At 40.6% G+C, this 57,051-nt stretch carries 54 protein-coding genes, 1 tRNA gene and 3 pseudogenes (1 of these 58 running past the window's edge); 29 read left to right on the top strand and 29 right to left on the bottom strand.

The features are described from left to right. Positions 1-722, bottom strand: the 5' portion of a protein-coding gene (gene modA, locus F3G76_RS07515) for a molybdate ABC transporter substrate-binding protein (RefSeq protein ID WP_149706359.1). Its footprint begins 34 nt before the window's first position; the window shows 722 of its 756 coding nt (coding positions 1-722); it begins with the start codon at positions 720-722; its stop codon lies beyond the left edge, outside the window. Then, complete coding sequence (locus tag F3G76_RS07510) at positions 723-1,505, bottom strand: TOBE domain-containing protein (RefSeq protein ID WP_149706358.1); 783 nt, start codon at positions 1,503-1,505, stop codon at positions 723-725. It abuts the gene before it with no gap. Between the two features lie 154 nt (positions 1,506-1,659). On the opposite strand from F3G76_RS07510, the gene F3G76_RS07505 reads away from it, so the two are divergent. Genes F3G76_RS07505 through F3G76_RS07495 form a run of 3 tightly spaced genes read left to right on the top strand, consistent with a single transcriptional unit; the run spans position 1,660 to position 5,425 of the window. Then, on the top strand, positions 1,660-2,370 hold the full coding sequence (locus F3G76_RS07505) for an MlaA family lipoprotein (protein WP_149706357.1): 711 nt from the start codon (positions 1,660-1,662) through the stop codon (positions 2,368-2,370). Between the two features lie 2 nt (positions 2,371-2,372). Continuing rightward, positions 2,373-2,975 carry a Tgt2/MlaC family protein gene (locus F3G76_RS07500; RefSeq protein WP_149706356.1) on the top strand — a complete coding sequence of 201 codons (603 nt, stop codon included), beginning with the start codon at positions 2,373-2,375 and terminating at the stop codon, positions 2,973-2,975. Next, complete coding sequence (locus F3G76_RS07495) at positions 2,975-5,425, top strand: efflux RND transporter permease subunit (protein WP_149706355.1); 2,451 nt, start codon at positions 2,975-2,977, stop codon at positions 5,423-5,425. Before F3G76_RS07500 ends, F3G76_RS07495 begins: the two co-directional genes overlap by 1 nt. A 2-nt stretch (positions 5,426-5,427) precedes the next feature. Here the strand turns inward: F3G76_RS07495 and F3G76_RS07490 are convergent, their stop codons facing one another. Beyond that, the gene (locus F3G76_RS07490) at positions 5,428-6,003 is read right to left on the bottom strand and encodes a BON domain-containing protein (protein ID WP_021085279.1); all 576 of its coding nucleotides are present in this window, start codon (positions 6,001-6,003) and stop codon (positions 5,428-5,430) included. Between the two features lie 75 nt (positions 6,004-6,078). Between F3G76_RS07490 and F3G76_RS07485 the strand changes: the two genes are divergently transcribed. Next, positions 6,079-6,176: transfer RNA gene (locus F3G76_RS07485), tRNA-Sec, on the top strand. A gap of 116 nt (positions 6,177-6,292) precedes the next feature. Here the strand turns inward: F3G76_RS07485 and F3G76_RS07480 are convergent. From F3G76_RS07480 to F3G76_RS11135, 4 genes and pseudogenes are all read right to left on the bottom strand, one after another. Further along, positions 6,293-6,634 (bottom strand): hypothetical protein, encoded by a 342-nt coding sequence (locus tag F3G76_RS07480; RefSeq protein WP_103649768.1) that lies wholly within the window; start codon positions 6,632-6,634, stop codon positions 6,293-6,295. Between the two features lie 2 nt (positions 6,635-6,636). Continuing rightward, positions 6,637-7,959 carry an NFACT RNA binding domain-containing protein gene (locus F3G76_RS07475; RefSeq protein ID WP_103649767.1) on the bottom strand — a complete coding sequence of 441 codons (1,323 nt, stop codon included), beginning with the start codon at positions 7,957-7,959 and terminating at the stop codon, positions 6,637-6,639. 71 nt (positions 7,960-8,030) lie between these two features. Further along, a complete protein-coding gene (locus tag F3G76_RS11140) occupies positions 8,031-8,555 on the bottom strand; it encodes a methyl-accepting chemotaxis protein (protein WP_103575376.1) in 525 nt (174 codons plus the stop codon). Between the two features lie 615 nt (positions 8,556-9,170). Then, positions 9,171-9,950, bottom strand: a pseudogene (locus tag F3G76_RS11135) (cache domain-containing protein); the annotation flags it as partial. A gap of 450 nt (positions 9,951-10,400) precedes the next feature. Here F3G76_RS11135 and leuC point away from each other — a divergent pair. Both leuC and F3G76_RS07460 read left to right on the top strand, forming a co-directional pair. Beyond that, positions 10,401-11,666, top strand: coding sequence for a 3-isopropylmalate dehydratase large subunit (gene leuC, locus F3G76_RS07465; RefSeq protein ID WP_149706353.1), 1,266 nt, complete (start codon positions 10,401-10,403; stop codon positions 11,664-11,666). 21 nt (positions 11,667-11,687) lie between these two features. Continuing rightward, entirely contained in the window at positions 11,688-12,155 is a 468-nt protein-coding gene (locus F3G76_RS07460) for a hypothetical protein (RefSeq protein ID WP_107931205.1), read from the top strand. 68 nt (positions 12,156-12,223) lie between these two features. Here F3G76_RS07460 and F3G76_RS07455 read toward each other — a convergent pair whose 3' ends face one another. Further along, positions 12,224-12,481, bottom strand: a complete 258-nt coding sequence (locus F3G76_RS07455; protein WP_107931206.1) for a SemiSWEET family transporter — start codon at positions 12,479-12,481, stop codon at positions 12,224-12,226. A 221-nt stretch (positions 12,482-12,702) separates the two neighbouring features. Between F3G76_RS07455 and F3G76_RS07450 the strand changes: the two genes are divergently transcribed. From F3G76_RS07450 to F3G76_RS07425, 6 genes are all read left to right on the top strand, one after another. After that, complete coding sequence (locus F3G76_RS07450; RefSeq protein ID WP_107931208.1) at positions 12,703-13,278, top strand: molybdenum cofactor guanylyltransferase; 576 nt, start codon at positions 12,703-12,705, stop codon at positions 13,276-13,278. Further along, a complete protein-coding gene (locus tag F3G76_RS07445; protein ID WP_149706352.1) occupies positions 13,271-14,239 on the top strand; it encodes a phospholipase A in 969 nt (322 codons plus the stop codon). Before F3G76_RS07450 ends, F3G76_RS07445 begins: the two co-directional genes overlap by 8 nt. Positions 14,240-14,404: 165 nt before the next feature. Next, positions 14,405-15,799 (top strand): GntP family permease, encoded by a 1,395-nt coding sequence (locus tag F3G76_RS07440; protein WP_149706351.1) that lies wholly within the window; start codon positions 14,405-14,407, stop codon positions 15,797-15,799. Next, entirely contained in the window at positions 15,796-16,926 is a 1,131-nt protein-coding gene (locus F3G76_RS07435) for a glycerate kinase family protein (protein WP_149706350.1), read from the top strand. The genes F3G76_RS07440 and F3G76_RS07435 overlap by 4 nt, the downstream gene beginning before the upstream one ends. Before the next feature lie 186 nt (positions 16,927-17,112). Then, positions 17,113-17,850 (top strand): 4Fe-4S dicluster domain-containing protein, encoded by a 738-nt coding sequence (locus tag F3G76_RS07430; protein WP_103607761.1) that lies wholly within the window; start codon positions 17,113-17,115, stop codon positions 17,848-17,850. 12 nt (positions 17,851-17,862) lie between these two features. Continuing rightward, on the top strand, positions 17,863-20,853 hold the full coding sequence (locus F3G76_RS07425) for a molybdopterin dinucleotide binding domain-containing protein (protein WP_149706349.1): 2,991 nt from the start codon (positions 17,863-17,865) through the stop codon (positions 20,851-20,853). Between the two features lie 262 nt (positions 20,854-21,115). Here F3G76_RS07425 and F3G76_RS10780 read toward each other — a convergent pair. The 11 genes and pseudogenes from F3G76_RS10780 to F3G76_RS07370 all read right to left on the bottom strand — a co-directional run. Then, positions 21,116-21,214: pseudogene (locus tag F3G76_RS10780) on the bottom strand (tyrosine-type recombinase/integrase); the annotation flags it as partial. A 67-nt stretch (positions 21,215-21,281) separates the two neighbouring features. Continuing rightward, positions 21,282-22,169 (bottom strand): AMIN domain-containing protein, encoded by an 888-nt coding sequence (locus F3G76_RS07415; RefSeq protein ID WP_149706348.1) that lies wholly within the window; start codon positions 22,167-22,169, stop codon positions 21,282-21,284. A 5-nt stretch (positions 22,170-22,174) separates the two neighbouring features. Next, a complete protein-coding gene (locus tag F3G76_RS11000) occupies positions 22,175-22,357 on the bottom strand; it encodes a hypothetical protein (RefSeq protein ID WP_178140078.1) in 183 nt (60 codons plus the stop codon). 104 nt (positions 22,358-22,461) lie between these two features. Then, the gene (gene eno, locus F3G76_RS07405; RefSeq protein ID WP_021088878.1) at positions 22,462-23,712 is read right to left on the bottom strand and encodes a phosphopyruvate hydratase; all 1,251 of its coding nucleotides are present in this window, start codon (positions 23,710-23,712) and stop codon (positions 22,462-22,464) included. After that, positions 23,712-24,809, bottom strand: coding sequence for a recombinase RecA (gene recA, locus F3G76_RS07400; protein ID WP_021085361.1), 1,098 nt, complete (start codon positions 24,807-24,809; stop codon positions 23,712-23,714). The genes eno and recA overlap by 1 nt, the downstream gene beginning before the upstream one ends. Before the next feature lie 62 nt (positions 24,810-24,871). After that, positions 24,872-25,360, bottom strand: a complete 489-nt coding sequence (locus F3G76_RS07395; RefSeq protein ID WP_148784269.1) for an addiction module antitoxin — start codon at positions 25,358-25,360, stop codon at positions 24,872-24,874. 8 nt (positions 25,361-25,368) lie between these two features. Beyond that, a complete protein-coding gene (locus F3G76_RS07390; RefSeq protein WP_149706347.1) occupies positions 25,369-26,166 on the bottom strand; it encodes a UDP-N-acetylmuramate dehydrogenase in 798 nt (265 codons plus the stop codon). Further along, a complete protein-coding gene (gene fliQ / locus F3G76_RS07385; RefSeq protein WP_223154231.1) occupies positions 26,163-26,432 on the bottom strand; it encodes a flagellar biosynthesis protein FliQ in 270 nt (89 codons plus the stop codon). Before fliQ ends, F3G76_RS07390 begins: the two co-directional genes overlap by 4 nt. After that, complete coding sequence (locus F3G76_RS07380; protein WP_239389814.1) at positions 26,429-27,244, bottom strand: menaquinone biosynthesis family protein; 816 nt, start codon at positions 27,242-27,244, stop codon at positions 26,429-26,431. Before F3G76_RS07380 ends, fliQ begins: the two co-directional genes overlap by 4 nt. A 112-nt stretch (positions 27,245-27,356) precedes the next feature. Then, on the bottom strand, positions 27,357-27,857 hold the full coding sequence (locus F3G76_RS07375; protein ID WP_149706346.1) for a chemotaxis protein: 501 nt from the start codon (positions 27,855-27,857) through the stop codon (positions 27,357-27,359). 5 nt (positions 27,858-27,862) lie between these two features. Beyond that, complete coding sequence (locus F3G76_RS07370; protein ID WP_149706345.1) at positions 27,863-28,951, bottom strand: nicotinate phosphoribosyltransferase; 1,089 nt, start codon at positions 28,949-28,951, stop codon at positions 27,863-27,865. Positions 28,952-29,204: 253 nt separating this feature from the next. On the opposite strand from F3G76_RS07370, the pseudogene modA (F3G76_RS07365) reads away from it, so the two are divergent. From modA (F3G76_RS07365) to F3G76_RS07350, 4 genes and pseudogenes are all read left to right on the top strand, one after another. Beyond that, a pseudogene (modA, locus tag F3G76_RS07365) lies at positions 29,205-29,777 on the top strand (molybdate ABC transporter substrate-binding protein); the annotation flags it as partial. A gap of 8 nt (positions 29,778-29,785) precedes the next feature. Further along, positions 29,786-30,445 (top strand): molybdate ABC transporter permease subunit, encoded by a 660-nt coding sequence (locus F3G76_RS07360; RefSeq protein ID WP_149706344.1) that lies wholly within the window; start codon positions 29,786-29,788, stop codon positions 30,443-30,445. Positions 30,446-30,530: 85 nt separating this feature from the next. After that, positions 30,531-30,983, top strand: a complete 453-nt coding sequence (gene accB / locus F3G76_RS07355) for an acetyl-CoA carboxylase biotin carboxyl carrier protein (RefSeq protein ID WP_149706343.1) — start codon at positions 30,531-30,533, stop codon at positions 30,981-30,983. Continuing rightward, positions 30,983-32,314, top strand: a complete 1,332-nt coding sequence (locus tag F3G76_RS07350) for an acetyl-CoA carboxylase biotin carboxylase subunit (protein ID WP_149706342.1) — start codon at positions 30,983-30,985, stop codon at positions 32,312-32,314. Before accB ends, F3G76_RS07350 begins: the two co-directional genes overlap by 1 nt. Before the next feature lie 153 nt (positions 32,315-32,467). Here F3G76_RS07350 and F3G76_RS07345 read toward each other — a convergent pair whose 3' ends face one another. From F3G76_RS07345 to F3G76_RS07305, 9 genes are all read right to left on the bottom strand, one after another. After that, the gene (locus F3G76_RS07345; protein ID WP_021088134.1) at positions 32,468-33,019 is read right to left on the bottom strand and encodes a DUF2393 family protein; all 552 of its coding nucleotides are present in this window, start codon (positions 33,017-33,019) and stop codon (positions 32,468-32,470) included. Further along, entirely contained in the window at positions 33,019-33,549 is a 531-nt protein-coding gene (locus F3G76_RS07340; protein ID WP_149706341.1) for a DUF2393 family protein, read from the bottom strand. The genes F3G76_RS07345 and F3G76_RS07340 overlap by 1 nt, the downstream gene beginning before the upstream one ends. Next, the gene (hisIE, locus tag F3G76_RS07335; RefSeq protein WP_149706340.1) at positions 33,539-34,273 is read right to left on the bottom strand and encodes a bifunctional phosphoribosyl-AMP cyclohydrolase/phosphoribosyl-ATP diphosphatase HisIE; all 735 of its coding nucleotides are present in this window, start codon (positions 34,271-34,273) and stop codon (positions 33,539-33,541) included. Before hisIE ends, F3G76_RS07340 begins: the two co-directional genes overlap by 11 nt. 2 nt (positions 34,274-34,275) lie before the next feature. After that, the gene (locus tag F3G76_RS07330) at positions 34,276-35,388 is read right to left on the bottom strand and encodes a prohibitin family protein (protein ID WP_149706339.1); all 1,113 of its coding nucleotides are present in this window, start codon (positions 35,386-35,388) and stop codon (positions 34,276-34,278) included. A gap of 16 nt (positions 35,389-35,404) precedes the next feature. Then, entirely contained in the window at positions 35,405-36,319 is a 915-nt protein-coding gene (locus F3G76_RS07325; protein WP_149706338.1) for a branched-chain amino acid transaminase, read from the bottom strand. Positions 36,320-36,419: 100 nt separating this feature from the next. Then, the gene (locus F3G76_RS07320) at positions 36,420-37,061 is read right to left on the bottom strand and encodes a thiol:disulfide interchange protein DsbA/DsbL (protein WP_149706337.1); all 642 of its coding nucleotides are present in this window, start codon (positions 37,059-37,061) and stop codon (positions 36,420-36,422) included. 25 nt (positions 37,062-37,086) lie between these two features. Then, on the bottom strand, positions 37,087-38,802 hold the full coding sequence (locus F3G76_RS07315) for a phosphoethanolamine transferase family protein (RefSeq protein WP_149706336.1): 1,716 nt from the start codon (positions 38,800-38,802) through the stop codon (positions 37,087-37,089). A gap of 8 nt (positions 38,803-38,810) precedes the next feature. Continuing rightward, positions 38,811-39,308: a thioredoxin-dependent thiol peroxidase gene (gene bcp / locus F3G76_RS07310; RefSeq protein WP_149706335.1), complete on the bottom strand. Its 498-nt coding sequence runs from the start codon at positions 39,306-39,308 to the stop codon at positions 38,811-38,813. Continuing rightward, positions 39,305-39,508 (bottom strand): tautomerase family protein, encoded by a 204-nt coding sequence (locus tag F3G76_RS07305; protein WP_009295389.1) that lies wholly within the window; start codon positions 39,506-39,508, stop codon positions 39,305-39,307. The genes bcp and F3G76_RS07305 overlap by 4 nt, the downstream gene beginning before the upstream one ends. Positions 39,509-39,622: 114 nt before the next feature. Here F3G76_RS07305 and F3G76_RS07300 point away from each other — a divergent pair, with 114 nt between their 5' ends. Continuing rightward, positions 39,623-40,027: a hypothetical protein gene (locus tag F3G76_RS07300; protein WP_149706334.1), complete on the top strand. Its 405-nt coding sequence runs from the start codon at positions 39,623-39,625 to the stop codon at positions 40,025-40,027. Here F3G76_RS07300 and F3G76_RS07295 read toward each other — a convergent pair. Beyond that, positions 40,024-43,344 carry a DUF748 domain-containing protein gene (locus F3G76_RS07295; RefSeq protein WP_149706607.1) on the bottom strand — a complete coding sequence of 1,107 codons (3,321 nt, stop codon included), beginning with the start codon at positions 43,342-43,344 and terminating at the stop codon, positions 40,024-40,026. The genes F3G76_RS07300 and F3G76_RS07295 overlap by 4 nt on opposite strands. A 175-nt stretch (positions 43,345-43,519) precedes the next feature. Between F3G76_RS07295 and F3G76_RS07290 the strand changes: the two genes are divergently transcribed. From F3G76_RS07290 to carB, 12 genes are all read left to right on the top strand, one after another. Further along, a complete protein-coding gene (locus F3G76_RS07290; RefSeq protein ID WP_149706333.1) occupies positions 43,520-45,052 on the top strand; it encodes an ABC transporter substrate-binding protein in 1,533 nt (510 codons plus the stop codon). Between the two features lie 12 nt (positions 45,053-45,064). Further along, on the top strand, positions 45,065-46,003 hold the full coding sequence (locus F3G76_RS07285) for an ABC transporter permease (RefSeq protein WP_103607351.1): 939 nt from the start codon (positions 45,065-45,067) through the stop codon (positions 46,001-46,003). Continuing rightward, complete coding sequence (locus tag F3G76_RS07280; RefSeq protein WP_103607352.1) at positions 46,000-46,800, top strand: ABC transporter permease; 801 nt, start codon at positions 46,000-46,002, stop codon at positions 46,798-46,800. The genes F3G76_RS07285 and F3G76_RS07280 overlap by 4 nt, the downstream gene beginning before the upstream one ends. Continuing rightward, positions 46,797-47,477: an ATP-binding cassette domain-containing protein gene (locus tag F3G76_RS07275; RefSeq protein WP_149706332.1), complete on the top strand. Its 681-nt coding sequence runs from the start codon at positions 46,797-46,799 to the stop codon at positions 47,475-47,477. Before F3G76_RS07280 ends, F3G76_RS07275 begins: the two co-directional genes overlap by 4 nt. Next, a complete protein-coding gene (locus tag F3G76_RS07270; RefSeq protein ID WP_149706331.1) occupies positions 47,474-48,223 on the top strand; it encodes an ATP-binding cassette domain-containing protein in 750 nt (249 codons plus the stop codon). Before F3G76_RS07275 ends, F3G76_RS07270 begins: the two co-directional genes overlap by 4 nt. A gap of 26 nt (positions 48,224-48,249) precedes the next feature. Next, the gene (locus tag F3G76_RS07265) at positions 48,250-49,326 is read left to right on the top strand and encodes an epoxyqueuosine reductase QueH (protein ID WP_149706330.1); all 1,077 of its coding nucleotides are present in this window, start codon (positions 48,250-48,252) and stop codon (positions 49,324-49,326) included. Positions 49,327-49,436: 110 nt separating this feature from the next. Continuing rightward, positions 49,437-49,883, top strand: coding sequence for a 3-hydroxyacyl-ACP dehydratase FabZ (gene fabZ, locus F3G76_RS07260; RefSeq protein WP_004317884.1), 447 nt, complete (start codon positions 49,437-49,439; stop codon positions 49,881-49,883). Positions 49,884-49,907: 24 nt separating this feature from the next. After that, a complete protein-coding gene (gene lpxA, locus F3G76_RS07255) occupies positions 49,908-50,696 on the top strand; it encodes an acyl-ACP--UDP-N-acetylglucosamine O-acyltransferase (protein WP_103600252.1) in 789 nt (262 codons plus the stop codon). Further along, positions 50,696-51,928, top strand: coding sequence for an ATP-dependent Clp protease ATP-binding subunit ClpX (clpX, locus tag F3G76_RS07250; RefSeq protein WP_021088133.1), 1,233 nt, complete (start codon positions 50,696-50,698; stop codon positions 51,926-51,928). Before lpxA ends, clpX begins: the two co-directional genes overlap by 1 nt. 9 nt (positions 51,929-51,937) lie before the next feature. Further along, complete coding sequence (locus tag F3G76_RS07245) at positions 51,938-52,975, top strand: rod shape-determining protein (protein WP_002939972.1); 1,038 nt, start codon at positions 51,938-51,940, stop codon at positions 52,973-52,975. Next, complete coding sequence (gene mreC / locus F3G76_RS07240) at positions 52,965-53,720, top strand: rod shape-determining protein MreC (RefSeq protein ID WP_149706329.1); 756 nt, start codon at positions 52,965-52,967, stop codon at positions 53,718-53,720. Before F3G76_RS07245 ends, mreC begins: the two co-directional genes overlap by 11 nt. Continuing rightward, positions 53,720-56,980 (top strand): carbamoyl-phosphate synthase large subunit, encoded by a 3,261-nt coding sequence (carB, locus tag F3G76_RS07235; protein WP_149706328.1) that lies wholly within the window; start codon positions 53,720-53,722, stop codon positions 56,978-56,980. The genes mreC and carB overlap by 1 nt, the downstream gene beginning before the upstream one ends. Positions 56,981-57,051 lie beyond the last annotated feature (71 nt).

Here is a 57,051-nt window from a genome sequence, read left to right as displayed (position 1 = left end):
AAAATTTCTCTTGCCTTTTCGCCCAAGATAAACTCATAAAATGCTTTCGCATCAGCGTTATTTTCAGCATGTTTTAAGAGCACGATGCCTTGATCGATCGGAGTGTAGAGCTTTTGAGGTACGAAGATATAGTTAATGCCCTCTTTATATTTTGCCATTTTCTCGCTAAAAAGCGCGCTAGCGGCGATAAAACCAACATCTGAAGCGCTCAAAGCTTGAGAAAGTGTCTCAGAAATTTTTTGAGCGTAGACGATGTTTTTCTCTACTTCGTCATAAAGTTTTGCATTTTTAAGAGCCTCGATACTAGCCTTGCCATAAGGTGCGGTCTCTGGATTTGCTATTGAGATCGCTTTTAAGCCGCGAACGACTTCGATGCCCTTTTTAAAATCCACATCTCTTATAGAAAAGATCGCCACAGCGCCTTGCGCATAAACTTTTGGAGCAGCCACTGCAAAGCCTGTGTCGTAAGCTTTTTGCGCAAAGCCCATATCAGCAGCCATAAAGATATCAGCTGGGGCTGAGTTTTGTATCTGCGTGACAAGGCCACCGCTTGCGCCAAGAGTTAGGTTGATCTTAGCGTCTGGATGAAGCTTGTTAAACTCTTTTATGAGCTCTGGAAACGCGTAAGTCGTGTTTGCTGCGGCATAGACATTTACTTCTGCGCCAAGTGCGTTTATAGCTAGCAACGCCGCCACACATAGAAATTTAAAAACCTTTTTCATTTATACTCCTATTATGATTTGAGATGATTTTACTATTGCCAAAAGCGTGTCACCAACGCCTATTTGCATATCCATTGCGCTATCTTTTGTGATGATAGCAGTTAAAGTTTGCTCATCACTTAGTTTTAGCGTGACCTCAGCATTTACAGCGCCTATCTTTGCCTCGATGACCTCGCCTTTTAGCTGATTTTTAGTGCTTATTTTTATATCAAGATCTTTTGCAAGGATGACAGAGGGCGCTTTAAAGATGAAAACTACCTTTTGACCCACTTTTAGGCCTAAATTTTTCTCGCTCTCAACTGTTATAGTGGCTTCAAGCGTGTTGCCATTGCTTAGCTTTGCAGTGATCTCAGAATTTACAGCACCTCTGTTTATACTAACGATCTCGCATGAGAGCTGGTTTCTAGCGCTTAAATTCATACTCATTCTTTGTAAATTTATGATATCAACATCTTCAAAATCAACCTTTTGGCAAACTTTGTGCAAAAAGTCCTTTTGCGTCTCGAGGATAGCGTCGTAAATTTTTATCAGTTTTTTGGCGTATGGGCTAAGCTCTGAGCCACTATTTTTCTTGTTGCCGTCGGCTCTTATGATGAGAGGCTTGCTGCTTTTGTTATTTATTGTATCTAAGCAGTCCCAAGCGTTTTTGTATGATATGCCGACAACCTCAGCCGCTTTTGTGATACTTTTTGTCTCTTTTATCGCCTTAAGTAGCGCTATATGCTTTGCTAAAACCTGCGTGTCTTCGCCCAGAAATAGCTCTAAATTTATATCTGCTTTCAAATTTTTAACCTCTAAATATATAATAATAATTTGCAAAGTATATCTAATTATATTAATACAAAAGCTTAAAATTACAAATTTTCTTTAACTTTTTGTAAAGTTTCAAGAGGATAAAATCAAGCTGTATTTTATAAATAAATTTTAAGGTTTTATGATGAAATTTTTGCTTGCTATCTTTTGTAGCCTGCTTTTAGCCTGTGCCAGCGCTGATCTGAACACAAACAGTGAAAAAGATGATTTTGATGTTGAATTTGAAGCAAAGAAAGATGTTTTTGACCCGCTTAGTGGCTATAACAGAGTGATGACAAATGTAAATGACTTTATCTACATAAATATGCTAACTCCAGTGGCAAAAGGCTACGCTTATGTCGTGCCAGCTACGGCTAGAACGATGGTTGCAAATTTCTTTGACAACCTCCTTTTTCCAGTGCGTTTTGTAAATAACTTGCTTCAGTTTAAATTTCACAATGCTGGCGAAGAGACTTTGCGCTTTTTGGCAAATACGATAATTGGCTTTGGAGGGCTAACAGACGGCGCAAAATACTATGATCTAAAGGCTCACAACGAGGACTTTGGACAAACCCTTGGTTACTGGGGGCTAGGAAGCGGTTTTCACATCGTTTGGCCTTTGCTTGGACCATCAAATTTAAGAGATACTGGCGGCCTAGTTGGAGACTATTTTGCCGATCCTATCAGCTACGTTGATCCTATGCTTTTATCGGCTGGCATCAAGTCATATAGGGCGTTTAACAGCTTTTCACAAGATCCAACTGCTTATGAAAAACTAAGAAAAGATGCGATCGATCTATATCCATTTTTACGCGATGCTTACGAGCAAAGACGCGATAAACTTATCAAGGAGTAAGTATGAAAATTTTTAAAATTATAGCGGCGATTTTACTTTTAGCAACTAGCCTTTTTGCCCTCTCAAAAGAGCAGATAAGGCCTGAGATAGAGGCAAAGACAACAAAGGTGATTGAAATTTTAAAAAATACAAATTTAGATAACAATGCAAAGACAAAAGAGATTTTTGCTCTGCTTGATCCACTATTTGACTACAAGCAAATGGCAAAGATCAGCCTTGGCAAACGCTACAACAGCCTAAGTGCCGATGAGCAAGCTAAATTTGACGCTGCATTTGAACAAAAGCTAAAAAGCTCATATATCAACAAACTTTTAGGCTACAAAGACCAACAGATCCATATCACTGGAGAAAGCGAGCCTCAAAAAAATAGATACTGGCTTACATCAGAGCTTCTAAATGACGGCAAAAACTACGAATTTGTCTATAAATTTTACGATGCAAAAGAGCGTGGCTGGCTCATTTATGACCTTGATATCGTTGGTGTGAGCATCATTCAAACTTATAGAAGTCAGTTTGGCGACGTGCTAAACAATGGCGATTTTAATACGCTTTTACAAAAACTAAACGAAGCGGTTTTGCCTGATCAAAACAAAACTAATCCTTAATGCGACAAATTTTTAAATTTATCATTGCCAAAAACAAGCTTGTTATCTCGCTTGTGCTAGTTCTAAGCGTAGTTTTTGGCTACCTTAGCACAAAGCTTAGCATCGATGCTTCGGCTGAGACCTTGCTGCTTGAGCATGACCCAGATCTAAAAGCCTATAGACAGATCGCACAACGCTACGACTCGCCAGGGCTTTTGGTGGTCGCTTTCACCCCAAAAGATGATCTTTTTTCACCTAAAAATTTAGAGCTTATTAAAAATTTAAGTGATGAGCTAGCCAAAAACGATATGGTTAGCAGCGTTACCTCTATCTTAAACGTGCCACTTCTAAATAGCGTAAAAGGTGGCGTTACAGGCATCTTGGATCACACTCCAACACTAAGCGATAAAGATATAAATATCTCAAAAGCAAAGCTTGAGTTTGCAAAAAGTCCTATTTATAGCGGAAATTTGATAAGCAAAGATCTAAAAACCACAGCGATCGCGCTAAATTTAAAGCAAGATGAGAAATTTAACGAGCTTTTAAATGAGCGAAATTTACTTAGCCAAAAAGAGTCAAACGGCACTATCACGCAGGCTGAAAAAGAGAAATTTAAAGCGCTTTTAGCGGAGTTTAAAGCCTACCGAGATGAGCTTAGAAAGAGCGATCACAAAAACCTTGAAGCCATAAAGGCAGCCATCGCTAAATTTAACGCAAATGACGAGCTCTTTTTGGGCGGCGCAAATATGATCGCTGATGATATGATAGGCTTTATAAAGAGCGATCTTTTGGTTTACGGGCTAAGCGTTCTAGCGCTTCTTAGCTTTAGCTTGTGGCTATTTTTTAGGCAGGTTAGATGGATCGTCTTACCGATGTTTATCTGCGCGGTAAGTGCCATTTTTACGACTGGAATTTTTGGTATGTTTGGCTGGGAAGTGACGGTCATTAGCTCAAACTACATCGCACTTCAGCTAATTATCACCATCTCAACTGTCATTCACCTAGTCGTAAGCTACCGAGAATTTTATGCAAAACACCCAAAATACAGCCAAAATCAGCTCATCTATCTGACACTTCGTGACAAATTTTCTCCATCTTTTTGGGCGATATTTACGACAGTCATTGGCTTTAGCTCACTAATGAGTGCCGATATAAAGCCAGTTATCATGCTTGGCATTATGATGAGTGCTGGCATTAGCGTTTCACTCGTGCTTGCATTTTTGCTGTTTGGCTCGGTAAATGCAAATTTAAAGAAGCTTGCCCCTGTTAGGACATTTGAAAACAGCTTTAAATTTACAAAATACTGCGCAAATTTGGCGCTAAATTCAAGAAAGATCATCTACGCAGTTTGCGTACTTGTTGTCTGCTTTGGCGTTTATGGCATCAGTAAGATAAAGGTCGAAAACAGCTTCATTGGCTACTTTAAAGAGAGCACGCAGATCCGCCAAGGCATGCAGGTCATCGACACAAAGCTTGGTGGCACGATCCCAGTTGATGTGATAGTGAAATTTAAAGAGAGCGAGCCAAAACAAGAAAAAAGTGATGAAAAAGACGACTTTGAAAGCGAGTTTGAAAACGACGCAAAGAGCGCAAAATACTGGTTTAACAGCTACCACACAAGAGTTGCAGAGAAAATTCACGACTATCTAAAAGAGCAAAATTTTGTAGGCAACGTAAGCTCTCTTGCAACGCTCATAAAAGCGATAAAAGAGCTAAATAACGGCGTTAGTGATGACTTTTTACTTTCTGCGATGTATGAGAAGCTACCACTTGAGTATAAAAAGATCTTGCTAAGTCCTTACGTGAGCGTCGAAAACGACGAGCTTAGATTTAGCCTAAGGATCGTTGATAGCGATCCAAAGCTTAGACGAAATTTATTTCTAAAAGAGCTTAGAGAAGGGCTTTTAGAGCTTACTAAAAACGATAATGTAAGCATCGAAGTTGTCGGTATGATGGTGCTTTATAACAACATGCTTCAAAATTTACTTAGCTCGCAGGTTGATACATTTGGACTAACGGTTGCGATACTTTTTGTTATATTTTGCTTTGTTTTTAGAAGTATCAAGCTAGCAACCATCGCCATAGTTTCAAATTTGATCCCGCTTTGCACGCTCTTTGGCGTGATGGGATTTTTTGGCATTCCGCTTGACGTGATGAGCATTACGATTGCTGCCATTAGTATAGGCATCGGCGTTGATGATATCATCCACTACATCCACCGCTTCAAAGAGGAGCTGCTTACAAAGGACGTTTTTGAAAGCATCAAGGCTGCGCACGCTAGCATTGGATACGCGATGTATTACACCTCATTTACCATTTTCCTTGGCTTTAGCGTGATGATAACTAGCAACTTTATACCGACAATTTATTTTGGCTTGCTAACCGATCTTGTTATGGTCTTTATGCTGCTTGGTGCGCTCATCATCTTGCCAAGTCTGATAGCAAGCTTTGTGAAAAAGCGCGAGGTATAAATTTATTTGATAACTTTGATGAATGAATAGACATCAGCCACGCCATCAATGTGCTTAGCGTACCAAATGGCGTGCTTTTCTTGCTCGATGCTATCTACCACACCGCTAAAAACAACGTCACAGCCAACGATGCTAACACGCACATTTGTGCCCTCAACGACGCTATCTTTAAAGAGATTTTGCTTCAAATTTGCAAGTATGCTCAGGCTATCGCAAGGGTATTCGCTCTTTTTTACCCTAAGATAGGTGTAAATTTTTCGCACTCCGTCCGTGCTTTTTGCAAGCTCAACTAGCTTATCTCCTAACTCTTTGCTATCAACAAGCCCTATGAGATAGGCGTCGCCATAAAAGACCTCTATCTCGATGTCAATGTTGCTAAGTCCTTTTGAAAACAAAATTTTGCTTTGTAGCTTGCTTTGGATAAATTTATCACGAGAGATCGAGTAGATGCCGCGTTTATCGCGAGAAATGGAGTATGCGTCATATACATTTAGCGGCGCTGTTGCTGGGGTGAGGACTGAGGAGCAAGAGCAAAAAAATAAGACCAAAAATGCAAAAACGCTAAATTTATAAATCATAAATCCTTTTGTAATTTCAAAAAGTTTATAAAAAATGGGCTAAAATTTATCTAAATCTGCTAAAATAACACGCACGGAGGATAAAGTAATCTGGTGATGCTCACGGGCTTCAAACCCGATGACTGGGCGGTTGACCGTCTGGTGGGGAGTTCGATTCTCTCATCCTCTCGCCACTTTTACTTCTTTGATTTCTACTTTTTAAATTATCCGTTTTTTGATTTTAGGCGTAGCTAGCTAGTAAATTTTAAAAATGATGGTGTGATTTAAACAACCATCTTAAATTTAAAGTTTAAATTTTTATATCCAAAACGTGCGGTTCTTCGCTCTCTTCTTCGCTATCAAGCTCGTCTTTTAAGCTCTCTTTATCTTTGGCTTTTGCGTTTTGCTCTTCGTTCTCAAACTCGCTCGCCTCTTCTTCGCTCTTTTGACGCTCGTGCTCTTTTTCTGGATCTATTTTATATGACTCCTCCATCGGACGCACCTCTTTTATCTCCTCGTTTTGCTGGGTGGCTAGCTCAGATGCCATTAGCGCTTGCATGTCAAAGCGTGCTTGCTGGTTTGCATGCACCTGCGAGACGACTGGGGCGTTTTGGTTGATGAAGTTGCTATTTCCTAAAGGTGTTACCGCCATTTTTAGCCTTTATTTATGATGATCGTTTTGTAGTTTGTGTAAGTGACATTTGCGCCATTTTCACGCCTTAAATTTTCGCGTTTGGTGTAATCCACCTCGTATCTGCCAGCCCCTTTTACGCTAAATTCCACGCAAAATTTAGCAGCCATCTCTAGCACGTCTTCTGGCACCTTGCTCTTGTTTGTTTTTATGATGACGTGAGCGCTTGGGGCGTCTTTTAGATGAAGCCAGATGTCGTCTTTTTTGGCTAGATCAAGCAAATTTATATTGCCTTTTTCATTTCTGCCAACTAAAATTTTAAACTCTCTAACGTAAAAAATTTCAGCATTTTCGCTTACATCTTTTATGTGTCTCTCTCTTTGTTTTGCCTTGTTTTTTGGGCTTAAAATTTCAAGCTCGTAAGCGCTTTTTGCCTCTTTTAAAAGCGACTTTAGCCCTTCTAAAAACTCGATCTTTTCACTTAAATTTCTCTTTTCTATCTCCACACCAAGGGCTTTTGCACGAAGTTTTTTTGATCTTGAGTAAAATTCATTCGCGCTATTTTTTGGCGTGTCGTTAAGAGTTAGTTTTATCTCGTTGTCGTTAAAATCTTTCAGGCAAATTTCTCTTTCATAGCCCTTAAAATTTGCCAAATTTGCAAGCAAGAGCGTGCCATAGTTTGCAAACTCCTCGCTTTTTTTCATAAGCTCATCTTTATCTTCAAGCGAGTTTAAAATTTCGCTCATGCTATCTATCTTTTTTTGCACGCTAGCAAGCTTTGCCTCTTTTAGGCTAGCTATCCTAGCCTCGTTTATCCTAGCTGCTTCACTTTTAAAAAATGCCTCAAAGTCAGTTATCGGCTCGCACGACTTTTCTTTTATAGCGATGGCTGGCAGCTCTTTTAAAACCTCGCCAGTTTCTATCTTGCGGTAGCTATTATCAATATGTCTTAGCGCCTCGATGATAACGTTATTTTCATCAGTTATCACGGCGTTTGTAAAGCGGCCTGTAAATTCAAGATAAAGGATAAAATTTTCGCTTTTATATGAGCCACTTTGCGTGCAGGTAAATTTTAAAATTCTATTGTCTTTTAGGCACTCGACGCTTTTTATGTGCGAGGCGTTAAAGCGCTTTTTTAGGACATTATCAAAGGGCGCTTGATAAATTTTCGCCTCTTTTAGCTCATCATCTTTGTAGATCGCTGAGTTTGACTTATTTAGGTCAAAAATGATCTTTTCGCCGCTAAATTCGATAAGTATAGCCATGTCGCTTACGCGCTTTGCCTGGCTTATCTTTTTAAATTTCGATAGATAACTTGCTATTTGAACTAAATGTGCGTACTTCATGCGGGGATTATATCAGAAATGTTGCAAAAATGTTTTAACAAAGAGTCCTAGCTGGCTTGCTAGGACAAAAGTTAAAATTTATTTTTAGCGACCTCTTTAACGATTTGATCAGCTATCTCATCGACCTCGTTTGTGGCTTTGTTTGTTTGATTTGCCACTTCGAGATTTTCTTTTGTTAGGTTGTCGATGTCAGCAACTAGCGTGTTTATCTGAGCGATCGCTATGGTTTGCTCGTTTATGGCTGCACTCATATCATCGATGTTTTGGGTTAGGATATTTGCATTTGCTTCGATCTCGCCAAGGCTCTTTTGAGTGCGCTCGGCTAAATTTCTAACCTCATCGGCCACAACCGCAAAGCCCCTGCCATGCTCTCCCGCACGTGCTGCTTCAATGGCAGCGTTAAGGGCTAGTAAATTTGTCTGATCGGCGATGTCGTGGATGATGGTGATGATATTTTTTATCTCCTCAGACTGCCTTTTGACATCATCAGATCTTGCATTTACCTGCCTCATAGACGCACTCATTTGCTCAACCGCAGCCGCACCCTCAGAGAGCGATGTAGCACTCTTGTTTGCTTTAGTCGTTAGCTCTTGCATGTAGCCTTTTAGCGCTTTAGCGCGGTCTTCTAGCAGTTTTGCGACATCTTCATTATTTTTTAGCATCTGCGCGATCTTATCGCCAAGTGCGTCGATGCCTTTTGCGATGACACCCTCGTCGTTTATCCTGGCGGTAAAGTCGTTTTTAAAGTAAATTTCTAGCGCTTTTAAAATATCGTGCTCATTTGAAGCGATATTTGTCTTTAGTGAGTCACGTAGATCGCCAAATGCCTCTTTTAGTTTAAGCAGTGCTTGGCTATTTGTCGTCGCTTCAAGCGTCGCTCTAAAGTCGCCACCTTTTATCTTGCTTACAAATTCTTGCGTTTTGGCTAAAAACTCGCGCTCGTTATTTAAATTTTCTTTTGTGCTCTCGATGTTTTCGTTGATGATACTAGCCATAACGCCTAGCTCGTCGTTACTTTTTAGCTTGATAGGCTCGACGTTTGAAGTTTTGTTGTTTATAAATTTAAAGACCTCGATTAGTCCATTTTGTATTGTTAAAACTGGTCTTAAGAAGTATCTAACGACCACGATGATGGCGATGATGACTGAGATCAAAAACAGACTAAACATCAAAATTTGCTTGTTTGAAGCGCTTTTTATCTCAGCTACAAACTCATCAGCATCAGCCACTATACAGACGTTCCAGCCTGTTAGCTTTTGTTTTTGGCAGTAGATGACGTTTCTCATGCCTTTATAGAAAAACAGTGAGACCTTGTCGCCATCTATGCTGTTTTTCATATTTTCTTTGATGAGGTTTTTGTAGGTTTCATCTTCTTTTGAAACTAAATTTATATCAGGATGAACTATCACTTTGCCGTTATCATCGGCGATCATGATGTTTGAAGTCTTAGTTGTTTTTATCTCTAAAAGCTCTTCGCTAAGGCCGTTTAAGAAGATATTTGCGCCGATTACCGCTACAAGCTTGTGGTTGCTATCAAAGATAGGAGCGTAGGCTGTGATGGTTAAATTCTTTGTCGTGACATCTACGTATGGCTCTGAAAATCCAGGCTTGCCGCTGCTACTAGCACCCTTAAACCAAGCCCTTGTGCGGCCGTCAAAATTTGGTATCAAAAATGGCTGATTGTTTTTCAAAAGATCAGTCTTTATGACGTTGCCGTTATCTGCATAGCCTACAAATAGCGCGTCAAATGGCGAAATGATAAAAGCGCCTTTTAGCGCCTCGGTTATATCGTCCCTGCTAGCATAGGTCTTTTTATCCTCAAGCTCTTTTGCGAAGGTTTGCACCATGTGAAGTCTTGACTTTAAAAACTCATCGACAAAATACATCGTCGATTTTAGCCCAGTTTTGCGCACGTTGTTGTACGACTGAATTTTTTCCGATTTGGAATTTGAGTAGTTTATGCTAAAAAATATGCCTATGCCTATTAGCATCCAAGCTGTCAGCAAAAAGGCTATCTTGTTAGACAAGCTAGAAAAGAGTTTTTTCATCTTAAATCCTTTTAAAATTTTCGGCGTATTTTATAATAAAAGTTAAACAATATCTCTTAATTTTTATTTTTAAGAAAAAATAGCAAAAAGTAGCTAAATAACGCTTGTTATGATAAATTTTGCTAAATTTTATTAATTTAATTATCCAAAGTAATAAACAGAGTATTTTAGGGATTTATAATCAAATTTAAGACTAAATTTGACATTGAATTTATTTTAGTTGCTTAAATTATAATTTTAAAATATATAAAAAAGAAAATGCTCTATTTGAATTTTATCTACTCTAAATTTTTAGCATAAATTTTTTGTCAAATTTATAGTGATTTAAAGCACTAGCTAAATATCTTTTTATACAAATTTCGTTAAAATCGCCTCAAAATTTAAAGGAAATTTATGAAACAAACCATCACAGAAAAAATATTTTCAGATCACGTTGGCAAAGAGGTAAGCGCAGGAGAGATCATCGAGAGCAAGATCGATATGATCATAGGCAACGACATCACGACGCCTATCTCGATCAAGCAGTTTGAGCGAAGTGGCGCGACAAAGCTAGCTAACCCAGACGGCTTTGCCATCGTGATGGATCACTACATCCCGACAAAGGACATCCTAAGCGCAAATCAAGCCAAAATTTCACGCGAATTTGCCTACAAACACGACCTTAAAAACTATTTTGACGAAAAAGATATGGGTATCGAGCACGCGATTTTGCCTGAAAAAGGGCTAGTCATCCCAGGCGACGTCATCATCGGCGCAGACAGCCACACCTGTACGCACGGCGCTCTTGGAGCGTTTAGCACCGGCATGGGTAGCACCGACCTAGCTTATGCGATGATCACTGGCAAAAACTGGTTTAAAGTGCCTGAGAGTATCAAAGTCGTCTTTAAAGGCAAGCTTGATAAGCACGTCTATGGCAAGGACCTCATCCTTGAGATCATCCGCCAAATAGGCGTTGATGGCGCACTTTACAAGGCACTTGAGTTTAGCGGCGAGGTGATAGATAGCCTTAGCATGGATGATAGATTTTCAATGTGTAACATGGCGATCGAAGCTGGTGCAAAGAGCGGCATCATCGCGGTTGATGAGATCACAAAAGAGTTTTTAAAAGATAAAAATTTACGCGATAAACCAAAATTTTTCTACTCAGATGAGGGCGCAAAATACGACAAAATTTTAGAGATCGATGTCACAAATCTTGATCCAGTCATCGCATATCCATTTTTGCCAAGCAACGGCAAGAGCGTAAGACAGGCGGTTCGCGACGATCTAGCTATCGATCAGGCATTTATCGGCTCATGCACAAATGGCCGTCTAAGCGACCTTCGCATCGCAGCGCAAATCCTAAAAGGCAAAAAAGTAGCCCGCAAAACAAGGCTCATCATCACTCCAGCGACGCAAAAGATCGCAAGAGCTGCTGAAAAAGAGGGGCTTATCGATATTTTTATCGAAGCTGGCGCAGTTGTGAGCAATCCAACATGTGGTGCTTGTCTTGGCGGATATATGGGTATTTTGGGTGCAAATGAACGCTGCATCTCGACTACAAATAGAAATTTCGTCGGCCGTATGGGCGATAGAACGAGTGAAATTTATCTAGCTAACTCGGCGGTTGTAGCGGCGAGTGCGATAGCTGGTAAAATCGCCGATCCAAGGGACTTATAAAAATTTATATGGAGTATTCCTGTGGACAATTTATGGATAGATGTAATAAAGATTAGCCTTGGTGCACTTTTAGCAGTTTGCGGTCAAATAGTGTATGCCTACATAACCAATAAAAAAGATAAAAACAAACTCAGGCGACAAAAGTTAGAAGAAGCGTTTATTATAATTGGAGATATTTTAGGAGGATTGCATTACAAGGCATCTTTGTTGATAAACCCAAATTTAAATATAGAAAATCCAAAATTTGAAATTAGCAAACTACACATGCTAATTAGTTTCTATGCACCAGAATTACAAGAAGACTATAAAGATTTTATAACCACGTATCAAGGATTTATTCCACTTACCAAGGCAAGGCTTAAAACTTCAGACAGTGATGATGAAAACATGAAAGAAATAATAGATGAATTAACAAAAATAGTCTCTTTATTGAGCTCAAAAGGCAATATAATCAAAGAAAAATTAACCAAAATAGCGCAAACACTATAATAAATTAGTTGTTGTGGCAAAGCAAATAATTTTATTGCGGGACTCGCCACAACAACTAAATCAGCGCATCAAAACGCTGTTATAGTTGCCAAAAGTCCAAAGATTATACCTGGCAAGTTTGCAGCAGAAAGTGGATAGTCTTTTTTAGCTTTTAGTAAGCCGTAACTTGTCCATATCGTGCAGTTTATCGCAGCAGCTAGTGGCTGTATATAAGGCGTTTTATGGCCATCAAGGTTGCCCATTATTTGTGGGATGTATGAAAAGTACATAACAACCGATAAGCACGTGCCTATCCAACCTAAAATTTGTAAATTTCTTTCACTCATGTGATCTCCTTTAAAAGTAAGCCATTATATTATTATTAGCTTTATGATTAGCGTGGTAAAAAAATTAATTTTATCTGCTAGAAAGTAGCTCTTGCTTTGGCAAAAGCGCTTTTTTTCAAATTTAAGGGCGAAGCTTTTATTAAGTGATAATAAATTTAAAACAAGATGAGTTAGAAAATTTGGTTATACTTTTGTAATTTTTAAAATTTAAAAGGATAAAAATGCAAACTTGCGTCATTTTAGCAGGTGGCAAGAGCTCACGCATGGGTCAGGACAAGACGCTTTTGCCATTTGGTGGCTTTGAAACGCTTACGCACTATCAGGTCGCTAAATTTAGCAAAGTCTTTGATGAGGTTTTTGTAAGCTCCAAATTTGAGAAATTTAACCCACCTCTAAAGCTCATAAAAGATGAGAGTAGTGAGGATTTTTCGCCGATGCTAGCGCTTTACTCTGTGCTTAAAAGCTTTGATCATAGCGTCTTTATCATCCCAGCTGATATGCCATTTTTTGACCCAAAAAGTCTTGGCGAGCTAGCTAAATTTAAAGATGAATTTGACATGGTCGTAGCTGGCGATGATGAGCATATCCACTCGCTTTGTGGCTTTTTTAGCCCAAATTTAGCGCCAGTTGCTCGTGAGCTTTATCTAAAAAATGAGCATAAAATAGGTCTTTTAAGAAAAAGTTGTAAGCTTAAGGTGGTAAATTTTGAAAATAAAGAGCAGTTTTTTAACGTAAATTTCCCAGAAGAATACAAAATAGCAAACGAAATTCAAAAAAAGGAGCAAAAAGATGCCTAAATTTATACTATTTTTGGCTCTTGGCTTTAGCATTTTAGCAGCAAGCGAACTTAGCGAGTTTCAAAGGGCGCAAGCACTTGAGCAAAGTGGCGATATAAAAGGTGCTATGCAAATTTATAAAAGCATTGCCGAAAACTCTATAAACGCACAAAGCTTAGCCTCCAAGACTAGTCTAAATGCCGAGCCAGCGACGCCAGAAGCAAAGGTAAAGCAGGCTAAGATCACACAAGAAAACAAGGCTGAACATCATCTGCAAAATGCACTTGGCATCGAGCTTTATAAATTTAACTACCTTTTGCCAGTAACTTACGCTAAAACTGTGCCAGATGATGGGCGAAAGAGCGTTGAGACCAAGTTTCAAATAAGCCTTGCAAAGCCGCTATTTTACGACGTTTTTGGTCTTAGAGAGAGCCTAGTGGCTGCTTATACGCAGACTTCGTGGTGGCAGATAACAAAAACTTCAGCTCCTTTTCGTGAGACAAACTATCAGCCTGAAATTTTCTTAAATTTCGCCTCTCCAAAATACCTAGAGCAAATAGGCGTGAAAAACCTAAAATTTGGACTTTTGCATGAGTCAAACGGACGAGATGGCACCAACTCGAGGAGCTGGAACAGAGCCTACGTGCAAGGCGATCTTGTCTATGGAGATTTAACCATTTCACCAAGAGTTTGGAGTGTGATCGGCGAAAAGAACGACAATAAAGAAATTTTAAACTACATCGGACACGGAGACCTAAGGCTTAGTTACAAGCTAAATGATCAAATTTTTAGCCTAATGCTAAGAAATAACTTACATTTTGATAAAACAAATAAAGGTGCGGCCGAGCTTTCATATATGTTTCCGATATTTTCAAGTGGCGTTTATGGCTATTTGCAGTATTTTACAGGATACGGCGAGAGTTTGATTGATTATGATAGGCACACCGACAAGGTTGGTCTTGGCTTTGTTATTTTAAAATAGCCTTAAAAATTTAATCTTATAAAGTGGCTAAATTTGGGCAGATTAAGTAAATTTTAGATAAATAACGAAAAAAATTTAACTAATAGAAAAACTTAAAAATATTAGAAAAAATATAAGCAAATTTTGCTAAAATCACTGGCAAAATCTCACAATAAAGGAGTTTTCATGAGCGGTATAGCTTTGATTGTCTGTTTTGTTATAGCAATCATCCTTATGATCGTTATGATCTCAAAGCTCAAGGTGCATCCATTTTTGGCACTTATGAGTATATCTTTGGTGCTAGCAGTAGTCGCAGGTATCGATCTATCCAAGATCCCAGCGATGATAGGCGTTGGTTTTAGTGGCACATTTAAGAGCATCGGCATCGTCATCATCTTTGGAACGATCATCGGCACAGTGCTTGAAAAAACGGGAGCTGCGCTAAAGCTAGCTGACATGGTCGTAAAGCTAGTCGGACAAAGACGCCCTGAGCTTGCCATGCTTATAATGGGCTGGGTTGTTGGCATACCAGTATTTTGCGATAGCGGTTTTGTCGTCTTAAACTCTATCCGCGAGGCGCTTTATAAGAAAATTTCAGCAAGTCCAGTTGCTATGTCAGTAGCACTTAGTGGCGGCCTATATGCTTCTCACGTCTTCATCCCACCAACTCCTGGCCCGATAGCTGCTGCTGGCACACTTGGCCTTGGCGGAAATTTACTTCTTGTCATCATCATGGGTACGGTAGTTTCAGTGCCTGTTTTGGTAGCTGTCTATTTCTTTTCAAAGAGTATCGCTAAAAGCGTAACTATCAGCGACAAAGAGGCTGACGCTACGATAACAGCAAGCTATGAAGAGCTTTTAAAGAAATTTGGCAAATTGCCTTGCGGATTTTTGAGCCTTGCTCCTATCATCATGCCTATCATCTTCATGGCGGTTGGCTCTGTGATCGACGTTTTAGCAAAACAAGGCATGCTTGATAAAGCTGCGCTCTTGCCAAAGATATTTTTATTTTTAGGTAACCCTATCATCGCCCTTGCGATCGGCGTGATCTTTTGCGTATTTTTACTAGCTGAAACTAAAAAAATGAGAGAATTTGACCATATAACAAACGAATCATTAAAGATCGCTGGTCCAATACTCTTTATCACCGCAGCTGGCGGCGTTTTGGGCAACGTCATCACCGAGGCTGGCTTTGTAAATTTCATAAAAGAAAATGCCTCAACTATAAAAGCGATAGGAATTTTCTTCCCATTCATCATCTCAGCTGTGCTAAAAACCGCTCAAGGAAGCTCGACTGTGGCTATCATCACGACAGCCTCTATCATGGGTGCATTTAGCGCTGATAACTCACTCATGCACACACTTGGCTTTACGAGTGAAATTTCAGCCGCGCTTTGTGTCATGGCGATAGCATCTGGCGCGATGTGCGTATCTCACGCAAACGATAGCTACTTCTGGGTCGTGACAAACTTTAGTAAGATGACCGCAGATCAAGGATATCGCACACAAACAGCGATGACATTTATCATGGGCGTTGTTGGAATGATCAGCGTTTATATACTATCTTTGGTGCTTTTATGAGAATTTTGGTTGCGATAGATTCATTAAAAGGCTCGCTAAGCTCGCTTGAGGCTGGCCTTGCTATAAAAGAGGCGCTTGAGGATTTTTGCGACGTCGTCGTAAAGCCTGTAGCTGACGGCGGTGAGGGCAGCGTGGAGGCTATGGCTGACGCGCTTGATGCTAAATTTATAGATACCATCGTTAAAAATCCACTTGGCACTGAAATTTTAGCTAGATATGCTCTAAAAGACGACCTTGCCATACTTGAGATGTCAAGCGCTTCTGGGCTTACTCTTATAAATCCTGATGAGAGAAATCCTATGAAAACTAGCACATTTGGCTTTGGTCAGATGATAAAAGATGCCATTAGTAAAGGTGCTAGGAAATTTATCATAGGTATTGGCGGAAGTGCGACAAATGATGCTGGCATAGGTATGCTAAGTGCTCTTGGCTTTAAATTTTATGACAAAAACGGTGCTTTACTTGAGGGTAAAGGTGAGGATCTAGCTCAAATTTGCGACTTTTCAGATGAAGAGGCTATAAAAGAGCTAAAAGAGTGTGAATTTTTAATAGCCTGTGACGTGGATAATCCACTTTACGGTCAAAAGGGCGCAGCCTACGTCTATGCTCCACAAAAGGGCGCAAATGGCCGCATGGTAAAGCAACTTGATGATGGACTAAAGCACTTTGCGGGATTTGTAAAAGATAAAAATGGCACTAAATTTCACACGCAAAAGGGCGCTGGAGCAGCTGGCGGACTTGGCTTTGCTTTTGTTGCATTTTTGGGCGCAAAGCTTAGGCCCGGTATCGAGATCATCACGCAGACAATAGCGCTTGAAGATGAGATAAAAAAGGCCGATCTTGTCATCACTGGCGAGGGCCGTATGGACTTTCAAAGCACCATGGGCAAGACCCCAACAGGCGTGGCAAAGCTAGCTAAGAGGCATCATAAGCCAGTCATCGCGCTTGCTGGAAGCGTGCAAAGGTGTGCCAAAGACTGCCATAAACACGGCATCGATGCGTATTTTTGCATACTAAATGAGCCAATGAGCCTTGAAGAAGCTATGCGAAAAGATAATGCCATCAGAAATTTAAAGATGACCGCCGAGCAAGTCATCCGCCTTTATATGCTAAATCACAAAGCATAAATTTAAAAAAGATAGAAGCTAAATTTCTATCTTTTTCTCCCAAAATTTAACTTCAAATTTTACTCATAAAGTGCTACAAAAATTCTCAAAATTTAATACATTTTGCAAAAATATAAAATAAACTTTAGAAAAAAAATTTACTATGTTAAAATAAGAAAAACTTCTAAAAAGAAAGGAGAATTTCTTATGCAACAGACCCTAAACTCTCGTCGCAGCTTCATCACAGCTGCAGGACTGTTTTTCGCTACGACTGCGCTAAAGGCAGCACCAAAGGACTTTGGCGGTAGCGGCGTTCGCTACGGCATGGCGATAGATCTAACAAGATGTGTTGGCTGTCAGTCATGTACTATGAGCTGTATGTTGGAAAACGACGTTCAGCCAGGTGCTTTTAGGACCATCGTTTCTGAGTACGAGGCAAAAGATAAAAGCGGTAAAATGGCGGTCATTGCGTCACTTCCAAGACTTTGTAACCACTGCAACAAGCCAGCCTGTATTGACGTTTGTCCAACTGGCGCAAGCTACCAAAGAAGCAACGGCATCGTAAAGATCGACACAAAAGAGTGCATAGGCTGTGCGCTTTGTGTGGAGGCCTGTCCATATCACGCAAGATATCTTAGCTTGCATACCTACAAGGCCGATAAATGCACCTTCTGCGACCACAGACTAAGAGCGGGACTTCAGCCAGCATGCGTAGAGAGCTGTGTGGGCGGTAGTCGTATAATAGGCGATCTTAATGATCCTAACTCAAATATCAGAAAATTTCTAGCCACACATGAGACTATGGTCATCGATAGTCCTAAAAATACAAATCCACAGGTGTTCTACCACGGCGTCAGCGAAATTTTGGCTAAAAACGATAAGAAACTCGAGCTTGAAAACGGATATCAAAAGGTTATCAGCTGGAGCGAAGAGATAGCGCAGTAAAGGAAATAAGCAATGCAAAGAAGAGAATTTTTAAAAAGATCAGCCGTACTCTCAACGGTAACCGCAAGCGCTGTGCTAGCAGACGGCGAAAAAGACGACTACAAACCGCAGTCAAACTCACTAGAGCCTGAATTTAGCGTAAAAGACGGCAAAATTTCACTTAACGATGGACATAGCGTTGTCTTTTCAATGTGCCACGGCTGTACAACGAAGTGTGGCATAAGACTTCACGTAGATGATAAAAACGACCGAGTTTTAAGATGTAGCGGCAACCCATACCACCCACTATCAAACGTACACTGGGCAAATTTTGACACATCTATAAATGATGCTTTGCTTGCCACAACACTAAGCGGCGAAGATGAAAAGCGAGCCACAGTTTGCGCTAGAGGAGCGATCTTGCCTGAGATGATAGACTCACCAGCAAGGATACTAACTCCGCTAAAAAGAGTTGGCAAAAGAGGCGAGGGCAAGTGGAAAAGCATAAGCTTTGAGCAGCTAGTAGAAGAGGTAGTAGAGGGCGGAGATCTCTTTGGTGAGGGGCACGTGGACGGACTAAGAGCGATATATAGCGACGAGCTAATAGACAGCGAAAACCCAGAGTACGGCACTAAGCGCAACCAACTTTTAAGCTTTTACCTATATGACGGACGCTCAGACATCGTTGATCGCTTTGTCAAAAAGTCATTTGGCACTATCAATCACTACTCACACGGCGGAATTTGCGGCGGCGGCTTTAGGGTCGGCGGCAAGATCGCGCACAATGCAAAGGGCTTTGCACACACAAAACCAGACTATGAAAACTCTAAATTTGTTATCTACTGGGGCACTTCGCCGTCAAATGGTGGCAACCCTTTTCAAAAACAGGCAAAAATGCTCTCTTACGCAAGAGGCACTAGAGATGACTTTAGCTACGCAGTGGTCGACCCAAGCGTTACAAACGCTGTAAAATACGCCTCTTCAGACAAAGGCCGCTGGATAGCGATAAAGCCAGGCACCGACTCAGCTCTAGCTATGGCTATGATACGCTGGATCATAGAAAATGAAAAATACGCTACAAACTACCTTATCCAGCCAAATTTAGACCAAGCAAAGCTAGCAGGCGAGATACACTGGTGCAACGCCACGCATCTAGTCATCACCGAAAAAGGTCACAAAGACTACGGCAAATTTGCACTTATCAATAACGAGTGGCAGGTCTGCTCGCAAGATGGCAAGATACAAAGCTACAAGGTAAATGAACCAGCCAAGCTCTACTACAAAGGTAAAATTTTAATAGACGGCAAAAAAGTCGAGGTTAAAAGCTCGATGCAGCTTTTAAAAGAATCAGCCTATAAGCATAGCTTAGAGGAGTACTCAAAAATTTGTGGCGTGAGCGTTGAAGATATCATCTGGCTTTGTGAAAATTTCACCAAAAACGGCAGACAGGTGAGTACAAACGTGCATGGTGGTATGATGCATACGCAAGCTGGTATGACTACTTTTGCGATACTTTGTCTAAACACGCTAATGGGCACTTACGGCTATAAAGGTGGCAACGTCAATGCAAGTGCCGGCACACACGAGTTTTTAAAGGGCAGATATGACCTTGAGAGCTTTGAGGGTGCTTATAAGCCAAATGGTCTAAATTTATCAAGATCAGGCAAATATTACGAAACAAGCTCTGAGTATAAGCGAAAAGTAGCAGCTGGCGGCAGCGGCTATCCATCAACTCAGCCATGGTATCCTATCTCTATGCCACTTGTAAACGAAACGCTTACGAGCCACAAGGCTGGCTATCCATACAAAGTAAAAGTTTTCATAAACTATATGACAAACGTACTTTACGGCCAAGCTGGACTTGAAAGAGCGGTTTTAGACGCACTAAAAGATAGTAAAAATTTACCACTTTTTGTGGGTATAGACGCCTTTATGAACGAGACAAACGCCTATGCTGACTACATCGTGCCAGATGGGGTAAATTTAGAAAACTGGGCTCTTCCAAACTCTCTTTGGGGAACGATCGCTAAAACTTCAGTCGTGCGCTATCCAGCCGTTAGCTCAAAGCAAGCAAAGGATAAAAATGGCGGCGTGATCGACGTTGAGGCATTTTATATAGCCGTAGCAAAGAGGCTTGGACTAAAAGGCTTTGGTAAAAATGCCTTCAAAGACAAAGATGGAAATTTCATGGACCTTGACGTAAAAGAGCAGTATTATGCGGCTGCACTAGCAAATTTAGCCTTTGACGGCGAGGGCGTGAAAGATATAAGCGACGAGGACAAAAAGCTTAGTAAGATATCAAGAGTGATGACAAAACTTGATCCTTATCTAAAAGACGAAGAGAAGCCAAAAGTGGCGCACGTGCTAGCAAAAGGCGGCAGATATGACAGCTACGAGAGCGCATACAAGGGCGATAAAACAACCGTAAAAGTGCCAGCACCTATGCCAGCTTCTATCTACTATGAGCCACTTGGCGGACACAGACACTCAGTAACTGGCGAATTTATGCCAGGAGTACCGAGTCTAATGCTACCAGTCGCGAGTGACGGTACGCCGCTTGAGAAATTTTTCCCACGCTCTGAGTGGAAATATACAGTTAGCTCAAGAAAGTCAAATATCCAGCACTTCTACACCTTTGTTAGCCCAAGACTAAGAGCAGTCCATCCTAGTAACTTCATAAGGATGGCGCCAGATGTAGCGAGCGAGCAGGGCATTCGCTCAGGCGATAAGGTCAAAGTGACTACGCCTTATGGAGCGCAAGTTGGCGAGGCATTTGTAACAGACGGCGTTGCTAGCGGGGTTATCAGCATAGAGCATGGATTTGGCCATGATGAGTTTGGTATAAGAACGCACATCGTCGATGGAAAGCCAGCTTTTGGGATAGCAAATTTAGAAAAAGGGGTCAATCACAACAAGCTTGGAATTCTTGATCCAAAAAGAAATGGCGAATTTAGCCTAAATGACTGGCTGGTTGGTACTTGCGCTAGACAAGCACTTCCTGCAAAGATAAGAAAGATACGCTAGTTTGATATAAATTTGGCGAGCAGAGTAAAATTTGCTTGCCAAATTTCATTTTCGTGAGAGCTTTTGTCTTGGGCGTAAATTTATATGCAGGGTAAGCTTTTAGGCTACTTGCAAGCTAAAAATTCTCACATATTTATAGAGTTTCGTAGTTAAATTTAATGTTTTAAATTTAATATCATCTGAAGCGTGCTAGCTGCTCCTTTAAGCAGCGTTTTAAATTTGCATGAGTTAAATTTACTATTGATAGTTTGCTTTTAGTGCCCTAGTTTGCCAAGTCTTCAGCCACTTTTGCTGCAAGCTTTAGCTTGTCACTATCAAAGTGTGTATAAATTCGCGAGGTGTTTAGACTAGCATGTCCAAGAGTTAAGCCTTTTCCTGATTACAACCAAGAGAAATTTAAAAGGTAGGCTTAAATTTAAATATAAAAACTATAAAAGCTTAAGCATATATCCATTTTCAACGGCTTCAAGCTTATATTTATGCATCTTATCAAGCTCTAAAACCACTCTGAAATACTTGTCATGCCAGCCGATTATGACGTTTTTAAAAGTTTCGTTTTCAAGCTTTAAATTTCTAGTTTTAAAGCTTCTTGGAGGTTTTGCAAAGTCAAGCACGATCTTATTTTTCTCGTAGGCAAAGTGCTTTAAATTTTTAGCTTTTGTGATGATATTTAGCTCTTTTTCATGTGCTAAAAAGCTGATAAACCCTAAGAATTTAACCTCTTTTTCGCTGCTTTTTGTCTCTTGAACAGGCTTTGTAGTAGGCTCAATTTTTACTTCGACTACCTTTTGCTCAGACTTAGCAGGCTCTTTTATCTTCTTTGCGCCAAGGTCGATCACTACGACATTTGGAGTTGGCACATCTGAGGTTTTATTTCTATCTTTATTTGAAATTTGCGTCTCATTTTTTTCCATTGCCACTGGCGTGCTCACCTTTTTTTCTATTATCACTGGCGTGCTAACCTTTTGTGGCGCCTCTGCCATCGTGACTGAGACGTCTAGTTTTTTAGCTGCGACTGGCTCTGGAGTCTTCATCTTCATAAGTGCAAATTCATCGTTCCAGTCGATAGTTTTGTTTATATCGGTTAGTCTTTTTTCTTTTATGCTGCCGTCATTTGCTCTATATCTTATGGTGACATCAAGTAGTAGCATCGCATCGCTTGGAAATTTAAACGAGAGCGAGTTGAAGCTGTCATATTTTTCTACGACGTTTGTCGTCATAACGCTTGTGTTTAGCTCGCTAATAGGCATAAATGGGTTTTCTCTGGCGCATAAGCTCGCAGTCAAGATAGATAAAACTAACCAAATTTTCTTCATCGTTCCTACTTTTTATTAGAGTCTGGCTCAAGGCCTTGTAATTCAAAATAGTCTTTTTGCAGACGTGCATTCATCTTTTTCAAAATTTCCACGTCTTCGCTAAGCCTCTCTTTTTTGCTCTGAAGGCTTAGCATCACGTCAAGTGAGCGTTTGCCAAACATCATGTTGCCCACGTAAAAGGCAAACATAGCCACGCAAATGGTGGCTATGACGTAGCGTAATGTCGGCCGAACAAATTTTATGATTTTATGAAATATGCCATCTTCTTTGCCATATTCATCTAAAATTTCGCTCAAATATTATCCCCTAAAAACTCACCCGCCTCAAGCTCAATCTCGAGCAAGCGGTTGTATTTCGCGTTGCGCTCGCTTCTTGAAGTGGCACCTGTCTTTATCTCGCCAGTGTTTAGTGCGACCGCAAAGTCAGCGATAAACGCATCTTCGCTCTCGCCGCTTCTGTGGCTCATTATGCAGCGGTAGCCGTTTCTTTGAGCAAGGCGGACAGTTTGCATAGTTTGCGTGACTGAGCCTATTTGATTTGGCTTGATTAAGATCGCGTTTGCGATATTTTTCTCGATGCCTTCGCGTAAAATTTTCTCATTTGTAACAAAAAGGTCGTCGCCAACTAGCTGCACCTTGCTGCCAAGCCTTTTTGTAAGCTCAGCCCAGCCGCTCCAGTCATCCTCGCTAAGACCATCTTCGATAGAAAATATCGGATATTTTTCACAAAGTTTTTCATAGTAGCTAATGAGCTCATCGCTGCTAAATTTCTTGCCTTCAAGCTCGTATTTGCCGTCTTTGTAAAGCTCGCTTGAAGCGACGTCAAGGGCTAGCTTTATCTGGCTGCCTAGCTCATATCCAGCCTCTTTGACAGCTTGCGAGATGAGCTTTAGTGGCTCTTCATTGTCTTTTAAATTTGGAGCAAAGCCGCCCTCATCGCCGACAGCTGTGCTGTGTCCAGCTGCGTTTAGGATAGATTTTAGCTTGTGATAAATTTCAGTCGCAGCTCTTAGTGCCTCGCTAAATGTGCTAAAGCCAAATGGCATGATCATAAATTCTTGAAAATCAACGCTATTGTTTGCGTGTGCGCCGCCATTTATGATGTTAAACATCGGCACTGGCAAGATGCTAGCGTTTGCACCGCCAAGGTAGCGGTATAGCGGGATATTTAGGCTCTTTGCAGCTGCGCGAGCTACTGCCATAGATACGCCAAGGACCGCATTTGCGCCTAAATTTGAGTAGTTGTGCGTGCCATCAAGCTCAAGCATCTCCGCATCGACTGCTTTTTGGTTGTAGGCATCAAGGCCGATTATCGCCTCGGCTATCTTTTCATTTACGTTTGAAACGGCTTTTAAAACGCCTTTGCCAGCATATCTTTCGTCTTTGTCGCGAAGCTCGAGCGCCTCACGCTTGCCAGTGCTTGCGCCGCTTGGTACGATCGCGCTTGCCTCGGTGCCGTCGCTTAGTCTAACTGTCGCACGAACTGTTGGGTTGCCTCTGCTGTCTAAAACCTCGTGAGCTTCTACATCTTCAATAAATACCATTATTCATCTCCTGCTTCGTTTGTGTCGTCGTCTTCGTCTTTTGCGCCGCTGCTTATTAGGTGATCTATCCCCATTGAGCCTTTGATCGCCGCTACTATCTCGTCAGAAATTTCTGGGTGCTCTTTTAGGTAGGCTTTGGCATTTTCTCTACCTTGACCTAGTTTTTCGGCCTTGTAGCTAAACCACGCGCCTGATTTGTCGATGATGTCTAGTTTTACGCCATAGTCGATGATCTCGCCCTCTTTGCTCACACCCTCGCCAAACATGATGTCAAATTCAGCCACTTTAAATGGAGGCGCGACCTTGTTTTTAACGACTTTTGCTTTTGTGCGGTTGCCGATAGGCTCGTCATTTTGTTTAAGTGTAGCTATCTTTCTGACATCGATCCTTACAGATGAGTAAAATTTAAGTGCATTACCGCCAGTTGTGGTCTCTGGCGTGCCATATCCCATCATACCGATCTTCATACGAATTTGGTTGATGAAGATAACAGTTGTCTTCATCTTGCTTAAAATTCCAGTTAGCTTTCTAAGCGCCTGGCTCATAAGCCTTGCCTGAAGGCCAACATGCTGATCGCCCATATCGCCGTCTATCTCGCTCTTTGGAGTAAGAGCAGCGACGCTATCAACCACGATAAGATCGACTGCGCCACTTCTTGCAAGCGTCTCAACGATCTCAAGTGCCTGCTCGCCAAAGTCTGGCTGAGAGACGTAAAGGTTGTCGGTATTTACGCCTAAATTTGAGGCGTATTTTACGTCTAGTGCGTGCTCTGCATCGACAAATGCACAAATTCCGCCAGCTTTTTGCGCTTCAGCGATGATGTGAAGTGTGAGCGTGGTCTTACCAGAGCTCTCTGGTCCGTAGATCTCTATGATCCTGCCTTTTGGAACGCCGCCTATGCCAAGAGCCAGATCAAGTCCTAGCGAGCCAGTCGGTATCGACTCGATAGCCTCAACCTCTTTGTCGCCAAGTCTTAAAAGCGTGCCTTTGCCAAAAGCTTTATCGATCTGCTTTAGCGCAAGCTCAAGCGCCTTTTTCTTGTCCGCTTCGCTCTCTGGGATAGCTATCTTTTTGTCACTATCTTTTTCTTTTGCCATTTTTTACCTTATAGTTGAAATTTGGCTTGATTTTATCTAAAAAGAGATGAATTTTACTTGATTTACTCGCAAATTATAATATTTTCGCCAAGCAACGCAGCGCTATCAATAAGAGCAAAAAGCTGCTCTTTTTCAAACAAAAATCCATAAATTTGATCTTCGTTTTTTAGTATCGCAAGATTTAGCGGCTCTACGAGCGAGCTCGCGCAAAGGTTTAAAAAAGCTTCATCGATACTATTTTGTGAAATTTGGGGTTTGGTTTTAAAATTTTCATCTTTTATAAAAGAGATAAATTCCTCTTGCGAGGTAGATTTATTAAATTTAAAAATTAGTTTTTCTTTTAAGGCCTGGGCTAAAATTTCATCAAATTTAACTAGGTCGATGTAGTTTTGCACACCTAAAATTTGAGCAAAATTTAGCAGATTTTTATCATAATCAGCCATATTTTTCTCATGCTCGCTTTGTGCCTTTTTAGCCCTATAAACGGCATAAAAACCAATCATAATAAACAAAATAGAAAGTGTTAAAACTTCTGCTAAAAACTCACTCATCATCATCCTTATAAAATGCAAACTTCAGTCTTAAGCTCTACGCCAAATTTCTCTAAAACCCTAGCTCTAGCCAAATTTATAAGGCTAGTGGCGTCTTCAAAGCTTGCGTGGTTAAAATTTATCAAAAAATTTGCGTGCTCTTCGCTAAATTTCGCTCCGCCGATCACGTATCCCTTTAGCCCAACTGCCTCAATCAACGCCCCTGCAAAATGGCCTTGTGGATTTACAAAGCAGCTGCCAAAGCTAGCCCCTTTTGGTTGATTTGCCCTTTTTGCGCTTATGGCATCAGACATGCTCGCGTCAAAACCAATATGAAGCTCAAATTTAGCCCCCAAAATAGCCTCATCTATACCGCTGTGGCGGTAGCTAAATTTTATCTCATCTTTGCTCACCCAGCCACGAGCCAGATGCACATGCGTAAGGTTGTCGCTTATGCTAAATTTAAGCAGTCCAGCGTTCATTTTTATAAGTCCGCCAAGCGTGCCTGGGATGTTTTTTAAAAACTCAAGGTTCGCGATGTTGTTTTGTTTGCAGAAGTTATAAATTTTAGCGGATTTTGTCGCAGCACCTATCTCAAGGTAAATTTTCTCATCACAAATTTCTAAATTTATATAGTCAAAGCTCTTGCCAAGCATCGCCATTTTTGGGGGATTTGGCGAGATAAGAAGGTTGTTACCCCCGCCTATCATCACAGAGCCTAAAAAGTGAGGCGAATTTAAATCTTCAAGGCTATCAACCTCGAAAATTTCATGCACGCCGCCTATCCTAACTGAGGTAAATTTAGAAAAATCAACAAGCCTCGTCACTGGATAAATTCCGGTATAAAATCAAGCATACGAGTGGTAAATTCAACCATCATCGAGATCATCCAAGGCATTAAAAATATGATGACAACGACTACTAGCAAAATTTTTGGCACGAAGCTTAGCGTGGTTTCGTTTATCTGCGTGGTCGCTTGAAAGATGGAGATGATAAGACCTGCAATGAGGCCGCTTAACAGCATCGGGAGGCTGATATAAAGGGCGATCTTAAAGGTTTCAACTCCAAGTGAGACAAGCGTACTTTGCATCAGCTAAACCTTACTTCGTTGTATTCAGTTGGGATTAGGTAGTCGTTTACGTCGATTGGCTTTTCAAAAAAGCCTTTGTTGTAGCCTATTTGATAGAGCTTATTTAGCGCTTTTAGCTGCGTTTCGTTCATGCTTATTGACTCGTCATTTGCGTATAAATTTAGATACGTTTTTAGCTCATCTTTGCCAACTCTGATGAGATTTCGCTCCATTAGCATGTGAGATAAAAATGGCTTGTGAGAAGTGGCGATCCTAACGGCCTCGCTAAGCACTCTCTCGCACTCGATCGCGTCGGTTATGGGTAGGCTTCGTCTAAGCGCCATGCCACCAAGTGGAAGTGGTAAATTTTCGCCGTTTAGCTCGCTCCAGATGTCCCAAATTTCGCGCTCCACGCAGAGCTGGTCTGAGAAATTTAAGATACTTTCATGTATGAGCACGCCAGCATCGACCTCGCCGCTAAGCACGGCATTTTCAATCTCAAGAAAATTTTTATAAACGATCCTTGCCTCTGGGTAGGCTATGCGAAAAAGCAGGGCATTTGTCGTGTTTTTGCCAGAGAGAGCGACCTTGAAATTTCGCTTTAGCTGCTTATCTTTTAGCTTGATAAGCTTTGGACCATATCCATTACCAAAGCTCACTGCACAGCGTAAAAGCGCAAATTCATCGCAAATTTTAGGATAGAGCGCAAAGCTGATCGCTGTTGCCTCGTAAGTGCCTTTTAGCGCCTCTTCGTTTAGTGTCTCTATATCAAGCGCCTTTGATGTGAAGGCTAAATTTTTACTGCTAACCCAGCCAAATTTGACCGCGGCATACATGAAAATATCATCAGCGTCTGGCGAGTGAGCGACGTTTATAGTTTTTAGATTATGCAAAGATGATCCTTTTTTTGATTACGCCATTTTAATGAAATTTATTTAAAATAAAGTTTTAAGGGCGGTTTTGAAACGATTTTACCAGCTTTGCCTCTTTGAAATTTAGCACGTATTTCACGTCTATGGCGTCTTTAGCCCCTTTTCTTCGAGCTTGGAGCGTTGAGTAAAACGGATGCTTAAGTTCAAGCATCTTAATCAGTTTTTGATCGCTATCTTCTTTTTTTATATTTTCAACGATTATTGTCGTTATAAATTTGCCCTCAAACTCGTAAAATGGCCAGACAATCACGCCTGCATCGCTTGATTTAAAGTCATTTATTTTAGACTTTTTAGGGATATTTAGCATGGAGATGATCTTTTTGCGTGAGCTATCCAAGTTTTGCATGGAGATCACCTTTACAAGCAGGTCTTTTTTGACCCCGATGCCATTTTGACTAAAGCGATAAACTCCGTCCTCAAGGATGCCAACTTTTTCAAAGGCATTGGCATAGTTTGCAGACATGCAGACAGAGAGGGATAATGTCAAAAATATAAAAAATTTACTTAGAATTTTCATTTTTGTTAAAATTTTACTCTCTTTAGCCTATCTGAAATAAAATTTTTTCTACCAAATTTAGCTTCATTTTTGCCGTTTAGCTCGACTAGATCACCTGTAAAACCACAAATGTCATTTTTAACAAGATAACTTCCCACGCCGTAAATATCAACCGGAGTATTAAATTTCTCAAATTCGCTCATTTTTTGCGGGTTAAAGCCTGAGCTAACGACGATTTTAACGTGACTAAAACCAGCTTTATCAAGCGCCTCTCTTAGGGCAAATATAAGCTCCTTGCAAACGCCATGTGGGTCAAATTTACTCGTATCTTTGTTCTCAAAATACCTATCTATCAAATTTTTACTAGTATCAACCCTAACCGCGCCAAGCCTCTCTTTTAGCGCATTTGCAGCCTTTAAAGCGTCTGTTATCACGTCGTTGTTGTAATCAACCAAGGCCGTGATCTGCTCGTTTTCAAAGGTTTTAGCATAAATTTGGCAAGCCTTCACCACGTCTCCGCCACACATTTGAATGAGCGCGTGAGGCATGGTACCGCCACCTTTTAGTCCTGTAAGCTCACCCTGAGCGTCAGTAGCAACTTTTTTTATACCACCGACAAATGAGGCATAGCCGTCACCTGGCTGCGTGCAGATGTCATCTTGTCTATCAGCCATGCTAAAGACGCCCTTGCCGTTTGCCGCTTTTATCACGTCTCTTGAGTTTGTCGCCACGCAGCTTCTCCTAGTAAGAGTCGCGTCGATCACATTTTCTAAAAATCCGAAATTTTCATACTTGCCACTTATCTTTAAAACTGGCTCGTTTGCATTTATGATATCGCCATCATCAAGTGCGTAAATCTCAAGCTCGCTTGGGTTTTTGGCAAATTTATTGATGATGGCTAAAACTTCGTCGATGCCACAAAGCATGATATCATCACGCCTTTGGAAAAACTGCATCGTCACATGCTGATCAGGCAGATTTTGCTTAATTATCTCATTTACTTTTAGAAAATATTTCGCAGTAAAGTAGCCCTCGCCGATCCTTGGATCCAGCTTAAAAGTCTTATCTGTTAGCCTCTCTATCTTGCCTTGCATCTTTAGCTCAAGTTCGTTCATGTCTATCCTTTTGTTTTTGCGAGATTATACCATTTTAGAAAAAGAGTAAAATTGTAAAAATATATTTTAAGAATGTATAAGAGTATATTTTATAAAATCGTGAAATTTTATTTTTAAAGGAAAAAATATGAAAAAATTTTTGCTTTTAATGGTCGCAGTCTTTGCATTTGGCAATGAAAATTTGCTAGTTAGTGCGGGCGGTGGATATAAAAAGATAGTCTAGGCGGTCGCGCAAAATCTCAAAAAAGATGGCGTAAATATTGATACATCCTTTGCAAACATCAAAGCGATCATGGCGCAGGCAAAAGAGGGCAAAACTGACGTGATAGTGGGCGATGAGGACTTTTTGAAAAAGTCTGATCTAAAGATCACTGAATATGTAAATTTAGGCTCTGGCGCCTTGGTGCTAGCTACTAAAAAAGGCTTGAAAATAGAAAAAATTGACGAGCTAAAAACGCTTTCAAAAATCGCTATGCCAGACGCGGCAAAGACAGTTTATGGCAAGAGAGCGAGCGAGTTTATGCAAAAAGCAAATTTAGAGGGCGAGCTAAAGGATAAAATTTTAGCAGTTGCAGGCGTGCCACAGGTCGTTACCTATATATTAAACGGCGAAGTTGATGCTGGCTTTATCAACCAAACCGAGCTAAACGCGCACAAGGATGAATTTGGTAGTTTTATCTTGATAGACAAGTCGCTTTATGCACCAGCAAACATCGTGGCTGCAAAGCTTGAAGGATGCGAGAAAAAGGCTGACTGCGAGAAATTTATAAACGAGCTAAAAAGCGAGAGATCAAAAGAAATTTACGCTAAATTTGGCATAAGATAGGGCGAAATTTGCAAGAGCTTGCTTGGCTTTTTGATCCGCTATTTTTAAGTATAAAGGTCGTTTTGTGCCAAGGGCTTTTGCTTGCTATTTTTGGGCTAGCTCTTGCTTATTTTCTAGCTTTTAGCAACTCTAAATTTAAAGCAGTTGCCGAGATGATAGTCACCTTTCCGCTCATATTTCCGCCCATTGCGACTGGATTTTTACTGCTTTATCTACTTGGCAAAAATGGCATCATCGGCAAGGCTTTAAATTTAGAGATCGTCTTTAGCTTTAAAGCCCTTGTTATAGCTGCTTTCATAGCCTCGCTACCACTTTTTGTAAAACCCGTAGCCTCAGCACTAGGCTCACTTTCAAAAAGCCTTAGCGAGGCGGCATACAGCCTTGGTAAAAATAAATTTCAAACAGCTATTTTAGTGCTTTTCCCAAGCATCGCAAAAAGCGTGGCAGCAGCCTTTATCCTAGCGCTCTCGCGAGGGCTTGGCGAGGTTGGCATAACGCTCATTTTAGGCGGCAATATCATAGGCAAAACAGACACCATCTCACTTGCTATCTACAACGCAGTCTATGACGGCAGAAGCGATCAAGCACTCGCTTTAAGCCTTGTTTTAGTTGTGCTTAGTTTTTTCTTATTTTTTATTATAAATTTGCTAGAAAAAAGTAGGATTTAGCACAAAATTTATGCCAGCTAAAAATTAAATTTATTTAAATTTCGCTACAATTAAGGGCTTATATAAAAATTTAGGAGAATTTTCTATGAAAAAAGAAGATATAAAAGAGCTTATCGAATTTTTTAATGGTATGGAGATGAATCATATCAAGATAAAAAGTGGTGATTTTGAGGTCGAGGTAGAGAAATTTGCTGATTATTGCGCGCCTGCGAAGCCAGTAGCACAAGCAGCAACTCCAGCGCCAACACCTGTAAATGTTGTCGTTAGCTCAGAGGTAAAACCAGCTGCAAATTCGCCAAAAGATAGCATAAAATCTCCTATGGTAGGTACTTTCTACGCTGCTCCAAGCCCAGGCGCTGCTCCATTTGTAAAAGTAGGTCAAAGAGTGAGAAAAGGCGATGTAGTGGGCATCATCGAAGCTATGAAGATCATGAACGAGATCGAGGCTGAATTTGACTGCCAGATCACTGAGATGCTAGTCTCTGACGGACAGCCAGTTGAGTTTGGATTGCCGTTATTTGGCGTGGAGAAAAATTAATGGAATTAAAGAGAATTTTAATCGCAAACCGCGGCGAGATCGCTCTTCGTGCTTTGCGAACGATAAAGGAGATGGGTAAAGAAGCTGTTGTAGTTTATTCAACTGCTGACAAAGACGCGCTTTACGTAAAATACGCCGACGTGGCCATTTGCATCGGTAAAGAGCGCTCAAGTGACAGCTACCTAAATATCCCAGCTATCATAAGCGCAGCTGAGATCAGCGAAGCAGACGCTATTTTCCCAGGCTATGGCTTTTTAAGCGAAAATCAAAATTTTGTTGAAATTTGCTCACATCACAAGATCAAATTTATAGGACCAAGCGTTGCTGCGATGGCTTTGATGAGTGACAAGAGCAAGGCAAAACAGGTCATGCAAAGAGCCGGCGTGCCAGTCATCCCTGGCTCAGACGGCGCTGTGGCTGACACAAAAGCAGCAAAAGAGCTAGCTAAAAAGATCGGCTACCCTGTCATACTAAAAGCTGCTGCAGGCGGTGGCGGACGCGGTATGCGCGTGGTTGAAAAAGAGGCTGATTTAGAAAAAGCATTTTGGTCGGCTGAGAGCGAGGCGATGAGTGCATTTGGCGATGGCACAATGTATATGGAAAAATATATCTTAAACCCACGCCACATCGAGGTTCAAATCATCGGTGATAGCCACGGCAACGTGCTTCACATAGGTGAGCGCGACTGCTCTATGCAGCGCCGTCATCAAAAGCTGATCGAAGAGAGCCCAGCTATCTTACTTGATGAAAAAACAAGAGAGAGGCTACATGAAACTGCCATAAAAGCAGCAAAAGCGATCGGCTACGAGGGAGCTGGTACGTTTGAGTTTTTGGTTGATAAAAATTTAGACTTTTACTTCATCGAGATGAACACAAGGCTTCAAGTCGAGCACACAGTAAGCGAAATGGTAAGCGGACTTGATATCATCGAGCTTATGATAAAAGTGGCTGAGGGTGAAAAGCTACCGTCACAAAAGAGCATCGAGCTAAAAGGTCATGCGATCGAGTGCAGGATCACAGCTGAGGATCCAAACACCTTTACTCCGTGCCCTGGCAAGATCACAAAATATGTCTGCCCAGGCGGCCGCAATGTGAGAATGGATAGTCACATCTATCAAGACTACTCTATACCGCCCTATTATGACAGTATGATCGGAAAGCTCGTTGTTTGGGACACTGATAGAGCTAGGGCCATTCACAAGATGAAAGTTGCTCTTGATCAGCTCATAATAAGCGGCATCAAAACAACAAAAGATTTTCACATCGCCATGATGGAAAACAAAGACTTTTTAAGTAACAACTACGATACAAACTATCTTTCAAGACATTAAAACTAAATTTTAAACCATCGTCTTTTTGGCTTTGGTTTAAAATTTCTTATTTTATATAAGCCAAATTTTTAGATCGAGTTATTAAATTTAAGAGAAATTTAGCCAGATCGTAACTATAAAATGCAATAAATACTAAAAATTTATCTAAATTTATTAGTAGCAACTAAGTTTTGTGATATTCATACCATTTTTAAAATATGGCGGATAAGGCATAGTCACTGTAAATGGCACTGCCTTTTGCTTTGGCAAATTTTGAGCTACGTCAAATTTATATGCCACGGTGTTTGGCCTCTCGTCCTCATCGCCTCCAAAAACCCATGAGAAAAATGAGATCCCGCTTGGTTTAAATAGCGCCTCGCCGCCAAGATCGTTTTTATTTAGCGGTTGATTAATAAGCTTAATTGTAAGGGTGCATTTGCTAATGGTAAATTTGCCGACATTTCTTACTTGACCTCGAAAGACGATGCTTTCATTTCTTAACACTCGCTCGCTCTTTACGCCCTCGACTATGCCTTTTTTGGTGTATTTGTCAAGAACTAGCATCAAAAAAATGGCAAGCGTGGTTGAGACCAAAATATTTGTAAAAAGCAGTGATAAAAATAGCTTTCGCTCAGCTCTAAGTGAGAGCACAAGAAACAAAATAGAAAGTAGTGCGATCGCGAAAAGCACGATGATATGAACGATGGTAAAGTAGTTTGAACTCATCAAAAACACTCCGCTTTTTTGGTGATATTGTAGTCAATGAAGGCAAAGTCATTGACAAATTCTCTTATATGCTTGCTCTGCTTTGGCAAAAGCACTTCATTTAAAATGATCCGTTTTTTAGCAAATGGGTTTAGTGAATTTAGAAAATTTCTCGTACTTTGTTTAGAGCCAAGGTAGAAGCCAAGCTCGATTTTGCAAATGTTTAATGTGTATTTTGAATTATTTGTGATGTTAAAATCAACCATCAACGCATCTACATATTGAAGCTGTTTTGTGTTTATTTTGCTTATGCTAACTGGTCTTAGATTTTCATTTATATATTTGTTTGCGTAGTAGTTACCTGCGAAAAGTCCCAAAAAACCAGCTAGGATAAATAAAAATCCTATCTGCCACCACGATTTTATCGCGACGAAAATTCCTAAAAGCACGATAAATATAAAGGCTAAAAAGACCCAGCCATAGGCTAGAAAGTCGATAAGTTTCGCATTTTGCAGTATGAAAAGTATGTTATGCTTGATGCTATTTAACATCTCGCGATCTTTTTTCTTCGATGCCACTCATGCCAAAACGCCTTGCAAGCTCGTTTTTGACGGCATCTGGATGTATGTTGTGGGCTGAAAGTGCCACAAGCGCGTGAAAGCAAAGATCAGCTGCTTCATAGATGAGGTCATTTTTTGCTTTTTGCTCATCTTGTTTTATCTGCTTGGCAAAACTAAGCTCTTTTGCCGCCATGACAAGCTCTGTAGCCTCTTCGCCAACTTTTTTTAGAATTTGATTTTCACCCTTTTTAAAAAGACTTGCCACGTATGAAGTTTGTGGATCAGCATTTAGCTTTCTATCTTCTATAACGTGATAAAGCTCGTCAATAACGCCGTAACTTGGCTTTTTAACCTTGCATTTTTGATCTGAAATTTCTAAATTTTCTAAATTTATCTCGTTAAAAAAGCAAGACCTTGCCCCAGTGTGACAAGCAGCGCCTCCATTTTGAACAACTTTTAAAAGCAAAGTGTCGTTGTCGCAGTCTAAAAACGCAGCCTTGATCTCTTGCGTGTTGCCACTTTCTTCGCCTTTTTTCCAAATTCTATTTTTAGTGCGTGAAAAGTAGTGAGCGTAGCGGCTAGATAGAGTTAAGCTTAGTGCTTCTTCGTTCATATAAGCAAGCATCAAAACCTCGTTTGTAGCGTGATCGCAAACCACCACCGGGAGCAATCCACCAACTTTTTGCCAGTCTATACTTTTTGCTACGCTATTCATTTTTACCTTTCGCTAACCGAGCTAGCTTTTGCCCTATCTTTTGCGTCTAGCCAGATATTTGGCACAGCTCCGCCAGGTGTTAAGAAAATTTTGGCATCTTTGTTCTCTTTAAGAGCGTCGTTAAATCTATTTTGTGTCTCGATCTGCTTTAAATTTAATAAATTTTGATCGACACTTTTTGCGATCTCTTTGTTTGCATACGCAGTCGCATCAGCCTCGATCTTGATAGCATCGGCCTTACCCTTTGCCTCGATGATCGCAGCTTTTGCGCTACCTTCTGCAAGGGCAGCTTGTTTTAGAGCCTCTTGATTTGCACGCTCGACCTCGTATTTTGTCCTCTCGGCCTCTTGTTTAGCGATCTGGACACGCTCGATCTGCTCTTTTACCTTTGAAGGCAAGATGATCTCACGAAGCTGCACTGTTAGAAGCTCGACTGGCTTGTTTGGCTGAGAGTCGATATCTTTTCTTATGCCCTCATCTATCTGCCTTGCTAGGTCATTTCTCTTAGTTGGTAGCTCTTCGGCTGTGTATTTACCAGCGATGCTGCGAACCACGTCGCGCACGACAGGATCAACGATCTTGCTCTCCCAGCTAAGACCCCAAGATGCGATAGTTTGTGGTGCATTTTCTGGATTTAGGCGGTATTGCACGGTGATATCGATGCTAACTGGTAAATTTCTAGCGTCCAAAACTGAGATAGAGTTTTTGCGTAAAATTCCAGCTCCCTGATAAGACTTTTGCAAACTCTCGCCCATATCTTCGCCTGAAGTGTAGTTGATGATCCTAACTCTAGTATCAACTACGATGATATCTTGGATAAATGGTAAAAAAAAGTGAAATCCTGGTTGTAAAGGATTTGGCTCATATTTACCCGCTGTGGCTTTGATACCGACCTCGCCTGAGTGTATCACTTTAAATGGCTGAGTGATAGCAAGGATCGCGATAATGGCGATTATTATGTAGGCTAGCGCACCAAATTTACCAAAGCCGCTTGGTATATTTGGCATTTTAAAATCCTTTTTAAAAGGTGACTCTTTGTCATTATTTTGACCTGAGCCCCTGTTGTCATTACCTGGCTTTTTTTTGTTGAAATAATCATTTAAATCAGCGGGCATTTCGTTCCTTTAAATCTTAAATATATGTTAAAAATGATTCGTATTTTTTGTTTAGACCATAAACTACGTCAAAGTAAGCTTTTTGTAGTCTCTTTGTCACTTCGCCTCTAGCACCGTTGCCGATTATGCGGTTATCTATGCTGTTTATCGGCGTTACTTCAGCTGCAGTACCAGTGAAAAATGCCTCGTCAGCTGTATATGCTTGATCTCTTGTGATGCGCTCTCTTCTTACTTCGATGTCAAGATCGTGAGCTAGTCTTATGACTGTATCTTGAGTGATGCTAAGTAGGCTGTTATCGTTTGGTGGAGTGATCAATGCGCCATTTTCAACGATGAAGAAGCACTCGCCTGGACCCTCAGCCACAAAGCCCTCGCTATCAAGAAGTAGCGCCTCGTCGTATCCAGCCTCTTTTGCTTCGTAGTTTGCCATTTGAGAGCTTAGGTAGTTTGAGCTAGCTTTTGCTCTGTTCATTTGAGCAGCAGGAGCTAGTTTGGCAAAGCTTGAAATTTTAACCCTGATGCCTTTTTCTAGGCCCTCATCGCCAAGGTAAGCACCCCACTCCCATGAAGCGATAGCGGTTTGAACCGGTGCTTTTGTGTGCGCTACGCCCATCACGCCGTATCCTAAAAAGATAAGTGGGCGGATATAGACGTTGCTGTTATATTTGTTTGCACGAAGTAGTTCGATCTGCGCTTTTTCAAGCTCTTCTTCGCTGTAAGGCACATTTAAAACGGTCATTTTTGCTGATCTTAAAAGTCTTTTTGTGTGGTCTTTGAGTCTAAAAATAGCTAGACCTTTTTTTGTTTTATAAGCTCTTGTGCCCTCAAATACGGCATTAGCGTAGTGCAAAGAGTGAGTTAGAACGTGTACTTTCGCATCGTCCCATTTTACTAGTTTTCCATCCATCCAGATGAATTCTGAAGCGTTCATAATTAAACCTTTCTTTTTTAGAAATTTGATCCGAGTTTATCTAAAATTGCTTTAAATTTACATTTCTAAGCCCAAAATATCCGTAAATTTTAGGCCAAAGTTACTTATCTAAAAGCTCTTTTATCGTCTTTGCCATCTCATCGATCGACGATGCTGCGTTTAAATTTATAAGATACTTTCCGCTTACCACAAAGGCTGGCACACCGCTAATGCTAGCTACGTCATAAGAGGCAAACCACTCGTTTAAAAGCTCTTTTGCGCGCTCTGAGTTTAGCGCTTTTTCGTATTCATCTTTGCTCACATGAGCCGCATTTAGCGCTAGATCGATAAATCTTTGCTTATCTTTGCCGTCATTAAAGTCATCTTTTTCATCGTGCCTTGCTTTGTAGATCGCGAATTTCGCTTGTTTAAATTTAGACTCATCGCTTAGCAGATCAGTCCCATTTGCCTCATCTATCGATATAAGAGCGGCGAAAATTTTACTTGTAGTCTCGCCAAGCTTGCCTTTGGTGCTTAGATGATAAGGTATAAATTTGACTCCGTCAAGCTTTGACATCAGCTTTCTTGTGATCGTTCGGTCAAATTTATAGCAGTGAGGGCAGTCGTAGCTAAAGACCTTGACGACTGAGTTTTTAGGCACGTTAAGCGGTTTTGCTAGAGTTTGATACTCCACACCTTCAGTCAGTGCCGATAAATTTAGCGCAAAAAACGCACTTAAAATTAGCATTTTTATAAACTTCATCTTTGCTCCTTGTTATTTTTGTCATTTACCATTGCGGCTTTACATTTTTGATATTTTCATAGTCAGTGCCATTTACTAGACGCTTTCTGCTTGCATTAAATTCGCCACTTATTAAGCTCCTTGAGGCATTATATTCAAGTGGTTTTGTGCCTACGATGTCAGCAAAAGTGTGAATGATGTCATCACTCATAAATTTATAATCTTTTGCCACTTCAAGTTTTTGCCAAATTTGTGGATATTTTGCTTTAAATTTATCAGTTCCTATAAATATAAGCGGAATTTCTAAAACAAAGCGGTTTATCATGCCGTGACCTCTTATGCCATCTATCTCAAAAAGAGCTTCGCCGTGATCGGAAAGATAGACTATTAAAGCTTCATCATCTTTAAAAATTTTATAAATTTCATTTATCACGTAGTCATTATAAAGTACGCTATTTAGATACCAGGCAAAGCTCTCTTTTTGCCCAGGATTCATTTTGTTTTGTAGATCACTGGCTGTAAATTTTGCAAAATCTTTTGGATACCTTAGGTCGTATTTAAAGTGATTTCCCATTAGGTGAATGATATAAAAATTCGACTCTCCAAGGTTTTGTTTTATCTTTGAAATTTCAGGCAAAAGTATGCCATCTGTTTCTCTACCGGCATAATTTGTAGCTGATGCAAATTTTTGTGTAAAAAATGTGATATCACTTCTATCTGCAACGCTTTTTTGTGTTGTAGAGTATCCGCCTATATTGCTTTGATTGCTTATCCATGCTGTTTTGTATCCTACTAGACTAAACATATCAACGATGTTTAAACTCTTACTCCAAGGCTTTTTGCTTTCATAGTTCGAGAAATTCAAAACCTTTGAAAGAGAACCATTTGTATATGTGTCAGGAGCAGTAGTATCTGTATAGATTATGGCATTGCCACTTTGCTTTAATGCCATTAAATTTGGTGTAGTCGGCAAGCCAAAGCCATAAACGCTCATCTCATTTCTTTGTAAGCTTTCACCGATCACAAAGACTACATTTGCTACTTTTTGCTCAGCTTTTATGTTTTGATTTGCTGCTTTAGATACGTCGTAATCTTTTAAAATTTGTTTATTGCTAGCTAAAAAATTATCATCTAAAAGATATTTTTTTAAAACAAAAGCATAATTTATCAGGATATGTTCTGAGAGCTTACTTATAGCTCTATCAGCTTTATTAGACGATATTCTCATTGCTGATTTTGTAAAGAATACAGCTGCAAAGGCTATATAAATTACCGAAAGGACAATGATAGTTTTTCGGCTAAATTCTTTTGTCTTAGATCTTTTATATCTTGTCATAGTATAAAAGATGATACACAAAAGTATAGCAACTACTAGATATTTAGCTTCAAAAAATGTCTGGAAAAACTCACCGGCTTCATCTGGATTTGTGTGTAGCACACTGTCTATTATTGCTATATTTATATCTGTTTTTAAACTTGTTAAAGTGAAAAAATTTATAAAACATAGAATAAAAATTATTAGCGCATAAATTAGATAAAGCCCTTTAAACAGCCCACGACTTAGCAAGTAAAGAACATGTGTGATAACTAAATTTAATAAAAATATAGTAGTTAAGCTTCTTGCCATATGCATAAGAGCTATACGGTCAGTTCCTTCAAAAAAGTAAATTTTATAGATATTTGCTATAAACATTACAAGCGTTGTAACCACAAATATATTTATAAATGGACTTTTTATGATAGTATTAAAAAATTTGGTCATTTTTTACCTTATTTTACTAGATCAGCTAGCACTTTTGCGGCGTGGTCTTTGGCTTTTACGCTTTTATAAATTTTAACTATCTTGCCGTCTTTGCCGATCACAAATGTGCTTCTAACTATGCCAAGATACTCTTTGCCGTAGTTTTTCTTGACCTGCCAAACGCCATAAAGCTTTGAAATTTCTTTATCCTCGTCGCTTAGCAAGATGTGCTTTAAATTTTGCTTTGCGATAAAGCCCACATGCGACTTCACGCTATCTGGGCTAACGCCGATGATAACGGTGTCATTTTTGATAAACTGATCGTAGTTTGCGCTAAATTCGCAAGCCTCAGTCGTGCAGCCTGGAGTGTTGTCCTTTGGGTAGAAGTAAAGCACCACGTTTTTGCCTATAAAGTCCTTTAATGCGACCTTTACGCCATCTTGATTTAGTGCTTCAAACTCTGGCGCTTTATCGCCAACTTCAAGCGTTATCTTTCTCTCAATGTCTTCTTTGCTAAATTCGCTCATTTCATCCCCTTTCTTTTGTCCTCTACGCTCTCGCCGCCTACGCCGATATTGCCAGCGTCGTGAGTTTCGATAAAGATCATAACCGCCTCTTTTTTCTTACCAAGCACTCTTACAAGCGTCTCGGTTACCTCTTTAAAAACTTGATCTTTTTGCTCTTTTGTAGGCTCTGGGCCTGCTATTTTGATATTAACATAAGGCATTTTTGCTCCTTTTTTAAGATGTAAAATATTAGCCAAAATGAGTGAAATTTCAGATTAAAGCCGTTATTTAAGAATTTGGCATTAAAATAAGCAAACTTCCAAAAGGAGCGAAAAATGGACTATAACAGGCAAAATAAGGGCTTTGTTTGCTTTATGTATGGCTTTGGACGAAGCAGGGCGGTTTATGCGGTTTTGATGATGCTAATGGCGCTTTTAGCTGGTTTTTTAACACTTAGCTCAAGCGCTCAAGCTGACATTTCAAATTTACAAATAGCCCTTGGCATCATACTTTGTGGCCTTTTGCTGATCCTTATAAATCCTAAAATTTTCATCATCAAGCTAATTGGCTACTTAATCGCTTTAGCTGGCGTTATGATCGCCCTTCACAACGCAAATTTGCTCGGAGCTGATTTTAATTTATACTTTTACGCAAGCCTTATTTTTGGGGCATTTATGATGCTTATGCTTCTTAGCTGGTTTGTCTATAATGCAAGAAGCAGCGAAATAAATGAAATTTAGTTCGCCACTCCCATTAGCACGCTTGTGTAGGTGTTTTGCTTAGGCTCTGAGCTTGTTGCATCGTTCATATTTATGCGGCCAGCCTCAAGCCCAGCTTTTATAAGCGCTTCTTTTACCGCATTTGCACGCTCATTTGCAAGCTCTATTAGCTTTTCTTTATCGACCTCGATGCCCTTTAGCGCCTCTTCTCTTAAGGCTTTTTCGTTTCTATCTTTTAAATTTGGCACAAGCTCATTTAAAACTGCGATGTAGTCTTTGCCACTTGAAGCGATGATTTGATTGATCTTTTGATCTAGTTTTTTGTTTTTATAAAAGCTCTCATCGAGTTTTGAGTATGTTGGCGTTATGCTAAGCTTCATCTTAGGTTTTGAGCCAGTTAGCTTTATAAAATCAGCTATCTTAGGCGCTTCTGAGCTTATAAGCTCGCTACTTCCAGCAAGGAAATCAATAGAGCTAAGATCTTTGCTGCCAAGTCCTAAAGCGTTGCCTAAAAATCTAAATGGAGCTAGCGTGATATCGGCAAAGAGCTTTTTCACAGCTGCCCAGATGACGCCACCATATTTAAAGTCAGGATCGTCTAAATTTCCCTCAACTGGCAGATCGATGTTTATTTGATTATTTTGATCGCTAAGTATCGAGATAGCAAGCGAAAGTGGTAAATTTACAGCGTCTTTTGAATCAACCTTTTCTCCGAGTGTAAGTGAGTCAAAATTTATGAAATTTGAGCCATTTAGTTTTGAGTCGACGACGCTATAGTTTAGGTTTAAATTTAGCTTGCCTTTTTTGATCTTATAGCCCACAAACTGCCCACTATATGGCGTTATATCAGTTAGATCGATATCTTTAAAGTCAAGCTTTATGTCGGTATTTTGCTTTAGCTCAAATGGAAAGAGTTTTGCAGTGATCTGTGCAAAGCCATTTTTGCCAACCACACCTTGAAACTCGCCTGAGCTTGGGCGCTTTTTATCGATGTCTGTTAGCTTGCCATTTAACTTTGAGATCGTTGTGGCAAATGGCATAAATAGCGATGCGTCCGAGAAATCAACCTCGCCATTTTTTAGAGAGAAATTTTTAACGCTAAATTTTAGCTCGTCCTCTTTTTTGCTAGCCACTTTTTTGGTCTCAGGTTTTGCCTCAGTTTTAGCTTTATTTTTATCCTCTTTTATGATCTGAGATAGGTTAAATTTACGCTCTTTGCTTAGATGAGCCTTGATAAATGGCGAATTTAAGCTCACTCCGCTTATAGTAAGGTCGTTTTTGGCAAATGAAATTTTTTCAAGATCAAGGCTTTTAAAGGCGACCAGTTTTTCAGCTTTTTTGCCATTTAGCCTTATATCTTTTATGCTAAGTTTTGCGTCTGCTTTGATATCTTTTGCGTAGTGAAGCTGGGCATCTGCGCTCATCTGTCCGCTAGCTAGATCGGCCTCTAAAAAGGGCTTTGCGTAGGCAAAATACTTTGGTAAATTTGTATCATTTAGCTTGATCTTCGCACTCACATCAAGTGGCTCGATCTTTATCTTGGATTCAACATCCAAATTTAGCTTTTGCGAGCTCTTCATCGCCACTTTTGCGTCAAATGGCTTGCTAAAATCACTATTTAAATTTGCTACTTTTACAAAAAGATTATCAAATTTATGAGCAATCTTCTCGCCTTCAAAAAGGTGTGTCAAAGCGATATCTGCGTTATTCACACTTATATTTTTTACATCAAATTTAAACTCATTTTCTTTGCTTTTTGAAGCACTTTTATTTTCAGCCTTTTTCTCTACTTTTTTAGTGTGTTTTGCCACCTTTGTAGCTTTTGCGCTCTGCTCTCCAAATCCTAGCTCATTTACAGCACTTAGACCATTGTCGTTTAGTTCTGAAGTAAATTTAGGCTTATTAACATCGACACTAGCGATATTTAGAGCTATTTTTAAAAGATCAAAGCTTATGCTCTTTATCGCCACATCAGCGACGCTTGCTATATCTTTATTTTTTGCTTTAAGCTCTATGTTTTTTATGTTTAGCTCATCAAGGCTCGCAAGGCTTTTGTTGCCATCCATTGTGAAATTTGTATTTGTCACGCCAGCACTTGCTACATTTGCACTTGCACTTTTGCTAAGTGGTGCGTTGATGCCATTTAGTGCTATTTTTTCAAGCGTTAGGGCGGTTTTGTTATTTACTAAATTTAGGTTTAAATTTGAAGCATTTATATCTTTTAAATTTGCTAAATTTCTATCTGCTTCATCTATTTTTAAAGCGTTTGCCCCCATATTTTTTAGCTTGGCTGTGGCGTTTAGTTCGCTTTTTTCATTTAAATTTGCAAGCAGCGTGATCTCATTTAAATTTAGTGATTTTACGCTCGCAGCGATAGCACTTTTAAAAGAGATGTCATTTAAATTTATAGCGCTTAAATTTAGCGCAGCCTCCGTTTTGTCCGCTATCTTACTATCAAGATCAAATTTTGGAAGCTCTAACTCGCCAAGGTTTAATTCATTTTCGCCCTCGTTTAAATTTAGTCGTTTTACATTTAAAAAGCCATCTTTTAAATTTATCTTAGTTGCGTTCTCGTCGGCATTTAAAGCGTAGTTTATCTTTAAGTTTATAATGGCATTTTTGAGATTTAACGCGTCATTGTCGATGAAGCTTATCGCAACTGGCTTTATGCTAAAGTCCTTTATGCTGACGTTACCCTCTATTTTTAGTGGATTTAGCTTGATATCGCCATTTAGATCGATCTTGTGCGCCAGGCTTGAGTTTGAGTCAAAGATGTGACTACCTGCGCTATTTTTCTTCGTATTTAGCGAGCTAAGCTCGTAGTTTATATCATCAAAGCTTACGTTAAATGGCTTTGTTAAATTTTGATCGCTATAAGAAAATGAGCCTTTGATGATTTTTGCGTTATTTAGCGCGAAATTTACCGAGCTAGTGCTGTTATCTTCGCTAGTTGCGTTATCATCGCTTATAAAATTGCTAAAGTTAAAATTTGCTTTTTTATCTCTTGCGATCTTTACTTTTGGCTCATCTAGCCTAAAAATGTCTATCTCAACTAGCTTTTTAAAGATAGAAAATGGTTTTAGCTTAAGGTCGATCTGCTTCGTGCTAAAAAGTGGAGAAGTAGTGTTTAGCTCGGCATTTGTAGCGTTTAGCTCGAAGGTAAATGGGTTAAATTTAGCATCACTTACAAAAAGCGTTGCGTTGTAGTCTTTTAGGTATTTTGGCGCGATATTTTTGATAGCATAAGGCAGTCCAAAAAAGCCAAGAAGCGTGTAGATAAGCAAAAGTGAAACTACGCAGATGCCAGTGATCAGGGCTATTTTTTTCTTTTTATCCATTGTGAATTTTACCTTTTTGTCAGCTAAAATGAGCCTTGATTTTACTTTAAAAAAGGTTAAAAGATAGTTAGAAATTTCAAATTTTCTATACATTAAATTTACACTTATCTTAATAATACTTTTATGCATTTCGTATTACCATTCGTCAAATATTTTTTAAACAAAGGAGCGAGTGATGAAGAGGTTTTTGGTTTTATTGTTTTTGTTATTTTCTGCCTTTGCTTATGCAAATGAAAATGCCGTTGTAGTCGCTATCGAGGAGCAAACACCTCGCATAAACCCACTTTATGACGAGGATCACGATCCTACGCTTTCGCTAGTTTTCTCTGGTCTTACGAGCCACGATGAAAATAGCGCACTTGTGCCAGAGCTTGCGAAGTCTTGGCAGGTGAGCGATGACGGGCTGGAGTATGTTTTTGAGCTAAGAGATGATGCTTTTTGGCATGACGGTGTGAAATTTAGCGCAAAGGACGTTAAATTTACCATCGAAACGGCTCAAGATAAGAAGCTAAACGCGCCTGCTATCTCAAACTACGAGGTGGTAAAAAGCGTTGAAATTTTGGGCGATTATAAAGTTAAGATCACGCTTAGCGAGCCTTTTCCGCCGTTTCTTGACGCACTTAGTTTTGGCGTTTTGCCTGAGCATATCCTAAAGGGCAAAGATATCGCAACTGATAAATTTAATGAGGCACCTGTTGGCACTGGCGCATACAAGCTAGTAAAATGGAAAAAAGATGAGAGTTTGGAGTTTGTGGCAAATGATAAATTTTATAAGGGCGAGCCAAAGATAAAAAAGGTATTTTTTAAGATAGTCGGCGATGAAAATTTAAGACTTGTGGGCCTAAAAAGTGGTGAGATCGACGTCGCACTCATCTCTCCAACTGGCGTAAATTTCATAAAAGATGATAAAAAACTTAGCTTGCTTAAATTTAAAAGCGCAGACTATAGAGCTTTGATGTTTAACCTTGAAGATCCTATCTTTCAAGATAAAAATGTAAGGATCGCCCTAAACTACGCCGTAAATAAAGATGAGATTGTTAAAAGCTTATTTCACGGATATGCAAGCGTAGCGAATAACCCGATAGAAAAAAGCTTTGCAAATGACAGCGAGTTTAAATTCAGCTACGATCCGCAAAAGGCTAGGGAGCTACTTGAAAAGAGCGGCTTTAAGAAAAATAAGGCTGGTTTTTTTGAAAAGGACGGCAAGGAGCTTGGCTTTGACATCTACGCCTTTAATAACGACATTTTAAGGGTCAATCTAGCTAAAATTTTAAGCAGTGAGCTAAATAAATTTGGTGTGAGAGCCAAAGCCTACGCAAAGCCAAGAACAGCCTTTGATCTAAGCAAAGTAGATAGCTTTGTTATCGGCTGGGGAAGCCCGTTTGATCCAGACTTTCATACGTATAGAATTTTTGGCGGATTTGCCGATGTGAGCGTAAATGAAAATGGCTGGAATTTTAGCCACTACAAGGACGCAAACGTCGATAGTGCCCTAAAAAACGCAAGATATACAAAAGACGTGGAGCTTAGAAAAAAATACTACAAAGAATTTCTAAAAGCGCTTCATGAAAACCCACCTTACATCTTTATAGCCTATCTTGACTATCCGCTTGTCTTTAACAATAAAATTTCAGGCATAAAGACGCAAATTTTAGGTCATCACGGGGCTGGATTTTTATGGAACATAAGAGAGTGGCAAGTAAAATAGTGGATAAAAACTTTGTTTAGAGCCATTTTAAAAACAGCGATCTCAAGCCTTGGGTTGCTGTTTTTTATCTCATTTTTTCTATTTTTGCTTATATACTTTTTGCCAGGAAATATCACTGACGCGATGTTTTCAAGAAGTGAAGCGATAAATTTAGCCATAAAAGAGCAAATTTTAAGAAATTTAGGGCTAAAAGATAACTTTTTCGTGCAGTATTTTAGGTGGCTAGCTCACTTTGTCACGGGCGACTTTGGCACTAGTTTTGTAAGTGGGGCAAGCGTGTCGCTGCTCATTAAAGAGAGGCTTTTAAACTCGCTCATTTTATTTTTTGCTTCGTTTTTTTTGATAACTCTTTTGTCCTTTTTCTTGGGACTTTTAAGCGCCATTTATAAGAATAAATTTGCCGATATCTTTATAAATTTTAGCTCCTTTTTGTTAGCTTCCCTGCCGCATTTTTACATCGCTCTTGTGCTAATAGCGATCTTTAGCGTATATCTAAATTTGCTGCCAAGCTCTGGGGCAAACGAGCTAGGATCTAGCGGTGTTGGGGTGAAATTTATCATCTTGCCAACGCTTGCAATCATCTTGCCACACCTTGGCGCAAACGTGAAATTTGTGCGTGACAGGCTAAATCAAAGCCTAAACGCTGACTTTATCCAGACGGCTCACGCTAGAGGTTTGGGGCGCGGCAAAATTTATCTCTTTGTCATAAAGCACGCAAGCACCGACATAGTCTATTATTTCGCAACTCTTGTGGCTGGCGTTTTTGCTGGCTCATATGTTATTGAGAGCATTTTTTCATTTCCTGGCATTGGCAAACTAAGTCTTGATGCGGTGATCGCCAAGGACTATCCAGTCGCACTTGCGACCATTTTGCTAACGGCTGTTTTTGTCGTTTTTGCAAATTTGCTAGCTAAAATTTTCGCTATCTTGGCAGATAAGAGAAATTTATGAGAAAAGTCATATTTTTCCTGGCCTGTTTTGTCTTTTTAGCTCTTGTCTCATTTGCCTTTTTTGCGCCATTTTTTTCTAAATTTGAGCCAAATTTCACTGACTTTATGGCGGTAAATTTAGCCCCAAACGGCGAACACATCTTTGGCACGGACATCCTAGGCAGAGACAATCTCATAAGAGTGGCCTACGCGCTTAAAAACTCGCTTCTTATCTTGCTTTTAGCTGGCTTTTTAACGACGCTTTTTTCGCTCATCTACGCATATTTTGGCACGAGCAAGAGCAGAGTTTGTGAGAGCCTTTTTGATAAGGGGCTTGATGCCTTTTTAAGCATACCAAACATCGTTTTTATCATGCTTTTTAGCTCATTTAGTAGCGGAGATCTTTTGATAACATCTTTTATCATCGCCATTTGCTCGTTTATGCAGGGTGCAAAAGTTTTTATGCAAAATTTAAGACTTAATAAAAAGTGCGACTACGCCGAGCAGGCCGTGATAAATGGCGCTAGCAAATTTAGCCTTATATGCTTTGAAATTTTGCCAAATTTAAAGCATCTAATAGTTAGTATTTTTGGCATAAACGCTATAAATGCGGTCGTCATGGAGGCCACGCTTGGCTTTTTTGGTGTGGGAAGTGATGCTAATAAAATAAGCCTTGGCATCATGCTAAATGAGAGCAAAGAGGCACTTTTTCTAGGCTCTTGGTGGATGGTGCTTTTCCCTGGCGTGACGCTCTTTTTGCTCATCCTTGCAACCTCGATCATCACGTCAAATTCAAAAAATGGCAATATAAAAATATGATAGAGATTAGAAATTTAAACATTTTTTATAGGGATAAGAAGCTTTTGAGCGAGCTTGATTTTGACATGAGCGAGGGTAAATTTATAGGTATCACAGGCGCTAGTGGCAGTGGCAAATCGCTCTTTGCAAAGAGCTTAATAAGGCTTTTTGATGATCATTTTAGAGTGAGGGCGGATAAATTTAGCATTTACAAAAAAGATATCTTAAAACTTAGCCAAAATGAGCTAAAAGAGCACCGAAGAAAGGTCGCCGCACTTGTTTTTCAAAACTCAGTTGCAAGCCTTCATCCGCTCTTAAACGTGGGGGATCACTTCAACGCTTATCTAAATGGCGATAATAAGGCGAATAAAGAGCTTGCGTTTGCTTATTTTAGGGAGTTTGGGCTAGATAATGCAAATCTCATCTGGCACAAATACTCGTACGAGCTAAGTGGTGGCGAGGCGAGCCGTGTGCAGATCGCTCTGGCGCTTTGTTTAAAACCAAAAATCCTAATCTGCGACGAGATAACAAGTGGGCTTGATAGCATTAGCGGTAGCCACGTGGCGGGCATCTTAGAGAACCTAAAGGGCAAGATGAGCGTCATCTTTATCTCGCACGATGAGGCGCTAACGAACTATCTTAGCGATGAGATTTGGCAGATGAGAGATGGGCGGCTAAATTTAAAGGAAAATGCGTGAAAATAAGACTTGAAAACGTCTCAAAAAGTTTAAGCTTTAAGGAGCATTTTAACGCTAGAGCTGAAGTGTTACACCTTTTAGAGGGGATAAATTTCGAGCTTGATGATGGCGAAAATTTAGCCATTTTGGGTCAAAGTGGCAGTGGCAAAAGCACGCTTGCAAAGCTCATATCATTTAGCGAGCTAAAAAGCGGGGGAAAAATTTATATAAATAATGAAGAGATCACGGACAAAAATGAGCTTAAAAAAGATATCAGATATATCTTGCAAAACCAAAAACAAGCCCTAAATCCAGCACTAAAAGTAAAAACAGCCATCGCTCACGTGAGGTCATATCTTAAGCTTAGCTTTAGCCAAAATGAGCTCAAAGAGCTTCTAGCAAATTTAAATTTAAAAGATGAAATTTTAGGCAAATATCCGTCACAGCTAAGTGGCGGTGAGGCGACAAGAGTTGGGATACTGCTAGCGCTTCTTTCAAAGCCAAAAATCCTAATCTGCGACGAGATAACAAGCGGGCTTGATAATGAGACGAAGCAAAAGATCATAAATTTGCTTTTAAGCTTGGATGAAAAGATCAGCATTATCTTTATCACGCACGATATCCTAAGTGCGATGAAAATAGCGCAAAAGGTGCTAATAATCGAATCTGGCAAGCAAGTGGCGTGGGGTAAATTTGAAGATCTTGCAAGCCAAAATGTCCTTAAAAAATACCTTGACGCAGCTAAATTTTATAACTCTAAACTTTGATATAATGCAAGCAAAAAAGGTCAAATTTGCTAGTTCATATCTGCTGCTCGGTCGATAGCCACTACTTTTTACAGCGCCTACGAAAAGATCATCCAAATGAGCGAATAGTAGGCTATTTTTACGATCCAAACATACATCCGTATAGCGAATTTTTACTGCGTTTTGAGGACGTGAAGCGAAGCTGCGAGAAGCTTGGCATCAAGCTAATATGCGGCGAATACGACTACGAAGCGTGGCTTGGCGGCACAAAAGGGCTTGAAGATGAGCCAGAAAAGGGCAAAAGGTGCGAATACTGCTTTGATTTTCGTATGAAAGACTCTGCTAAAAAGGCGATAGAGCTAGGACTTAGTAAGATCACGACGACGCTTTTAATGAGCCCAAAAAAGGACTTTACTCAGCTCAAAAAGGCGCTTGATGAGGCGGTGGCTGGCTCAAATTTAGAAGCCGTTGCGGTTGATTATAGAAAAAATGGCGGCACAAGCGAGCAGTTTATCCTCGCTAAAAAAGACAAGCTCTATCACCAAAACTACTGCGGCTGCGTCTTTGCGCTAAAAAAACAGCGTGACTCACAAAATTTACCCCAAAGTGAGCTAATGAGCGAGCTGTACGCAAGGGCGCTTTATGGAAGCATCGAGGCTAGGCTTGAGCTTTACAAAAAGGTGCGCATTTGCGAGGCGAGAGGGGAGAAATTTCACCTTTTTAGAAGGCGCTTTTTAAACTACAGGCTTTTGCGTGCTAGTGTTAAATTTCAAAATGCTGTGGTGCCAAGCTACTTTGTGCTCTACTCTGGCTTTAAAAGAGAGAATTTAAAGCTTAACGTAGAGTGCGACTGCGAGATCGATGATGAGCTAAAAGAGGGCGCGATATTTATGAACATAGAGCGCTTTAATAAATTTACAAATAGCAAATTTAAAAGCGTTGATGAGCTTTGCAAAAGGCCGCTTGAGCTTGGCGCTGAGATGAAATTTCGCCGTGAGATATGCGGGGAGTTTTCGCAAAATCCTATCATCGTCTTAGACGAGGTCAAAAAGGGCAGCTACGAAATTTACGCAAAGGCTGTTTTTTACAACGACAGCGAAGAAATTTTGGTTTTAGAGAGCTAAATTTAGACCCACTAAGGCTAAATTTCAGAGATTTTAAAAGAGGCTAATAATTTTTTTCTTAGTATAAATTTGTTACAATCTGCCAAAATTTACATTACTAAGGCTAAAACGTGATAGACGTCGTAGAAATTCAAAAAATTCTCCCACATAGATTTCCTTTTTTGCTTATCGATAGAGTTGTCGAGCTAGAGCCTGCAAAAAACATCGTCGCTTATAAAAATGTAACCATTGGCGAGCCGATATTTCAGGGGCACTTCCCAGGCCACCCGATCTATCCTGGCGTGATGATCATTGAAGGCATGGCGCAAGCTGGCGGCGTGCTAGCGTTTAAGAGTATGAGCGATGAGCATCAAGCTGGCATCGAGAACAAAGTGGTCTATTTTATGAGCATTGACGGAGCGAAATTTCGCCATCCAGTCCGCCCTGGAGATAGGCTAGAGTATAGATTAAATGTATTAAAACATAAAGGCAATATCTGGGTGCTTGAGGGCAAAGCATACGTCGATGATGTGCTATGCGCCGAGGCTGAACTAAAAGCGATGATAGTCGACAAATAGGCTTTTGCTTAAAAAAGAGAGACAATGAAAAATATCCACCAAACAGCAGTTATAGAAGATGGAGCGATCATTGGAGATGACGCAAATATCGAGGCTTACGCATTTGTAAGTAAAGATGCGGTCCTTGGCAACAACGTCACGATAAAACAAGGCGCAAGGGTGCTTGGCAAGACGAGGATCGGTGATAACTCTCGTGTATTTAGCTACGCGATCGTTGGCGACATCCCGCAAGATATCAGCTATAAAGATGAGGTCGATACTGGCGTCATCATCGGCGAGCACGCAACTATACGTGAGTTTTGCACGATAAACTCAGGCACGCACAAGGGCGATGGTATAACAAGGATAGGCGATAACGCCTTTATCATGGCATACTCTCACATCGCACACGACTGCATAATAGGCAACAACGTCATTTTGGCAAATAACGCAACTCTAGCAGGCCACGTCGAGCTTGGCGACTACGCTGTTGTGGGCGGTCTTACACCTATTCACCAGTTTGTTAGAGTGGGTGAGAGCTGCATGGTCGCAGGGGCAAGCGCGCTCAGCCAAGATGTAGTGCCATTTTGCCTAGCTGAGGGCAACAGAGCCTATATAAGAAGCTTAAATTTAGTTGGCATTAGGCGTAGATTTGACAAAGAGCAGGTTGAAGAGCTTGTTCGCGCTTATAAATTTTTGTTTAATCAAGGCATCAGCCTAAAAGATCAAGCAAACGAGCTGATCGCAAAAACCAGCGACGAAAATGTTAAAAAAATGTGTAAATTTATATTAGAAACGACAAGAGGAATTCCGCTTGCAAAAGGAAGAGATTAATGGCTAGAAAGTGTAATTTTTGTGGCGAGGCTGAGTCTGCTGAGAGAAGATTATTAGCAGACATCGAAGGAAACGCCTATATATGCGAGTACTGTATAGCAGCAGCATACGATATGATACATGGTGATACGAGTGTAGAAGAGAGTAAAAATGATGAGGCGATAGAGTACCAAAAGCTCACACCAAAGGAGCTAAAAGCGGTACTTGATAACTACGTGATCGGTCAAGATAGGGCTAAAAAGGTCTTTAGCGTCGGCGTATATAACCACTATAAGAGAATTTTTAAACAAAGCGACATCAAAGACGACACTGAAATTTCAAAGTCAAACATCTTGCTTGTTGGTCCAACTGGAAGCGGCAAGACGTTGATGGCTCAGACTTTGGCGAGATTTCTTGACGTGCCTATCGCGATTTGCGACGCGACAAGCCTAACTGAGGCTGGATATGTCGGCGAGGATGTTGAAAACATCCTTACAAGGCTTTTGCAAGCTGCAAATGGCGACGTGAAAAAGGCGGAGCAGGGCATTGTATTTGTCGATGAGATCGATAAGATCGCTAGAATGAGCGAAAACAGAAGCATCACAAGAGACGTTTCAGGCGAGGGCGTGCAGCAAGCGCTTTTAAAGATCATCGAAGGTAGCGTCGTAAATATCCCACCAAAAGGCGGCAGAAAGCATCCAAACCAAGACTTCATCCAGATAGATACGACAAATATCTTATTTGTTTGCGGCGGTGCATTTGATGGACTTCTTGACATTATCGAGCGCAGAGTTGGTAAAAACGTACTTGGATTTAATCAAGAAAAACGTGGCAAAAATGAAAAAGAGAATTTACTAAGCCTGCTTGAACCAGACGATCTTGTAAAATACGGCCTCATCCCAGAGCTCATCGGCAGACTTCACGTGGTGGCTACATTAAATGAGATAACAAAAGAGGATATGGTTAAAATTTTGACCGAGCCAAAAAATGCGATATTAAAACAATATCAAAAGCTTTGTGCGATCGACGGCGCTACGCTTAAATTTGATGATGAGGCGCTTGAAGAGATAGCGAGCCTTGCTATCGAGCGAAAGACTGGAGCAAGAGGGCTTAGAAGCATAATGGAAGAGCTCATGACAGACATAATGTATGATCTGCCAGAGCTAAAAGACTACGATATCGTGATCTCAAAAGAGACGGTAAAAGATAAGGCAAAGCCGATTTTGGTAAAGCACAATAAATTAACAGCGTAAAGGAAATAGATGTTTTTAGATCAGGTTATAGGTTTTTTCTCAAGTGATATGGGTATAGATTTAGGTACGGCAAACACTTTGGTTTTGGTAAAAGATAAGGGAATAATCATAAATGAACCATCAGTTGTTGCGGTAAGACGTGAGAAATATGGAAAACAAAAAATTTTAGCAGTCGGTCACGCTGCAAAAGAGATGGTGGGAAAAACTCCTGGCGACATTGAGGCGATAAGACCGATGAGAGATGGCGTTATCGCGGACTTTGACATGACAGAGAGGATGATACGCTATTTTATAGAAAAGACTCATAGAAGAAAAAATTTCTTACGCCCAAGGATCATCATCTCAGTTCCTTACGGACTTACTCAGGTTGAAAGAAAGGCTGTTAGAGAGAGCGCACTAAGTGCTGGAGCTAGAGAGGTATTTTTGATAGAAGAGCCTATGGCAGCAGCTATCGGAGCAAATTTACCAGTTCGTGAGCCACAAGGCAACCTTGTAGTTGATATCGGCGGTGGTACGACTGAGATCGGCGTCGTCTCACTTGGCGGTCTGGTAATATCAAAATCTATCCGCACAGCTGGTGATAAGATAGATAGCAGTATCGTTAACTACATAAAAGAAAAATACAACTTACTAATAGGCGAGAGAACAGGCGAGGAGATAAAGATCGCTGTGGGCTCTGCTGTGCAGCTTGAAAAAGAGCTAAGTGTAGTGGTAAAAGGACGCGACCAAGTGAGCGGTCTTTTAAGCAGGGTTGAGCTAACAAGCGAGGATGTGAGAGAGGCGATGAGAGAGCCACTAAAAGAGATCGCAGATGCGCTAAAAACTGTGCTTGAGATGATGCCACCTGATCTTGCTGGCGATATCGTCGAGACTGGTATCGTGCTAACTGGCGGTGGAGCGCTCATTAGAGGGCTTGACAAGTTCTTGTCTGATATCGTTAAACTTCCAGTATTTGTAGCTGACGAGCCGCTTCTTGCTGTTGCTAGAGGCACAGGCAAGGCACTTCAAGAGATCGGACTTTTACAACAGCTAACAAATGAAGAGTAAGATTGTTCTTTTTGTTTTTATAGCGTTGCTTGCTGGCGCCTCGATGTTTAAGGGCGAAATTTTAAGCAACATCTCTATTAAATTCAGCAACTACGCTATAAATTCATACGACAATTTTGCTAAAAGCGTGAAAGATTATATAAACGAATATTTTAGGCAGGCTAGCGAGATAGAAAAACTAAGAGCGCAAAACAAAGAGCTAGAGCGCTCAGCCACGCTTCTATCTACTTTTGCAAACGAGCTAAATCAAATTTTAAAAGATAAAAACTCAACTGCCTACGCCCCAGCCGTAAAGCTAGTAAAAGGGCTTAGTTACGTGCATATCGGGGATTATAATAAAATTTGGATAAGCGAGTTTGAAGGATACGACCCAAATAAAATTTATGGGCTCATCTATCAAGGAAGCAGCGCTGGCATCGTCATCGCAAAAGACGGCAAGCCGCTAGCATACTTGCAAAATGACCCAAAAAGTATATTTGCAGTCTATATAGGAAACGATAAAATTCCAGGCGTCGCGCATGGAAATCAAAGCCAAATAATGGTGAAATTTATCCCACAATGGCTCAGCCCAAAAGAGGGCGACGAGGTCTTTACGAGCGGGCTTGACGGGATATTTTTTAGTGGGGTGCCAGTAGGGCGCGTGAGTAAAATTTTAAAAGAGAGCTCCTATCAAAGCGTGATAGTTGAGCCTTATGCGAAGCTAAACATACCAAACTACCTATACGTTGTAACAAAGGAAAAATGATGCCAAAAAGAACAGATATAAATACCATTTTGCTAATCGGCTCAGGCCCTATCGTCATCGGTCAAGCCTGCGAATTTGACTACTCAGGCACGCAAGCGGCCAAGACACTAAAAGAGCTTGGATACCGCGTAGTGCTCATAAACTCAAACCCAGCCACCATCATGACTGATCCAAATTTCGCCGACGCAACGTATATAGAGCCGATCACAAAAGATAGCATTTTAAAGATCATCGAAAAAGAAAATATTGATGCCATCTTGCCAACGATGGGCGGACAAGTGGCGCTAAATGCCGCTATGGAAGTCTTTGAGAGTGGCCTTTTAAAGGATGTCAAATTTCTTGGTGCAAACCCAGAAGCGATAAAAAAGGGCGAAGATAGACAAATTTTTAAAGCGACCATGCAAAAGATCGGCATGGACCTGCCTGAGAGTAGATATGCTTATAACATGGACGACGCGCTAAATGCGGCAAACGAGATAGGCTTTCCACTCATCATAAGAGCTAGCTACACGCTTGGAGGCGCAGGAAGCGGCGTGGCTTACAATATGGACGAATTTAAAGAGCTAGCCAACACCGGCCTTGACGCAAGCCCGATACATGAAATTTTGATAGAAGAGAGCTTGCTTGGTTGGAAAGAGTACGAGATGGAGGTCATTAGAGATAGAAACGATAACTGCATCATCGTCTGCTCGATCGAGAATTTCGACCCAATGGGCGTGCATACAGGCGATAGCATCACGGTTGCGCCAGCACTCACGCTCACAGATAAAGAGTATCAGGCGATGCGTGACGCTAGCTTTGCCATACTTCGCGAGATAGGCGTTGATACTGGCGGTAGCAACGTGCAGTTTGCCATAGACCCAAAAACGGGCCGCATGATCGTTATCGAGATGAACCCACGCGTTAGCCGAAGCTCAGCACTAGCAAGTAAAGCTACTGGCTATCCGATCGCAAAGGTCGCGACACTGCTTGCAGTTGGTTTTAGCCTAGATGAGATCAAAAACGACATCACAGGCACGCCTGCTAGCTTTGAGCCGGTGATCGACTACATCGTCACAAAGATCCCACGCTTTACATTTGAGAAATTTCCGGGATCAAACCCATATCTAGGCACTGCGATGAAGTCAGTTGGCGAGGTGATGGCGATAGGTAGAACATTTAAAGAGAGTATCCAAAAGGCTCTTTGCAGTCTAGAGCGCGATCTTTGTGGATTTAACAGCCTTAGCCTAGAAAAAAACGCTTTGATTTATGGTATCAGAAATGCAAATGAGAGAAGAATTTTATATCTAGCACAAGCCTTTAGAGATAGCTTTAGCGTGGCTGAGGTACATGAGTTTAGCAAGATCGATCCTTGGTTTTTAGAGCAAATTTACGAGATAGTTAAATTTGAAGATAAGATCGACATGGATATCTTAAACAACGAAGAGCTACTGCGAGAGGCCAAAAGTATGGGCTTTTCAGACAAGATGATAGCTGTGCTTATAAATGAAAAAGACGATCTTGAGCTTAGCCAAAATGATATCTATTTTGCTAGGCAAAAGCTTGGCATCGAGCTTGAATACAACGAGGTCGATACTTGCGCGGGCGAATTTAAGGCGCTAACGCCATATCTTTACTCAACCACAAATATCACTAAATTTCCTAAAAAAGAGCCTGAAAAAGACGCTAAAAAGGTGATGATAATAGGCGGCGGTCCAAACAGGATCGGTCAGGGCATAGAGTTTGACTACTGCTGCGTGCATGCAAGCTACGCCCTAAGAGACCTTGGCATAAAAACGATAATGTATAACTGCAACCCAGAAACCGTCTCAACCGACTACGACACGAGTGATATTTTGTATTTTGAGCCGATCGATTTTGAGCACGTTAGATCAGTCATCGAGCGTGAAAAGCCAGACGGCGTGATCGTGCATTTTGGCGGCCAAACTCCGCTTAAATTTGCAAAACGTCTAAGCGTGATCGGCGCAAAGATCATCGGAACAACCGCAAGAGTGATCGACGTGGCCGAGGATAGAAAGAAATTTAGCGAATTTATAAATAAAATAGGCGTCCTTCAGCCTAAAAATGACACCGCCACTAGCTTAGAAGAAGCCTTGCAAAAGGCCGCAACTATCGGCTATCCAGTGCTTGTTCGCCCAAGCTACGTTTTAGGCGGCAGAGCGATGAGAAGGGTGCATAACGAGAGTGAGCTAAAAGAGTATATGAGCGAGGCGGTAAAGGTTAGCAACCACTCGCCAGTGCTACTTGATAAATTTTTACAAGATGCAAAAGAGCTCGACGTAGACGCGATATGTGACGGCAAAGAGGTCTATATAGGTGCTATAATGGAGCACATCGAGGAGGCTGGAATTCACTCTGGCGACTCAGCTTGCATATTGCCGCCGATGAGTTTAAGCGATGAGATGATAAAAAAAGTGGAGAAGCAAACCAGAGATATCGCGCTAAATTTAGGCGTTGTCGGCCTTATGAATATCCAGTTTGCTATCTATGAAAATGAGCTTTATATGATCGAGGTAAATCCTCGCGCGAGCAGGACTGTGCCGTTTGTGAGCAAGGCTACTGGCGTGCCTATGGCAAAAGTAGCTACAAGAGTTATGTGGCAGGGAAATTTACGTGAGGCGCTTAAATTTTATGATGATTACAAGGTCGTTTATGAAGATGGTGACATCTTAAAACCTCGCGTAAGCTCGCATGTTTGTGTAAAAGAGTGCGTGCTACCGTTTAACAAGCTAAGTGGCGCCGATCTCATCCTTGGCCCTGAGATGAAGAGCACGGGCGAGGTCATGGGCATAAGTCACGATTTTGCAAGCTCGTTTGCAAAGAGCCAGATCGCTGCTAGCAACACTTTACCAAGCAAGGGCAGGGTATTTTTAACGCTAGCTGACGCTGATAAATCTTACGCACCTGATCTTGCAAAAGAGCTAATAGCGCTTGGTTTTAGCATCGTCGCAACTGGCGGTACGCATAAAATTTTAAGCGAAGCTGGCGTGGAGGCTGAGTTTGTCTATAAGATAAGCGAGGGCAGGCCAAATGTCGAAGATAGGCTTAAAAACGGCGATATAGCACTTGTTATAAATACAAGTGATACAAAATCAAGCGTGGATGATGGCAAAAAGATCCGCCAAAATGTACTTAGATTTAAAATCCCTTACTTCACAACTATCCGTGCAGCACTTGCAGCTGCTAAGTCACTAAGCACAGTTCAAACTGGCAAAGCACTTGAGGTAAAAAGCCTGCAAGAGTATCTAAGCGAGAGATGAACCAAAAAGAGTGCGTAGTAGAGGCGTTGGCTAGCCTTGGTGGCATGGCAACGCTCTTTGATCTTTACCAT

It is taken from the genome of Campylobacter concisus (assembly GCF_902460575.1).
GTDB classification, from domain to species: domain Bacteria; phylum Campylobacterota; class Campylobacteria; order Campylobacterales; family Campylobacteraceae; genus Campylobacter_A; species Campylobacter_A concisus_AW.
Note: the sequence above shows the minus strand (reverse complement) of the source record. Positions and strands in the feature narration are given on the sequence as shown.

What these genes read in the sequence shown, in the direction of transcription:
- F3G76_RS07330 (WP_149706339.1), bottom strand. Translation starts at nt 35,388, where the DNA reads ATGCCCGCTGATTTAAATGATTATTTCAACAAAAAAAAGCCAGGTAAT.
- F3G76_RS07450 (WP_107931208.1), top strand. Translation starts at nt 12,703, where the DNA reads ATGCAAACTTGCGTCATTTTAGCAGGTGGCAAGAGCTCACGCATGGGT.
- F3G76_RS07475 (WP_103649767.1), bottom strand. Translation starts at nt 7,959, where the DNA reads ATGAAGTACGCACATTTAGTTCAAATAGCAAGTTATCTATCGAAATTT.
- F3G76_RS07430 (WP_103607761.1), top strand. Translation starts at nt 17,113, where the DNA reads ATGCAACAGACCCTAAACTCTCGTCGCAGCTTCATCACAGCTGCAGGA.
- F3G76_RS07290 (WP_149706333.1), top strand. Translation starts at nt 43,520, where the DNA reads ATGAAGAGGTTTTTGGTTTTATTGTTTTTGTTATTTTCTGCCTTTGCT.
- F3G76_RS07275 (WP_149706332.1), top strand. Translation starts at nt 46,797, where the DNA reads ATGATAGAGATTAGAAATTTAAACATTTTTTATAGGGATAAGAAGCTT.
- eno (WP_021088878.1), bottom strand. Translation starts at nt 23,712, where the DNA reads ATGGTATTTATTGAAGATGTAGAAGCTCACGAGGTTTTAGACAGCAGA.
- F3G76_RS07245 (WP_002939972.1), top strand. Translation starts at nt 51,938, where the DNA reads ATGTTTTTAGATCAGGTTATAGGTTTTTTCTCAAGTGATATGGGTATA.
- mreC (WP_149706329.1), top strand. Translation starts at nt 52,965, where the DNA reads ATGAAGAGTAAGATTGTTCTTTTTGTTTTTATAGCGTTGCTTGCTGGC.
- carB (WP_149706328.1), top strand. Translation starts at nt 53,720, where the DNA reads ATGCCAAAAAGAACAGATATAAATACCATTTTGCTAATCGGCTCAGGC.
- F3G76_RS07380 (WP_239389814.1), bottom strand. Translation starts at nt 27,244, where the DNA reads ATGTATGCCGCGGTCAAATTTGGCTGGGTTAGCAGTAAAAATTTAGCC.
- F3G76_RS07300 (WP_149706334.1), top strand. Translation starts at nt 39,623, where the DNA reads ATGGACTATAACAGGCAAAATAAGGGCTTTGTTTGCTTTATGTATGGC.
- F3G76_RS07315 (WP_149706336.1), bottom strand. Translation starts at nt 38,802, where the DNA reads ATGACCAAATTTTTTAATACTATCATAAAAAGTCCATTTATAAATATA.
- F3G76_RS07490 (WP_021085279.1), bottom strand. Translation starts at nt 6,003, where the DNA reads ATGATTTATAAATTTAGCGTTTTTGCATTTTTGGTCTTATTTTTTTGC.
- F3G76_RS11000 (WP_178140078.1), bottom strand. Translation starts at nt 22,357, where the DNA reads ATGTTTGCCTTTTACGTGGGCAACATGATGTTTGGCAAACGCTCACTT.
- leuC (WP_149706353.1), top strand. Translation starts at nt 10,401, where the DNA reads ATGAAACAAACCATCACAGAAAAAATATTTTCAGATCACGTTGGCAAA.
- hisIE (WP_149706340.1), bottom strand. Translation starts at nt 34,273, where the DNA reads ATGAATAGCGTAGCAAAAAGTATAGACTGGCAAAAAGTTGGTGGATTG.
- F3G76_RS07345 (WP_021088134.1), bottom strand. Translation starts at nt 33,019, where the DNA reads ATGAGTTCAAACTACTTTACCATCGTTCATATCATCGTGCTTTTCGCG.
- F3G76_RS07440 (WP_149706351.1), top strand. Translation starts at nt 14,405, where the DNA reads ATGAGCGGTATAGCTTTGATTGTCTGTTTTGTTATAGCAATCATCCTT.
- F3G76_RS07370 (WP_149706345.1), bottom strand. Translation starts at nt 28,951, where the DNA reads ATGAACGAACTTGAGCTAAAGATGCAAGGCAAGATAGAGAGGCTAACA.
- F3G76_RS07455 (WP_107931206.1), bottom strand. Translation starts at nt 12,481, where the DNA reads ATGAGTGAAAGAAATTTACAAATTTTAGGTTGGATAGGCACGTGCTTA.
- F3G76_RS07505 (WP_149706357.1), top strand. Translation starts at nt 1,660, where the DNA reads ATGAAATTTTTGCTTGCTATCTTTTGTAGCCTGCTTTTAGCCTGTGCC.
- F3G76_RS07350 (WP_149706342.1), top strand. Translation starts at nt 30,983, where the DNA reads ATGGAATTAAAGAGAATTTTAATCGCAAACCGCGGCGAGATCGCTCTT.
- F3G76_RS07395 (WP_148784269.1), bottom strand. Translation starts at nt 25,360, where the DNA reads ATGAGTGAGTTTTTAGCAGAAGTTTTAACACTTTCTATTTTGTTTATT.
- F3G76_RS07340 (WP_149706341.1), bottom strand. Translation starts at nt 33,549, where the DNA reads ATGTTAAATAGCATCAAGCATAACATACTTTTCATACTGCAAAATGCG.
- F3G76_RS07445 (WP_149706352.1), top strand. Translation starts at nt 13,271, where the DNA reads ATGCCTAAATTTATACTATTTTTGGCTCTTGGCTTTAGCATTTTAGCA.
- F3G76_RS07280 (WP_103607352.1), top strand. Translation starts at nt 46,000, where the DNA reads ATGAGAAAAGTCATATTTTTCCTGGCCTGTTTTGTCTTTTTAGCTCTT.
- F3G76_RS07325 (WP_149706338.1), bottom strand. Translation starts at nt 36,319, where the DNA reads ATGAACGCTTCAGAATTCATCTGGATGGATGGAAAACTAGTAAAATGG.
- F3G76_RS07435 (WP_149706350.1), top strand. Translation starts at nt 15,796, where the DNA reads ATGAGAATTTTGGTTGCGATAGATTCATTAAAAGGCTCGCTAAGCTCG.
- clpX (WP_021088133.1), top strand. Translation starts at nt 50,696, where the DNA reads ATGGCTAGAAAGTGTAATTTTTGTGGCGAGGCTGAGTCTGCTGAGAGA.
- F3G76_RS07305 (WP_009295389.1), bottom strand. Translation starts at nt 39,508, where the DNA reads ATGCCTTATGTTAATATCAAAATAGCAGGCCCAGAGCCTACAAAAGAG.
- F3G76_RS07320 (WP_149706337.1), bottom strand. Translation starts at nt 37,061, where the DNA reads ATGAAGTTTATAAAAATGCTAATTTTAAGTGCGTTTTTTGCGCTAAAT.
- F3G76_RS07425 (WP_149706349.1), top strand. Translation starts at nt 17,863, where the DNA reads ATGCAAAGAAGAGAATTTTTAAAAAGATCAGCCGTACTCTCAACGGTA.
- F3G76_RS07375 (WP_149706346.1), bottom strand. Translation starts at nt 27,857, where the DNA reads ATGAAAATTCTAAGTAAATTTTTTATATTTTTGACATTATCCCTCTCT.
- accB (WP_149706343.1), top strand. Translation starts at nt 30,531, where the DNA reads ATGAAAAAAGAAGATATAAAAGAGCTTATCGAATTTTTTAATGGTATG.
- F3G76_RS07415 (WP_149706348.1), bottom strand. Translation starts at nt 22,169, where the DNA reads ATGAAGAAAATTTGGTTAGTTTTATCTATCTTGACTGCGAGCTTATGC.
- F3G76_RS11140 (WP_103575376.1), bottom strand. Translation starts at nt 8,555, where the DNA reads ATGCAAGAGCTAACGACTAAAGCAAACAAGAGTGCTACATCGCTCTCT.
- F3G76_RS07495 (WP_149706355.1), top strand. Translation starts at nt 2,975, where the DNA reads ATGCGACAAATTTTTAAATTTATCATTGCCAAAAACAAGCTTGTTATC.
- F3G76_RS07480 (WP_103649768.1), bottom strand. Translation starts at nt 6,634, where the DNA reads ATGGCGGTAACACCTTTAGGAAATAGCAACTTCATCAACCAAAACGCC.
- F3G76_RS07500 (WP_149706356.1), top strand. Translation starts at nt 2,373, where the DNA reads ATGAAAATTTTTAAAATTATAGCGGCGATTTTACTTTTAGCAACTAGC.
- lpxA (WP_103600252.1), top strand. Translation starts at nt 49,908, where the DNA reads ATGAAAAATATCCACCAAACAGCAGTTATAGAAGATGGAGCGATCATT.
- bcp (WP_149706335.1), bottom strand. Translation starts at nt 39,308, where the DNA reads ATGAGCGAATTTAGCAAAGAAGACATTGAGAGAAAGATAACGCTTGAA.
- recA (WP_021085361.1), bottom strand. Translation starts at nt 24,809, where the DNA reads ATGGCAAAAGAAAAAGATAGTGACAAAAAGATAGCTATCCCAGAGAGC.
- F3G76_RS07295 (WP_149706607.1), bottom strand. Translation starts at nt 43,344, where the DNA reads ATGGATAAAAAGAAAAAAATAGCCCTGATCACTGGCATCTGCGTAGTT.